Annotated in this window: 48 protein-coding genes and 1 tRNA gene; 21 read left to right on the forward strand and 28 right to left on the reverse strand. The window is 71.2% G+C overall.

Annotated features, from left to right (window positions below; all coding sequences use genetic code 11):
* From VH969_RS02580 to VH969_RS02590, 3 genes are all read left to right on the forward strand, one after another.
* Window positions 1-698 (forward strand): SIS domain-containing protein (locus VH969_RS02580; RefSeq protein WP_331969697.1); only part of this gene is annotated, 698 nt, incomplete at its 5' end.
* 32 nt (window positions 699-730) lie between these two features.
* The gene (locus VH969_RS02585) at window positions 731-1201 is read left to right on the forward strand and encodes a winged helix-turn-helix transcriptional regulator (RefSeq protein WP_331969700.1); all 471 of its coding nucleotides are present in this window, start codon (window positions 731-733) and stop codon (window positions 1199-1201) included.
* Entirely contained in the window at window positions 1198-2139 is a 942-nt protein-coding gene (locus VH969_RS02590) for an N-acetylglucosamine kinase (protein ID WP_331969703.1), read from the forward strand. Before VH969_RS02585 ends, VH969_RS02590 begins: the two co-directional genes overlap by 4 nt.
* Here VH969_RS02590 and VH969_RS02595 read toward each other — a convergent pair.
* The 6 genes from VH969_RS02595 to VH969_RS02620 all read right to left on the reverse strand — a co-directional run bounded on the left by VH969_RS02595 (window position 2136) and on the right by VH969_RS02620 (window position 7027).
* Entirely contained in the window at window positions 2136-2855 is a 720-nt protein-coding gene (locus tag VH969_RS02595) for a PP2C family protein-serine/threonine phosphatase (protein WP_331969706.1), read from the reverse strand. The genes VH969_RS02590 and VH969_RS02595 overlap by 4 nt on opposite strands.
* Window positions 2852-3481 carry a DUF3159 domain-containing protein gene (locus VH969_RS02600; RefSeq protein ID WP_331969831.1) on the reverse strand — a complete coding sequence of 210 codons (630 nt, stop codon included), beginning with the start codon at window positions 3479-3481 and terminating at the stop codon, window positions 2852-2854. The genes VH969_RS02595 and VH969_RS02600 overlap by 4 nt, the downstream gene beginning before the upstream one ends.
* Before the next feature lie 55 nt (window positions 3482-3536).
* Entirely contained in the window at window positions 3537-4310 is a 774-nt protein-coding gene (locus VH969_RS02605; RefSeq protein WP_331969709.1) for an ESX secretion-associated protein EspG, read from the reverse strand.
* Window positions 4307-5515: a WXG100 family type VII secretion target gene (locus VH969_RS02610; RefSeq protein WP_331969712.1), complete on the reverse strand. Its 1209-nt coding sequence runs from the start codon at window positions 5513-5515 to the stop codon at window positions 4307-4309. The genes VH969_RS02605 and VH969_RS02610 overlap by 4 nt, the downstream gene beginning before the upstream one ends.
* A gap of 583 nt (window positions 5516-6098) precedes the next feature.
* A complete protein-coding gene (locus VH969_RS02615) occupies window positions 6099-6599 on the reverse strand; it encodes a DUF3558 family protein (protein WP_331969715.1) in 501 nt (166 codons plus the stop codon).
* Complete coding sequence (locus tag VH969_RS02620) at window positions 6596-7027, reverse strand: hypothetical protein (protein ID WP_331969718.1); 432 nt, start codon at window positions 7025-7027, stop codon at window positions 6596-6598. The genes VH969_RS02615 and VH969_RS02620 overlap by 4 nt, the downstream gene beginning before the upstream one ends.
* Window positions 7028-7877: 850 nt before the next feature.
* Between VH969_RS02620 and VH969_RS02625 the strand changes: the two genes are divergently transcribed.
* Entirely contained in the window at window positions 7878-8675 is a 798-nt protein-coding gene (locus tag VH969_RS02625) for an SGNH/GDSL hydrolase family protein (protein ID WP_331969721.1), read from the forward strand.
* Window positions 8676-8840: 165 nt separating this feature from the next.
* Here VH969_RS02625 and VH969_RS02630 read toward each other — a convergent pair whose 3' ends face one another.
* The 6 genes from VH969_RS02630 to ectA form a co-directional block, all read right to left on the reverse strand.
* Window positions 8841-11027, reverse strand: coding sequence for an AfsR/SARP family transcriptional regulator (locus tag VH969_RS02630; RefSeq protein ID WP_331969724.1), 2187 nt, complete (start codon window positions 11025-11027; stop codon window positions 8841-8843).
* Window positions 11028-11143: 116 nt separating this feature from the next.
* The gene (locus VH969_RS02635; protein WP_331969726.1) at window positions 11144-12247 is read right to left on the reverse strand and encodes an alpha/beta hydrolase family protein; all 1104 of its coding nucleotides are present in this window, start codon (window positions 12245-12247) and stop codon (window positions 11144-11146) included.
* A gap of 655 nt (window positions 12248-12902) precedes the next feature.
* Entirely contained in the window at window positions 12903-13790 is an 888-nt protein-coding gene (thpD, locus tag VH969_RS02640; RefSeq protein WP_331969728.1) for an ectoine hydroxylase, read from the reverse strand.
* Entirely contained in the window at window positions 13787-14200 is a 414-nt protein-coding gene (locus tag VH969_RS02645; protein ID WP_331969732.1) for an ectoine synthase, read from the reverse strand. The genes thpD and VH969_RS02645 overlap by 4 nt, the downstream gene beginning before the upstream one ends.
* Window positions 14201-14216: 16 nt before the next feature.
* Window positions 14217-15467 carry a diaminobutyrate--2-oxoglutarate transaminase gene (gene ectB / locus VH969_RS02650; RefSeq protein ID WP_331969736.1) on the reverse strand — a complete coding sequence of 417 codons (1251 nt, stop codon included), beginning with the start codon at window positions 15465-15467 and terminating at the stop codon, window positions 14217-14219.
* Between the two features lie 80 nt (window positions 15468-15547).
* Window positions 15548-16105, reverse strand: coding sequence for a diaminobutyrate acetyltransferase (gene ectA / locus VH969_RS02655; protein WP_331969739.1), 558 nt, complete (start codon window positions 16103-16105; stop codon window positions 15548-15550).
* Between the two features lie 143 nt (window positions 16106-16248).
* On the opposite strand from ectA, the gene VH969_RS02660 reads away from it, so the two are divergent.
* Complete coding sequence (locus VH969_RS02660; RefSeq protein ID WP_331969742.1) at window positions 16249-16899, forward strand: response regulator; 651 nt, start codon at window positions 16249-16251, stop codon at window positions 16897-16899.
* A gap of 200 nt (window positions 16900-17099) precedes the next feature.
* On the opposite strand, the gene VH969_RS02665 is transcribed toward VH969_RS02660, so the two are convergent.
* Complete coding sequence (locus tag VH969_RS02665; protein WP_331969745.1) at window positions 17100-18827, reverse strand: sensor histidine kinase; 1728 nt, start codon at window positions 18825-18827, stop codon at window positions 17100-17102.
* A 303-nt stretch (window positions 18828-19130) separates the two neighbouring features.
* Here VH969_RS02665 and VH969_RS02670 point away from each other — a divergent pair, with 303 nt between their 5' ends.
* A complete protein-coding gene (locus VH969_RS02670) occupies window positions 19131-19517 on the forward strand; it encodes a pyridoxamine 5'-phosphate oxidase family protein (RefSeq protein ID WP_331969748.1) in 387 nt (128 codons plus the stop codon).
* A gap of 40 nt (window positions 19518-19557) precedes the next feature.
* Window positions 19558-20994 carry an alpha-amylase gene (locus tag VH969_RS02675; protein ID WP_331969751.1) on the forward strand — a complete coding sequence of 479 codons (1437 nt, stop codon included), beginning with the start codon at window positions 19558-19560 and terminating at the stop codon, window positions 20992-20994.
* Between the two features lie 416 nt (window positions 20995-21410).
* On the opposite strand, the gene VH969_RS02680 is transcribed toward VH969_RS02675, so the two are convergent.
* The gene (locus VH969_RS02680; RefSeq protein ID WP_331969754.1) at window positions 21411-22187 is read right to left on the reverse strand and encodes a 2-keto-4-pentenoate hydratase; all 777 of its coding nucleotides are present in this window, start codon (window positions 22185-22187) and stop codon (window positions 21411-21413) included.
* Window positions 22076-23044, reverse strand: a complete 969-nt coding sequence (locus VH969_RS02685) for a DMT family transporter (RefSeq protein WP_331969757.1) — start codon at window positions 23042-23044, stop codon at window positions 22076-22078. The genes VH969_RS02680 and VH969_RS02685 overlap by 112 nt, the downstream gene beginning before the upstream one ends.
* 58 nt (window positions 23045-23102) lie before the next feature.
* Here VH969_RS02685 and VH969_RS02690 point away from each other — a divergent pair, with 58 nt between their 5' ends.
* Together VH969_RS02690 and VH969_RS02695 are read left to right on the forward strand one after the other, a co-directional pair.
* Window positions 23103-23630, forward strand: coding sequence for a TetR/AcrR family transcriptional regulator (locus VH969_RS02690; protein WP_331969834.1), 528 nt, complete (start codon window positions 23103-23105; stop codon window positions 23628-23630).
* 21 nt (window positions 23631-23651) lie between these two features.
* Complete coding sequence (locus tag VH969_RS02695; protein WP_331969760.1) at window positions 23652-24632, forward strand: aldo/keto reductase; 981 nt, start codon at window positions 23652-23654, stop codon at window positions 24630-24632.
* A gap of 226 nt (window positions 24633-24858) precedes the next feature.
* Here the strand turns inward: VH969_RS02695 and VH969_RS02700 are convergent, their stop codons facing one another.
* A complete protein-coding gene (locus tag VH969_RS02700; RefSeq protein WP_331969763.1) occupies window positions 24859-25296 on the reverse strand; it encodes an RpiB/LacA/LacB family sugar-phosphate isomerase in 438 nt (145 codons plus the stop codon).
* A gap of 2 nt (window positions 25297-25298) precedes the next feature.
* On the reverse strand, window positions 25299-25784 hold the full coding sequence (locus VH969_RS02705) for a GNAT family N-acetyltransferase (protein WP_331969766.1): 486 nt from the start codon (window positions 25782-25784) through the stop codon (window positions 25299-25301).
* Window positions 25785-25893: 109 nt separating this feature from the next.
* Here VH969_RS02705 and VH969_RS02710 point away from each other — a divergent pair, with 109 nt between their 5' ends.
* Window positions 25894-26310 carry an SSI family serine proteinase inhibitor gene (locus VH969_RS02710; RefSeq protein ID WP_331969769.1) on the forward strand — a complete coding sequence of 139 codons (417 nt, stop codon included), beginning with the start codon at window positions 25894-25896 and terminating at the stop codon, window positions 26308-26310.
* Window positions 26311-26320: 10 nt separating this feature from the next.
* On the opposite strand, the gene VH969_RS02715 is transcribed toward VH969_RS02710, so the two are convergent.
* Window positions 26321-27541 (reverse strand): AMP-binding protein, encoded by a 1221-nt coding sequence (locus VH969_RS02715; RefSeq protein WP_331969772.1) that lies wholly within the window; start codon window positions 27539-27541, stop codon window positions 26321-26323.
* 76 nt (window positions 27542-27617) lie between these two features.
* Complete coding sequence (locus tag VH969_RS02720; protein ID WP_331969775.1) at window positions 27618-28109, reverse strand: metallophosphoesterase family protein; 492 nt, start codon at window positions 28107-28109, stop codon at window positions 27618-27620.
* A 40-nt stretch (window positions 28110-28149) separates the two neighbouring features.
* On the opposite strand from VH969_RS02720, the gene VH969_RS02725 reads away from it, so the two are divergent.
* Window positions 28150-28482: an ArsR/SmtB family transcription factor gene (locus tag VH969_RS02725; protein ID WP_331969778.1), complete on the forward strand. Its 333-nt coding sequence runs from the start codon at window positions 28150-28152 to the stop codon at window positions 28480-28482.
* A gap of 47 nt (window positions 28483-28529) precedes the next feature.
* Here VH969_RS02725 and VH969_RS02730 read toward each other — a convergent pair whose 3' ends face one another.
* The 5 genes from VH969_RS02730 to VH969_RS02750 all read right to left on the reverse strand — a co-directional run bounded on the left by VH969_RS02730 (window position 28530) and on the right by VH969_RS02750 (window position 36020).
* Window positions 28530-29660 (reverse strand): CU044_5270 family protein, encoded by a 1131-nt coding sequence (locus VH969_RS02730; RefSeq protein WP_331969781.1) that lies wholly within the window; start codon window positions 29658-29660, stop codon window positions 28530-28532.
* On the reverse strand, window positions 29653-30252 hold the full coding sequence (locus VH969_RS02735) for an RNA polymerase sigma factor (protein ID WP_331969784.1): 600 nt from the start codon (window positions 30250-30252) through the stop codon (window positions 29653-29655). The genes VH969_RS02730 and VH969_RS02735 overlap by 8 nt, the downstream gene beginning before the upstream one ends.
* 57 nt (window positions 30253-30309) lie before the next feature.
* Complete coding sequence (gene otsB, locus VH969_RS02740) at window positions 30310-32838, reverse strand: trehalose-phosphatase (protein ID WP_331969787.1); 2529 nt, start codon at window positions 32836-32838, stop codon at window positions 30310-30312.
* A gap of 158 nt (window positions 32839-32996) precedes the next feature.
* Window positions 32997-34463, reverse strand: coding sequence for an alpha,alpha-trehalose-phosphate synthase (UDP-forming) (locus VH969_RS02745; RefSeq protein ID WP_331969790.1), 1467 nt, complete (start codon window positions 34461-34463; stop codon window positions 32997-32999).
* Window positions 34464-34589: 126 nt separating this feature from the next.
* Complete coding sequence (locus tag VH969_RS02750) at window positions 34590-36020, reverse strand: threonine/serine exporter family protein (protein WP_414638416.1); 1431 nt, start codon at window positions 36018-36020, stop codon at window positions 34590-34592.
* Window positions 36021-36161: 141 nt separating this feature from the next.
* Between VH969_RS02750 and VH969_RS02755 the strand changes: the two genes are divergently transcribed.
* Window positions 36162-36234, forward strand: a tRNA-Thr gene (locus VH969_RS02755).
* Window positions 36235-36347: 113 nt separating this feature from the next.
* On the opposite strand, the gene VH969_RS02760 is transcribed toward VH969_RS02755, so the two are convergent.
* On the reverse strand, window positions 36348-36737 hold the full coding sequence (locus tag VH969_RS02760; protein ID WP_331969793.1) for a DUF6401 family natural product biosynthesis protein: 390 nt from the start codon (window positions 36735-36737) through the stop codon (window positions 36348-36350).
* 349 nt (window positions 36738-37086) lie between these two features.
* Between VH969_RS02760 and VH969_RS02765 the strand changes: the two genes are divergently transcribed.
* The 3 genes from VH969_RS02765 to VH969_RS02775 all read left to right on the forward strand — a co-directional run bounded on the left by VH969_RS02765 (window position 37087) and on the right by VH969_RS02775 (window position 40053).
* The gene (locus VH969_RS02765; protein ID WP_331969796.1) at window positions 37087-37455 is read left to right on the forward strand and encodes a YciI family protein; all 369 of its coding nucleotides are present in this window, start codon (window positions 37087-37089) and stop codon (window positions 37453-37455) included.
* On the forward strand, window positions 37455-38708 hold the full coding sequence (locus VH969_RS02770; RefSeq protein ID WP_331969799.1) for an RNA polymerase sigma factor: 1254 nt from the start codon (window positions 37455-37457) through the stop codon (window positions 38706-38708). Before VH969_RS02765 ends, VH969_RS02770 begins: the two co-directional genes overlap by 1 nt.
* A 79-nt stretch (window positions 38709-38787) precedes the next feature.
* Window positions 38788-40053 carry a cytochrome P450 gene (locus VH969_RS02775; RefSeq protein WP_331969802.1) on the forward strand — a complete coding sequence of 422 codons (1266 nt, stop codon included), beginning with the start codon at window positions 38788-38790 and terminating at the stop codon, window positions 40051-40053.
* A 113-nt stretch (window positions 40054-40166) separates the two neighbouring features.
* Here VH969_RS02775 and radA read toward each other — a convergent pair whose 3' ends face one another.
* Together radA and VH969_RS02785 are read right to left on the reverse strand one after the other, a co-directional pair.
* Window positions 40167-41558, reverse strand: a complete 1392-nt coding sequence (gene radA / locus VH969_RS02780) for a DNA repair protein RadA (RefSeq protein WP_331969805.1) — start codon at window positions 41556-41558, stop codon at window positions 40167-40169.
* A 52-nt stretch (window positions 41559-41610) separates the two neighbouring features.
* Entirely contained in the window at window positions 41611-42306 is a 696-nt protein-coding gene (locus tag VH969_RS02785) for a copper chaperone PCu(A)C domain-containing protein (protein ID WP_331969808.1), read from the reverse strand.
* A gap of 295 nt (window positions 42307-42601) precedes the next feature.
* Between VH969_RS02785 and VH969_RS02790 the strand changes: the two genes are divergently transcribed.
* From VH969_RS02790 to VH969_RS02815, 6 genes are read left to right on the forward strand one after another with little or no spacing between them, the layout of a single operon-like run.
* A complete protein-coding gene (locus VH969_RS02790) occupies window positions 42602-43093 on the forward strand; it encodes a CarD family transcriptional regulator (RefSeq protein ID WP_075129788.1) in 492 nt (163 codons plus the stop codon).
* Between the two features lie 21 nt (window positions 43094-43114).
* Complete coding sequence (gene ispD / locus VH969_RS02795; RefSeq protein WP_331969840.1) at window positions 43115-43795, forward strand: 2-C-methyl-D-erythritol 4-phosphate cytidylyltransferase; 681 nt, start codon at window positions 43115-43117, stop codon at window positions 43793-43795.
* Window positions 43792-44259, forward strand: coding sequence for a 2-C-methyl-D-erythritol 2,4-cyclodiphosphate synthase (gene ispF, locus VH969_RS02800; RefSeq protein ID WP_331969816.1), 468 nt, complete (start codon window positions 43792-43794; stop codon window positions 44257-44259). Before ispD ends, ispF begins: the two co-directional genes overlap by 4 nt.
* A 30-nt stretch (window positions 44260-44289) precedes the next feature.
* Window positions 44290-45678 (forward strand): cysteine--tRNA ligase, encoded by a 1389-nt coding sequence (cysS, locus tag VH969_RS02805; protein WP_331969819.1) that lies wholly within the window; start codon window positions 44290-44292, stop codon window positions 45676-45678.
* 1 nt (window position 45679) lies between these two features.
* Window positions 45680-46636 carry a 23S rRNA (guanosine(2251)-2'-O)-methyltransferase RlmB gene (rlmB, locus tag VH969_RS02810; RefSeq protein WP_331969822.1) on the forward strand — a complete coding sequence of 319 codons (957 nt, stop codon included), beginning with the start codon at window positions 45680-45682 and terminating at the stop codon, window positions 46634-46636.
* A gap of 9 nt (window positions 46637-46645) precedes the next feature.
* Window positions 46646-48079, forward strand: a complete 1434-nt coding sequence (locus VH969_RS02815) for an MBOAT family O-acyltransferase (protein WP_331969825.1) — start codon at window positions 46646-46648, stop codon at window positions 48077-48079.
* A 134-nt stretch (window positions 48080-48213) separates the two neighbouring features.
* On the opposite strand, the gene VH969_RS02820 is transcribed toward VH969_RS02815, so the two are convergent.
* Complete coding sequence (locus VH969_RS02820) at window positions 48214-48795, reverse strand: hypothetical protein (protein WP_331969828.1); 582 nt, start codon at window positions 48793-48795, stop codon at window positions 48214-48216.
* Window positions 48796-49068 lie beyond the last annotated feature (273 nt).

The raw sequence follows: 49068 nt of genomic DNA on the forward strand, positions 1-49068 counted from the left end.
CCCGCGCCCCCCTGACGGTCGCGGTGACGAACACGCCGGGCTCGCCGCTCGCGGAGACGGCCGAGCACTCGGTGTCGATCGGCGCCGGCGACGAGCTCGCGGTCGCCGCCACCAAGACCTACACCGCGACGCTGCTCACCACGTACTTGCTGGTCGACGCCGCGCGTGGCGGTTCGGGCGAGGCCGTCGCGGACATCGGCGAGCTGGCCACGCGGACGCTCGCGGAATCGGCGGACGCGGTGTCGGCGGCGTGCGACCGGTACCGGAACGTCGAGCGCGTGGTGACCACCGGCCGTGGCTACTCCTCGGCGACCGCGGCCGAGGCGGCGCTCAAGCTGGCCGAGACCAGCTACCTCGGCGCCCGCGCGTACAGCGGTGCGGACCTGCTGCACGGCCCGGTCGCGGCGATCGACTCCGGCACCGGTGTGGTCGCGGTGACCAGCAAGGGTCGGGGCGGCGAGGCCATGCGCGACGTCGTGGCCGCCGTGCGCGAGCGGGGCGCGGACGTGCTCGCGGTCGGCTCGGCGGCTGGCGACGTGGCCGCCTCCGCGCGGATCGAGGTGCTCGAGACGGCCGAGGAGGTGGCGCCGATCCTCGAGGTCCTGCCGCTGCAGCGGCTGGCGCTCGAGCTGGCGCTGGCCCGCGGCGGCGACCCCGACCAGCCGCGCGGTCTGTCCAAGGTCACCCGAACCCGGTGACCGAGCGCGTCTGGACCCCTACACTCTCCGAGGTGCGAAGGACCTCGTTCGCCCGCTGGCCGTGTTCCGTCGCAAGAACGATGGACCTGCTGGGCGACCAGTGGACGTTGCTCGTGCTCCGCGACGCCTACCAAGGGGTCCGCAGGTTCGACAAGTTCCAGGCCTCGCTGGGCATCGCCCGCAACACGCTCACCGAGCGGCTCGACCGGCTGACCGGTGCCGGCCTGCTCGCCCGCGTGCGCTACCAGGACCGGCCCGCGCGCTACGAGTATCCCCTGACCGACATGGGCCGCGACTTCTTCCCCGCGCTCGCCGCGATCATCCGGTGGGGCGACACCTGGCTCGACGACGGCGCCGGACCGCCCTCGCTGCTGCGCCACCTCGACTGCGACAACCACACCAGCGCCGACGTGCGCTGCCCGCACTGCGGCGGCGCGCTCGAGGCGGACCGGGTGACCTTCGAGCCCGGCCCCGGCCTGTCCACTGTGGAGGATCTGGCGTGAGTTGCGTTGTGGGTGTCGACGCCGGGGCCACGTCCACCCGCGCGCTCGCGCTGCGGCTGGACGGCACGGTCGTCGGGCGCGGGTCGGCCGGCGGCGGCAACCCGAACTCGCACCCACCGGAGATCGCGGGCAAGCGGGTGGCCGAGGCCGTCCGCGACGCGATCGCGGGCGGCGGCGAGGTGCTGGCCTGCGTGCTGGGTATGGCCGGCGTCAGCAAGTTCACCGACCCGGAGGTGGTCGAGACCTACGTCTCGACGCTGCGGCAGGTCGGCGTCGGCTGCGAGATCGAGATCGTGAGCGACGCCGAGGTGGCGTTCGCCTCGGGCACCGCGGAGCCGGACGGCGTGGTGCTGATCGGCGGCACCGGCTCGATCGCGGCACGCATCGTGGGCCGCCAGCTGGTCTCCTGGGTCGGCGGCCTGGGCTGGATGCTCGGCGACGAGGGCTCGGCGTACTGGATGGGCCGCGAGGCGGTGCGGGTGACCTTGCGTCGCTTGCAGACCGGCGAGGCGCCGTCGCCGCTCGGCGAGGAGGTGCTGCGGGCGTCGTTGCCCGGACGCACCGAGGCCGGACGTGCCCGCCTCGCGAACCGGCTGATCACGGCCGCGAACGCGGAGCCGCCGATCCGGCTGGCCCGCTTCGCCGAGACCGTCAGCGAGTACGCGGCGACCGACCCGGTTGCGGCCCGCATCGTCGAGGAGGCGGCGGAGCTGCTGGCCCGGCTGGCGATGGACGCCCGGACCGCCGACGAGCGCACCCCGATCGTGCTGGCCGGCAGCGTGGTCGGCCCGGCGAGCCCGGTCGGCGTGGCACTGCGCCGGGCGCTCGCCGCGTACACGCCGGTGCCCGTGGAGTTCGCCGCCGACGGCACGATCGGCGCGGCCTGGCTGGCCGCCCTCCAGGTCGATCCCGGGGCGCCCAGGCCGGGCGCGTCCTAGAACGGGATCTTGAGGACGATCGCGGTCGCGTTGTCCTGGCCGCCGGCGACGTCCGCGGCGGCGAGCATGCGCTCGACCATCGCGGTCGGGTCGATCTGCATGCGCAGGATCTCCCGGATGCGCGGGTAGGGCACCTGCTCGGCAACGCCGTCGCTGCACAGCAGGTACACGTCGGCGGGCGCGGGCACGATGCTGAGCACGTCCGGCTCGGGCCGCGCGGCGTGCCCGACGTAGCGGGTCAGGTTGTAGCGCGCGTTGCGGGCCTGCGGCGAGTCGAGCGCGTAGAGCCCGTGGGCCACGCCGAGCCAGGCCATCGTGTGGTCGACGGTCAGCAGTTCGAGCAGGTCGTCCCGGAAGCGGTAGACGCGGGAGTCGCCCATCTGCACGACCCAGAGCGCCGAGTCCTCGCCCTCGAGCAGCGCGGTCAGCGTGCAGCCGGCCAGGCCGACGTCGTGCCGGCCGAGCTCGGCGACCTGGTCCTGCGCGGCGGCGACCGCCTCGCGGAGCGTCTCCGGCCCGATCTTCCCCCGCGCGGAGCCGACCCCCTCGACGAACGTCTCCACCGTGGTCCGGCCGGCCAGCGCGCTGCCCTCGCTGTCGCCCATGCCGTCCGCGACGACGGCGAGAAGCGGGTCGAGATCGAGATGCGCGACGTCGAAGTTCGCCCGGTAACGGCGACCGATCTCGCTACCGACTGCCCCAGTTAACCCAATCACGTCCGCATCCTAGGGTGCCGGAGGCCCGGATGGTCCCGGGGAATTTCACGCCGCAGGACGAACGCGCTGGCAGCGAGCGTGAGCGCGACGAGCGGCCAACTGAGCGCGATGCGGGTGACACCGAGCGCGAGCACCCAGCCGGACCACCACAACAGCCCGAACACGAGCACTCGCAGCGTGTACTGGCCCACCCAGACCCAGCTCGCCCGGCCGTACGCGCGCAGGAGGTCGGGGTCGTGGCGCCAGCGGGTCCGCTGCCCGATCACGAAGCCGACGACCACGCCTAGCAGCGGCCAGCGGATGAGGATGCTGACCGCCCACGCGAGCGCACTGGCCACATTGGACAGCAGCTGGACGAGGAAGAAGTCCTGCGCGCGGCCGGTGTAGAGGGCGATGAGCGAGCCGGCGGCCACCGCGGCGACGCTCGCGAGGGCGGCCGTGACGCGGCCACCGCGGCGGAGCCGGACCCCGCCGGCCACCGCGCCGGCCACGACCGCGGCGAGCGCGCCCCAGCCGATCGACTGGCCGGACAGGAGCCAGCCGATCACGAACACGGCCGGCGGGATGGACGCGTCGAGCGCGCCGCGCCGCCCGCCGAGCAGCTCACGCAGCGGGACGTCGGCCATCCGGTCGGACACGATGCCCAGCCTGCCCGACGTCGTCCTTGCCCGGCCGCCGGGCTCAGCTCCCGGCGATGATCTCCGCCAGGCGGTGGGTCAGGCGCGCGTTGTCCGCGGGCCACAACGTCACCCAGTCCTCGCCGTCGCGCCCGCGGGTCATGGTCGTCGCGTAGCGGCCGTCGTCCGTGTCGAACCAGGCGATGCCGGTCAGCCGCCGCCGCTTGCCGTCCTCGTCGGCACGGACGACGCCGAGCTGGCCCGCCCGCAGCACCGGCTTCTCCATGATCGCCGCGATGGCACGCAGCCCGGTGTCCGCCGCGCCCACCGGCGCGACCTTGCGCAGCACGCCTCCCGGCTGCGCCCGGCGGTGCAGCTTCGGGTCCGCACGCAGGGCCTTCGCTGTCTGCGTGATCGAGTTCCCCGCTCCTGCCCGCGTGGCCGGCAGCAGCTCGACGAGGGCGCCGACCGCCAGCGTGTCGCGCATCCGCGTCAGCCGGACGGTGAGCTTCCCTTGCACGACAACCAGTCCGTGCCGCCCGCGCATGGCCGCGAGCGCCTTGACCGGCTGGGAGTCGGCCATGTCGAGCAAGGCGATCAGGTCGACGCCGACCGCCGGGTCGGCCAGCAGCCGCAGATCCTCGACGAGCCCGTCGTCCGGCCGCCCGTCCCGTGCGAGCCCGCGACGCGCGAGGTCGGCGTAGACGGCCGCCTTGATGCCCGCGCGGACGTCTCGCGTGTCACCGTGGTTGCGCACCTCGAGGGGGAACGGAATCCGCCCGAGCCGCAGGTCCTCCCAGAGCGTGTCGAGCGCGGCGAGCGAGAGCTCGACGGTCATTCGTCGTCCGGCCCGCCGATGACCGACGGCGCGGTGAGCACGTCGCTGTCGAAGATGCCTTCGGGGTCCGGCTCCTGGAGGAACTCGGGCCGCTGGTGCTCGGCGTCGTCCTCATCCCGCCGGCCGCCGCCCACGGGCATGCCACCCGTCGGACCGCCCCGTCCCGCACCGCGCGCCGCGGCAGCCTCAGCAGCCGTGGCTGAGCCGGGCACCGCCTTACCTGCTCCGGGGCCGGCTCCCAGCGCACCCCCGCCTCCGCGCGGCCCGGCTCCAGCGCCGACCCCACGCGAGCCGCCACCGGACCCGCCCAGTTCTCCGGATCCGCCCAGCCCGCCCCCGCCAACCGGCCCGAACCCGGGCACGAAACCAGGCCCCGGCGGCGCCGCGTGCGGCGCGACGTTCCCGCTGCCCGCCGCGACCGGCTCCCTCGGCGCGAACGACTCAGGCGTCGTGGTCCCGGGGTCCCCGCTGGAGGCTGCCGGCGACACACCGCCCGGCGCGGATCCGCCAGGCTCACTGCCCCCGGTAGGCACGTGCCCGGCACCAGGCGCCGCCCGCCGAGGGGCGCTTTCCCCACCGGGCCCGGGATCGCCGTCTTTGGGATCCCCGTCGGATCCGTCACGGGAACCGTCGCGGGAACCGTCGTCGTCCCGGTCATCGTCCCTGTGATCGGACCCGTCGAGCCGAGGCGGTGCCTGGAAGAGCGCAACCCGCCCGGCGGCGTCGTTCATGGTGTTGTCCCGCTCGGAAACGACGCGCACGGCCTCCTCGTGGGCGGCGTTGCTCTGCTCGTAGCGTTGGTAGATGAGGTCCGGCAAGGCGACGAGCGCGAGCAAGCCGTTGCCGGGCGCGTCACGAATGATGTCGCCGGGGTTGTACGAGACGGGCTCCGGCATGGCACGCCGAGCCGCGTCGGCGGCCTCACTCTGCTGCGCGATGGACTGACTGGCCGCCGAGATCTGCGCCCCAGTCCCCCCACTCCAGGCGGCGATCTGCCCGAGCCGCACCCGCATGGCGTCGGCGGCCTCCCCGGTCCACCCGGCCTCGGTCCCCATGGCCGCCCGCTTCAACGACTCAGCAGCATCGGTCATGATCGCGCCGACGCCCGTCCAATCGTCCGCGAACGACTGCGACTTGGAAGGGTCCGCGTCGTCGGTCCACTGCTTGAGCTGTGCGTGATCAATGGCCGCGTGATTCACACTCACCGGTGGAACTCGCCGACCCCCAGCCATCGAATCCACTCCGCGAATCGTTCCGTAACCAGCAGATAACGCTAAGCAGCATACCGAGGCACACCTCGGCGAAACCCGGTTCGACCGACATTCACCCGGTCGGGCTCACGACAACTTGCGATCGACCCGCTCCGCCGCGTCCGAGGCCAACTGACAGGCGGCGTCGGTGTCGGTCCCGCTGGTCGCGGTCAGCATGACGTAGGACTCCGCGGAGACGTCCAGCATCACGAGGCAGGAACCCTCGTCACCCTGAAGCGCCTGGAGCTGGTACGCGTCGAGCGTGATGCCGAGGTCCAGCGGCGTACCTTGATCAGGGAGGAGTCCGGCCCTGACTCGGGATAAAGGTCGAGCAAGACCCCGGCGCTGCTCGTTTGCAGCCTCCAGTCAGAGGCCTGCGCGCTGAACTCGATTCCTTTTGCAGGCCGAGCTCGTGCAGGTCATCTCCCGAGAGCAGCGGACTCCGCGGGTCGCGGCACGCCCGTCTCACCGGTCGTACAACCGGACACCACCAGAGCAGCCAACGCGACAGCTATACCCGCCCTCAGCCTCGTGGCAGTCACGACAACGAGGCGTCGACACGTTCGGCCACCTTGGCTGCGAGCTCGCACGCGGCTTCCGTGTCGGTCCCGCTCGTGGCAGTGAGCATCAAGTACGAGTTCTCGGAGATGTCCAGCATGATCACGCAGGCACCCTCGCCACCACCCGGCGCCTTGAGCTCGTACGCGTCGTAGTTCGTACCAAGATCCACGGGCGATCCCCGCTCCGGCACGGAGTCGATGCCCGCTTCCGGGTACAGGTCGAGCGAAACGCCGCTACTGCTCGACTCCAGGCTCCAGTCACAGGTGTCGGCGTCGAGCTCCAGGCCCTCCACCAAGCCGATCTCTTGCCGATCACCTGAGGAAAGCAGCTCGCAGGGTTTCAGATCGCCGAGCGATACCGGCTCCTGGGACGAGGCCGTGGACTCATTGTGCTCGGCAGGACTCGGCACGCCGGCCTCGCTGGTGGTGCAGCCAGCCAGCAGAGCAGCAGCCACGACGACTGTTGCGCGCAACCTCACCGACGTTCTCCGGCGTCTGTCACCCGCTGGGCATTCTCGGCGTCGGTGTGCTGGTAGGTCGCCATGGACTTGCGAACGGCCTCCTTGAGCCGCCTGAGCTCGGCGACGTACTTCGACATGATCTGCATCGCCGAGTCCGGTCCGCTCGCAGTCCACTCGTGATTGAACTGGTCGATCTGCTGTGCGTAGCCACCGCCAAGCCGCGTTCCGCTCGCCATGGTGTTGGCAAGGCGCCGCCAATAGAGCTCGACCGAGTGCTCGACTTCGGTCAGCGCGCGGATGGTCGCGTCCCCGGTGTCCGGGTCAACTCGGAGGGCGCCGCTGTTCGCGGCGGCCTCCAGATCACTCAGTGAGGAGCCGATGCCGCCCACGGTCGTCGACGCGGGGTTCTCGACGCTGGGCGGCTCTGCGTTCGGGTCGATGTACACCGTGTCCCCCTCGGTGATCGGCTGGTGACATTCTGCAGCATAGTCGGCCGCGCTATGGCAGCTTTGGCTCGATGAGCTCCGCCACCTCGCTCGCTTTGCGGCAAAGCCTTGGCCGTGTCGCCGCCACCGCTCGCTGTCGTCGAGATGTCGACGTACGACGTGTCCGTGACGACAACCAGGATCGCGCACCTGCCGTCGGCGTCGCCCTGCTCCTCTACCGGGATTGCGTGGTGAGTGCCGACCATGGTCGGGATCGGTCCGGCACCCTCTCCGGATCTGCTCCAGTCACACCCGGGCGAGTCGCCGAAGTCCGCGTCGTCACCCTCGGAGACCCCGAACCGAGCGAGATCGTCTTCGGACAGCAGGTCGCACGGCTCCATGTCTTCCAAGACGGTCCTCGACTGTGGCCTCGCGATGTCCGGACCAGCAGCTTTCGGGCTGCCGGCCTCGGTGGTCGTGCGGGACGCCACGGCAAAGGCGCTTGCGGCCAGCCAGCACACAGCTCCCCCAAGCGCGAGGTCGTGAAGGCGCGGCGAACCAAAGTTCCCTCGGTGATCGAACGGTGACAGTCCGCAGCCTACAAGTGTGCCGTCAGAGCGGATTGTGTGCGTTCGTCCCTATCGGTCCACACAGGACAGGTCACTGAGTGGTCACGAAGGTCCCAAGTGCGGCACAAAAATGGGACGCGGATCGAACCATGAAGTGCCACTGTTGAACGTTGTGTACAACGCCGCGCGGCTACGGTCCGAAAGCGGAAGTCGAGCATCGCTAACCGACGGTGGCGTAGGTCGGACGCCGCACGGCATTCTGAGGGCTTGAGGGATCGGGGACAGCGGGAGGGGAGGCGGCCGTGCCAAGGTTGTCTAGTTGGGTGGCCATCGGGGACAGCTTCACCGAGGGACTGAGCGACCTCGCGCCGGACGGGACCTACGTGGGATGGGCCGACCGGCTCGCGCAGCTCCTCGCGGACCGCGATCCCGACTTCCAGTACGCCAACCTGGCCCTCCGCGGCAAGATGCTCCGCGAGATCGTCGACGAGCAGATCCCGATCGTCGAACAGGTCAGGCCCGACCTCGTCACCATCTGCGGCGGGGGCAACGACCTCATCGTCCCCGGCAGCGACGTCGACGAGCTCGCCGACGTCTTCGAGCAAGCCGTTATCGCGTTGAGACAAACGGGATGCGAAGTGGTCGTGTTCACCGGGCCCGACCCGAGGAAGCAGCCCGTCGTGCGCCGCGTCCGCGGCAAGGTCGCCATCTACAACGGCCACCTGCGCGCGATCGCCGACCGGCACGGGGCCAAGATCGTCGACCTCTGGGCCATGCCCGTCCTCGTCGACATCCGAGCCTGGAGCGACGACCGCCTCCACTTCTCCCCCGAGGGCCACCGCCGGATCGCCTTGCGTACCGCGGAAGTCCTCGGTTTACCGGTGATCGAGGACTGGCGCGAGCCGTGGCCGCCGGTCGCACCCACGCCGTGGATCCGGTCGCGCCAGGCCGATCTCGCGTGGACCCGCGCTCACCTGTTGCCCTGGGTACGCAGGCAACTACGCGGCAAGTCCATGGGCGACGGACTGGTCCCCAAACGACCGGAGCTGCAGCCGTTGGCCGACCAGAGCACCGGAAACGGCCACGCGGCAACTGCTTAGTAAAGAAGCGATAACCGGCCGGCACGGTCCCCCTCCGCGCCGGCCGGTTCGCTGGGCAGCACACCCCCACGTTGGTAGTGCCGCCCCGGCGCTCGATTCAGGCTCCGGGACGTCGAGCACCGCGCGCAGCCTTTCACCCGGCGGCGCCACGCCGCTAAACGTTCGCTAAACGACCATGCGCACCGCTCGGCCGACCACCACCGGGCCGAGCGCCCGCGTGCCCTCGGTGAACTCGCTCGCCACCCGGGCCAGCCGGACGATCTCCTGATCCTGCCCCGTTTCCTGGCCGGACTCGACCACCGCGAGCAGGTTCGCCCACTCATGGTCGATCCAGTCGACCGCATCCGCCGGCGACGACATCCGCGCCCGCGGCGCGTCCGGGAATTCCTCAAGGGCTGACGGCTCGCCCGTGTTTCCCGCCCGCAGCTGGCGCTTCGCCAGATCCGCGCCTACCAGGTAGTAGTGCCGCAGCCGGGCCAGCGCCGCCGCCTTGTCCACTTCGGACATCTCTTGTTCGGCCCGTTCGTGGGCGTGCAGCCGGACGAGGTCATGCATCACGAAGACGTCCGGGCTCGTCTCGGTCACCACGAAAGACGCAGCCAGCGTCCGCAGCCTGCGTTTCGCCTGCTCGACGTCGATCCCGCACAGCGCCGCGACCGGGTACGGCCCGATCATCGCGCCCGGGAACAGCCCCAGCAGCCGCACGGTTTCCGCGTGCTCGGACCGCAGGCTCCGGAAGGTCACGTCGAGTGCCGCGCGCACGCTCGTGTCCGCGTCCTCGAGGTCCAGCGCGGACAGCCGGCCGCGCTCGTCGGCCAGCTCCGCGACGACGTCCGCGACCGACCACTGTGGACCACCGGCCAGCCGCGCGCCCGCGATCCGCAATGCCAGCGGCAGGTGCCCGCACAGCCGGGCGAGCCGCCGGCGAAGCTCGCGGTCCCGGCCCTGCGCCGGGGTGCCGGCCATGTGCTCGAGCAGCTGCTCCGCCGCGGACGCCGCGAGCGTGCCGAGCACCTGCATCCGCGCGCCGGTCCTTGCCACGAGCGCGTCCAGCCGCACCCGCGTCGTCACGACCGCGAGCGACGACGAACCGGCCGGCAGCAAGGGGTGGATCTGCTCGGAGTCCCGCGCGTCGTCGAGCACGACCAGCACCCGGCGGTCGGCGAGGATCGAGCGGTAGAGCGCCGCGCGGTCGTCGAGCTGTTCCGGCACGTCCTCGACGCTGACGCCGAGCGCGAGCAGGAACTGCGTGAGCACGTCGGCCGCGGCCAACGGCGCGTGCTGCGGGTCGAACCCGCGCAGGCTCGCGAACAGCTGCCCGTCCGGGAACCGGTCGGCGACGCGGTGCGCCCAGAGCACCGCGAGCGCGGTCTTGCCGACACCGGCGGGACCCGCGAGCACCGCGAGCGCCGCCTCGACGCGCGACTCGGCGCTTCCGGCGGGCAGCAGATCGGCGAGCCACGCCAGCTCGTCCTCGCGACCGGCGAACCCGGACGGCGCGCGCGGCAGCTGCGCGGGGACCAGCACGCCGATGCGCGGCGAGACCACGGGCTCCGGCGACGGTTCGAGCAGCGTCGTGTCGTCGCGCAGCACCCGCAGGTGCAGGCCGCGCAGCTGCGGGCCGGGATCCATGCCGAGCTCGTCGGCGGCGCGGTGTGCGAACCGCTGGTATGCGGCGAGCGCGGTCGCCCGGCGCCCCGAGCGGTACAGCGCGAGCACGAGCTGACCGACGAGCCGTTCACGGAACGGCTGCTCGTCGACCAGCTGCGTCAGCTCACCGATGATCTCCTGGTGCCGGCCGAGCTCCAGATCGGCGTCGAACCGCGCCTCTAGCACCGCGAGGCGCAGCTCCGTCAGCTCCGGTGCGGTCAGCCGGCCGCCGAGGTCGGCGAGCTCGGTGCCCCGCCACAGCGCCTGGGCCTGCCGCAGCAGCTCGGCTCGGCGCACCGCGGCCGTGCCCCGCGCCTCGGCCAGCAGCGAGCGCGCGACCGTGACGTCGATCAACGCCTCGTCCACTTCGATCCGGTAACCGGGCGGCGCGGTCGCGATCCGCACCTCGCCGTCGTCACCGCCCACGTCGACCGCCGCGAGCCGCTGCCGCAGCCGGGACACGTAGCCCTGCACCATCGTCCGCGCGCTCGACGGCGGTTCGTGCGACCACATCACGTCGACGATCCGGTCCAGCGGCACGACCTGGTTCGGCTCGAGCAGCAACATCGCGAGGACGCCGCGCATGCCGGGCCCGCCGATCGGCACGTTGCGGCCGTGAACGAGCACCTGAACCGGTCCGAGCAGGCAGAATCGCAGCCCGGCGGCTTCCGCGGCGGCTCGTGAGCCGTTGTCGTCGGCCACGGGTCACCACCCCCAGTGACACCCGGGCGTGCCCTCCAGCCCGGTTGTATGGGGACAAGGTACGGGCAAACCCGCCGGGAACGCGATCTCCGACGGGCGCCGGTCCGCCATATGGCCTAATGCGTTTCCTGTTGGAAAGTGATCTCCGGGTAAGCGGCGACCGGTCCGTCGAGCACCGGTCGCGGCAGGCCGCGCAGGTGCCGGTCGAGGAACGCGCGCACGTAGGTCCGGGTGAGCTGGACACCGCGTGCCGGGTCGAGCTCGAACGGCTCCTCGATGCCGGCCTGCTGGACGAGCAGGTCCAGGTCGGTGAACGAGTAGTGGTCCGCGCCGTCGACGGTCAGCCAGCGCTTCCAGCCGGCGAGGTGCGGCCAGACCTCGTCCCACGACGGGTCGAACGTGCCGCCGGTGGCGTGGTCGCCGGTGCTGCCGAGCAGGAGGAAGGGCCGGTTGCCGACGGACTCGGCCGGCAGCATGGGCCCGTCGAGGTTGACGCCGGCTCGTACGCGGTGGTCGGCGCGCATAGTGGTCGCGGCCGCGTCGCCGCCCATCGAGTGGCCGACCGCGGCGACGCGGCTGACCGGCCAGGTGCGGGTCACCTGGTCGAGCACGAACTTCAGGTCCTTGCCGCGGTTGATCGCGATGGGCGCGATGCCGATCTGGTCGGGCAGGTCGCACGCGGCGCACGGCAGCACGCCGCCGGGGAACTTCGCGGCGACGGACTCGTAGGCGTGGTCGACGGCGGCGACGAGGTAGCCGTGGGAGGCGAGGTCCTCGGCGAGCCCGGTGAGGGTGTGGCGCGGGACGGTGAAGCCGGGCGAGAGCAGGACGAGCGGGTGACGGCCCTTGAGCGGTCGGGCGTCGGTGCGCGACCAGGTGCGGGCGGCGGCGAGGCGGTTGCCGGGGAGCTGGTCGCCGAAGCCGCCGAAGTCGACGAGCGCGTTCGCCTCGTCGATGTCCATGTAGGACGCTCGGGTGCCCGTGTGCGGGACGGCTGGGTAGAACATCGTGACCATGAGCCGGCGTGGGCCCGCGTCCGGCACCCACGGGTCCGGTCTGCTGCGGTCGACGAGGGCGAGGGTGGTGCGGCCGACGGCGGCCGGCCCGGTCGGCTTCGGCAACGCAAGATCCACTGTGGATTCCGCGGGTGCCGCGCCGGCGGCCGCCAGCGGCGTGAACACGAGTGCGGCGGTCATGGCCGCGACGATGAGGCTGCGCATACGGCTTACTCTGCCGGTGGGCGGGCGGCGGGCCATCCGGATGGATCCCTGAGTGTTCCCGGATTCGTCCCTGATCGGGGTGCGGCCTCCGGCCCCGATCACCAGCCTAGGCGGCTGGTCCGACAATTTCGGTCCGGCGGCGGTTGTCCTGTGGATAACTGAGCGGCCCCCGGTTTCGAACCTACGCGCGCGCACTGACATTTCCGTCATTTCCGTGACGAGTGGCTTCGTGGCGCGAACCTGGATGGCTGGGGTCTGACAATTTCGGGCGTTGCGCGGCGAGGTTGTGGATAGCTCAACGGCCCCCGTTATCAAGCCCATGCACGAGGGTCTGACAATCCCTGCCGTCGGCGTTCGGGCACGTCAGAGCCCATCATGTTGTACGCGTGGCCGACCGTTTCCATGCCCAGACAGGTGGACGAGCAGCGCCAGTGGACGACACGTCCGGGCCACGCGGGCCCCCCGGTTTCGACGCTACCCGATGGGGCCGACAGACCCGGGCTGCGGCGAGCTTCCTGTGGACAACTCGGCCGATTGAACGGTCCATTCAATCGGTCCGGGGTGCCCCCGATTTCCATTCTATTCGGGGAGGCCGACAGAAATCAGGCGTGAACAACCGGCCGGGCGAGTGGCACCGGCCGGTTGTTCCTGATTGCTAGCGGGTCAGTGGCGTGAAGTCACGCGCCGCCACGTGAGCCGGACGAGGTGGGGTGCCCGCGTAGGGCTTCACCAGGGTGTTCTCCACGCTGTTGAACACGAGATAGATGTGCGACCGCGGGAACGGGGTGATGTTGTTGCCCGAGCCGTGCATCAGGTTCGCGTCGAACATCAGGGCCGAGCCGGCCGGGGCGGTGAACTGCTCGATGCCGTACGCGCTCGCGAGGCTCGTCAGGTGCTCCGTGCTCGGCACGCCGATCTCGTTGTCGGCCAGCGGCGTGCGGTAGTGCTCCGGCGGCGTGCCACCCGCGCACGGCACGAACATCCGGTGCGAACCCGGCATCATCATCAACCCGCCGTTGAACGGGTGGTGATCGGTCAGCGCTATCGACATGCTGACCGCCCGCGGCACCGGCATGCCGTCCTCGGCGTGCCACGTCTCGAAGTCCGAGTGCCAGTAATGCCCGCGCCCCTCGAACGCGGCGAGGTACGTCGCCCGGCTCTGGTGCACGTACACCTCCGAGCCGAGGATCTGCCGGGCGCGATCGAGGATCCGCGGGTCCCGCACCAGCTCGGCGACCAGCGGTGACAGCCGGTGCACCCCGAAAATCGTGCGGACCTCGCCGTCCTCGGTGATGACGCCGGCGGTCGACGCGTCCGTCGCGAGCCGGTCGAGCTCCTGGCAGTACGCCTGGACCTCGAGCGGGCTCAGCAGGTCGTGGTGGATCGAGTAGCCCCGATGGTCGTGTGCGGCCAGGGTGGCCGGGTCGATCGGACCCGCCGCGCCGGTCGTCCACACCGTCGGCTCGATGCGTTCGAGCAGCTCCGGGTCGCCGGACATCCTCGTGGGATACGGGTCGGCGGTCCCGGTGTCGGTGAGCGTCATGCGCTCGTCTCCTCCATCTCGGGTTCTTCGGAGATCAGCGGGTAGACGCCGTTCTCGTCATGGACCTCGCGGCCGGTCACCGGAGGGTTGAAAACGCACACGGTCCGCATGTCGGTCCGCGGCCGAAGCTGATGGTGGTCGTGCTTGTCGAGCAGGTAGAGGCTGCCCGGCTTGAGCTGGTAGGTCGTACCGGTCTCCTTGTCCAGCAGCTCACCCTCGCCCTCGACGACGAACACGGCCTCGATGTGGTTGGCGTACCAGAAGTCGTTGACCGTGCCCGCGTACAGCGTCGTCTCGTGCACGGAGAACCCGACGCCCTCCTTGGCGAGCACGAGCCGCTTGCTGCGCCAGTTGGGTGTCTTGATGTCGCGGTCGGTGTCGTCCAGCTCCTCCACGGCTCTGACGAACATGTCAGTCCCCCTCTTCCTACGAGCAGACTTCGTGCACTGCGGCGACGAGCCGGTCCAGGCCGTCGGCGAGTTCGTCGTCGGTGACGGTGAGCGGCGGCATCACCTTCGCGACCTCGCCCTCCGGACCCGACGTCTCCATCAGCAGGCCACGCTCGAACGCGGCGCGGCACACCTTCGAGGCGAGCTCCCCCGTCTCGAACCCGAGGCCACGGGCGAGGCCGCGGCCCTTCGAGAGCATCGGCGTGCCCGGCATCGACTCGACGAGGTTGTCCATCACGCGGCCGACCTGCTCCCCCTTCGCGAGCGTGCTCTTCTCGAGCTTGTCGTCGGTCCAGTACGTGCGCAGCGCCTCGGTAGACGCGACGAACGCTGGGTTGATGCCACGGAACGTGCCGTTGTGCTCGCCGGGCTCCCAGATGTCGAGGTCGGGGCGCAGCAGCGTGAGCGCGAGCGGCATGCCGTAGCCGCCGATCGACTTCGACAGGCACACGATGTCCGGGGTGATGCCGGCCGACTCGAAGCTGAAGAACGGGCCCGTGCGGCCACAGCCCATCTGCACGTCGTCGACGATCAGCAGCATGTCGTGGCGCTTGCACAGGTCGGCTAGGCCACGCAGCCACTCGTCCCGGGCGACGTTGATGCCGCCCTCGCCCTGCACGGTCTCGACGATCACCGCGGCCGGCTCGTTGAGCCCGGAGCCGCTGTCCTCGAGCAGCCGCTCGAACCACAGGAAGTCCTCGACCTTGCCGTCGAGGTAGTTGTCGTACGGCATGGGCGTGGCGTGCACGAGCGGGATGCCGGCGCCACCGCGCTTCATCGAGTTGCCGGTGACCGACAGCGCACCGAGCGTCATGCCGTGGAAGGCGTTCGTGAAGTTGATGATCGACTCGCGGCCGGTGACCTTGCGCGCGAGCTTGAGGGCCGCCTCGACCGCGTTCGCGCCGGCCGGGCCGGGGAACATGATCTTGTAGTCCAGACCGCGTGGCTTCATGACCACGTCGGTGAAAGTCTCGAGGAAGTCACGCTTCGCGACGGTCTGCATGTCGAGCGCGTGGGTGACGCCGTCGCGCTGGATGTAGTCGATCAGCGCCTGCTTGAGCACCGGGTTGTTGTGGCCGTAGTTGAGCGCGCCCGCTCCGGCGAAGAAGTCGAGGTACGGCGTGCCGTCCTCGCGGTACAGCCACGAGCCGGTGGCGCGGTCGAAGACGACCGGCCAACTTCGGCAGTAGCTGCGGACTTCGGACTCGACAGTCTCGAAAACGTTCACACTTCTCCTCAAACGCAAGGGACATGCCGAATGGATGCGCTTTCGCATCCACGGCAAACGTCCATTAATCGGAATGGGGTCTAGGCGGACATCGATCTGATGTCGGGCTCCTTGACGAACGGTCCGATGCGGAAGCGCACCTCGGACTCGTGCTCGTCCGGGAAGTCGCCGGCGTCGAAGGTGCCCGCTTGGTCCATGCCGGCCGACCAGCGCTTCGCGAGCGAGGCGAACAGCGCGTTGGACGGGGCGTTGTCAGGGGTGATCGTGGTCTCCATGTACCGCACACCCTCGTCGGCGAGGCGGCTGACCAGGGCATCCAGTAGCGCGCCGGCCGTGCCCCGGCCGCGCTGGGAACCATCCACCGCGATCTGCCACACAACGACGGTGTCGGGTGCGACAGGCCTGCGGTATCCGATCACGAAGCCGACGACCTCGTCGCCGACCCGGGCGACGAGTGATGTGTCGGCGAAATCGTGGCACCACATGAGGTACGCGTATGAGGAGTTGAGGTCGAGCTTCCCGGAATCGCGCGCGATTCGCCAGATTGCCCCTCCGTCCTCAATGGACGGCTTGTTGATCTCTCGCTCCGACGGCCCCCGTATGTCACCGTTGGCACGGTTGGCGTGCTTTCCGGACATACCAAAGGAACGTAACAGAGAATTTTCCGGCGCTCAGAACGAGCAGGTCAGCGGGGGCGGATCACCTGCGGGTTCGGAATATACCGTGTGACAACCCTCGCATATTTGTTGCGATCACAACCAGAATCGTGGTATATAGCCGGGTGGCCATTAAGATCTTCCTGGTTGACGACCACGAGATCGTCCGGCGTGGGATCGCCGATCTCTTCGAGGACCACCCGGATCTCCAGATCGTCGGCGAGGCGGCTTCGGTCGCCGAAGCCACGACCCGCATCCCCACGAGCGGCGCCGACGTGGCCGTCCTCGACGTGCGGATGCCCGACGGCAACGGTGTGGAACTGTGCCGTGACCTGCGCTCGCAGCTGCCCAAGCTGCGCTGCCTGATCCTCACCTCGTACTCCGACGACGAGGCCCTGCTCAACGCGATCATGGCCGGCGCGTCCGGCTTCGTGCTGAAGGAGGTCCTCGGCAACGACCTGATCAGCGCGATCCGCACGGTCGGCGACGGCGGCTCGCTGCTCGACGGCCGCACGACCGAGGCGCTGATGAAACGCCTGCGCCGCGGCCGCGACGGAGCGGGCCCGCTCGCGGACCTGACCGAGCAGGAGCGCGCGGTGTTCGACCTGATCGGCGAGGGCATGACGAACCGGCAGATCGCCGAGCGCCTGTTCCTCGCCGAGAAGACCGTCAAGAACTACGTCTCCCACCTGCTGGCGAAGCTGGGCATGCAGCGCCGCACGCAGGCCGCCGTCCTGGCGGCGGAGCTCAAGTCGCGCAAGCCGACGGAAGCCTGACCTGTCCACAACCGTCACACTTATCCACAGAACCCGCTGACCAGCCCTTTTCGTCGGGGGCCCCCGGTAGACTGGCATGTGAGGGCGGCCCCCGGGACAGGGTGGGGCGTTCGTTTCTTGCCTTCTGCACGCGCGTGTGCGCGCGCGGTTTCGGGCGCTCTTCAGGTTCGGCTCGACGAGTCGGGCGGTTCGGCAGACCGTCAGGTCGCGGTCAGCGGGACTCGCCAGGTCAGCCTTGTGCCGCCCTCCGGGACCGGGGCCACCACCAGCGAGCCGCCCAGCTCGGACGCGTGGCGGTCGATCTCGAGCAGGCCCCAGCCGGCCGCGCCCGGCGGGATGCCGGCGCCGTCGTTCGCCACGTCGATCACCAGGTCCGCGTCCGCCTCGACCGTGACCACGATCGAGCTCGCCCCCGAGTGCCGCACCGCGTTGCTGACCGCCTCGCGCAGCACGGCGGTCGCATGCGCCGCCAGCTCCTCGCTCACCAGGGTGTCGATCGCGCCGGAGATCCGCACCGAAGGGGACACGGGCAGGTTCGCCGACAGCTCGTCGACCGTGTCGAGCAGCTGCCGGCGCAGGCTCGACTCCATCTCGACGCCGCCGGTGTGCAGGTCGAAGATCGACGTGCGGATCTCACGCACCGTCTCGTCGAGCTGCTCCACCGCGCGCGAGACCCGCGTGCGCACCTGCGCGTCGGCGATCCGCCCGACCGTGCCCTGCAGGCTCATTCCAGTCGCGAACAGGCGCTGGATGACGTGATCGTGCAGGTCACCCGCGATCCGGTCGCGGTCGGCGAGCACGTCGAGCTGCCGCTGCGCCCGGTGCTTCTCCGCCAGCTCCATCGCGAACGCCGCCTGGTCCGCGAACGACGCCAGCAGCGGCACCTCGTTCGCGACGAACTGCGCCGCGCCCTTCTCCCGCATCACCAGCAGCACGCCGCGCACTACGTCGCCCGCCCCGAACGGCACCGCCACCGCCGGCCCGAAGTCGGCGCCCGGGGCCCAGCCGGGCGGCACCACGGCCGTCAGGTTCGCGATGATCTCCGACGTCCGGCTCCGGAACACGCCGGCCACCATCGGCTCGGCCGCGTTGATCCGCACGCCCGCGAGCTCCGGACCACGCTCGCCGGCGCCGGCCCGGGCCATCACGTGCCCGGTCGGGTCCGCCAGCAGGATCAGCGCGCAGTCCGACCTGGACAGCTCACGCGTCTTCGCCGCGATCATGTCCAGCGCGTCCTGGCTCGACGCGCCGCCGAGCAGCAGCGCGTTGACCTCGCGCGAGGCCTCGAGCCACTGCTCGCGCTGCCGGGACTCCTCGAACAGGCGCGCGTTCTCGATCGCGACGCCGGCCGCCGCGGCCAGGGTCTGCAGGGCCACCTCGTCGTCGGCGGTGAACTCGCCCGAGCCGCGCTTCTCGGTCAGGTAGAGGTTCCCGAAAATCTCGTCCCGGACACGAATGGGCGCGCCGAGGAAGCTGCGCATCGGCGGGTGGTTCGGCGGGAAGCCGACCGAGGCGGGGTGCTCGGTGAGGTCCGCGACGCGGAGGGGCTCCGGGTTCTCGATCAGTACGCCGAGCAGGCCGCGCCCCTCGGGCAGGTCGCCCATCGACGCGCGGGTCTCGTCGTCCACACCGACGTGCACGAACTCGGCGAGCCGCTCGAGCTCGTCCGCGCCCAGCACGCCGAGCGCGCCGTAACGGGCGTCGACGAGCTCCACCGCGGTTCGCACGATCCGGTTGAGCGTGCCCTCGAGCTCGAGGCCGGCGCCGACCGCGACGACCGCGTCGAGCAGGCCCTGCAGACGGTCGCGGGTGCGAACGATCTCAGCCAGCCGGTTCTGCAGGTCGCCGAGCAGGCCGTCCAGGATCAACCCGTCCGGCTGCGCACCCGCGCGCTCGCGAGCTGACGACCCAGCCTGCTGCTCCGTCATGGGCGACCCCGACTGTTCAGGGAACGGCGGCTTCAACCGCCACCAGCGGAAAGGGTAATCCTCCAGTACCCGCCCTATCGGCACATCGCCACACTGCGTTACGACAACTCCGGAGCGTCACAAATTGACCAACATACGTGGCGGTACGGTTGGCCGGCACCCGCCCGATCGCGTAACGCAAGGGCGAAGCGCCGCGACTGGCACGGTGTACCTGAGCCCTGGTGCGCTTACCGCCTCCCCGGTCCAGCTCACGTGGCACGGGGATCCGATGAGGGAGGTGACCGGTTGCACAGGGAGCCACTGATGCTGGCAGAGCTGTCGCGTCCGGAATCCCTCAAGCTGCTGGACCAGGTGCCGATCGGCCGGATCGTCTACACCGTGCGCGCGCTGCCGGCGACCGTGCCGGTGCGGCACGTGGTGGACAACGGCATGGTCGTGGTGCGCACGCATGTCGGCGCCGAGTGCGCCGGATCCGTGGTGGCGTACCAGGCGGACCACCTCGGCGACGACGGGCACGGCGGCTGGACGGTGACCGTCACGGGCGTCGCGCGGCGCGTGCTCGACCCGGAGGAGCTCGCCGCCTACGAGAAGCTGCTCGTCCCGCTCGTCGACGCCGATGGCGTGGAGACGATCCGGATCTACCCCGAGATCGTCACCGGATACCGGCTGGTGCCGACTACCGCCGTTTGACGGTTACGGCTCGCGGCCGCGGCGCGTTACGTTCCGACGCATGCGTCGTCAGGCTATGGCCGCTCTGGCCGCCGTCACCGCGGTCGTGGCCACCGTGGTCGCCACATCGTCGCCGTCCGCCGCGCCCGTGGTGCGTGCCGCGCCGGCGACCGACGTGATCGTGCACCTCTTCGAGTGGCCGTGGGAGTCGGTGGCGTCGGAGTGCCAGAACGTGCTGGGCCCCAAGGGCTTCGCCGCCGTGCAGGTGTCACCGCCGCAGGAACACGTTGTCGTGCAAGGCTTTCCGTGGTGGCAGGACTACCAGCCGGTGAGCTACCAGCTGAACTCGCGGCGCGGCGACCGGGCGGCGTTCGCGTCGATGGTGCGGACGTGCCACGCGGCCGGCGTGAAGATCTACGTCGACGCGGTGGTCAACCACATGGCGGGCGGCGCGTCGACCGGGCCGGGCAGCGGCGGGTCGACGTTCTCGCAGTACGGCTACCCTGCGGTGCCCTACGGCGACGGCGACTTCCACCACTGCGGACGCAACGGCAACGACGACATCGTGAACTGGGGCGACCGGTGGGAGGTCCAGAACTGCGAGCTCGTCGACCTGTCCGACCTGAAGACCGAGTCGCAGTACGTGCGGGAGAAGCTCGCCGGGTACCTGAACGACCTGATCTCGCTCGGCGTGGACGGCTTCCGCGTGGACGCGGCCAAGCACGTGCCGGTGGGTGACCTTTCCGCGATTTTCGGGATGCTGAACGGAAACCCGTACATCTACCAGGAGGTCATCGAGGGCGGCCCCGGCGAGATCAGCCCGACGGAGTACACCGGAACCGGTGATGTCACGGAGTTCCGTTACGGCGACACCGTGAGCGCGGCGTTCCGCAACGCCAACCTGCCGCAGGCCGCGGCGGTGGCGGACTCGATGTTGCTGGGCAGCGACGACGCGATCGCGTTCATCGACAACCACGACACGCAGCGCAACGGCAAGCCGGTGCTCACCTACAAGGACGGTTCGACGTATGCGCTCGCCGAGGCGTTCATGCTGGCGTGGCCGTACGGGCACGCGCAGGTGATGTCGAGCTTCTCGTTCGGCGGCGCGGACCAGGGGCCGCCGGCCGACGCGTCCGGCCACACGTCGCCGGTGTCCTGCGGGAACGGCTGGGAGTGCGAGCACCGCTGGCGGACGACCGCGAACATGGTCGGCTTCCGCAACGAGGCGTGGGGCACGCCGGTGACGAACTGGTGGACCAACGGCGGCGACCAGCTCGCGTTTGGCCGTGGGGACAAGGGTTTCGTGGTGTTCAACCGATCGGGTGGCGCGCTGTCGCAGACGTTCCAGACGAGCCTGCCGGCCGGCACCTACTGCGACGTGGCCGCGGGCGACCCGGGCGCGGGCTGCCCGACGGTGCAGGTGGGCACGGACGGCCGCGTCGCCGTGACCGTCAACGCGAACAGCATGCTGGCGATCCACACGGGCGCGCGGTCGTAGCTCTACGGGCGGAGACCGGCGAAGATCACGCCGAGCGTCCGGTCCCGCAGGTCCGCGCTCCAGCCGCCCTGCAGCGCGCCCTGCGCCGTCGCGGTCAGCAGCGCCATGACCTCGTCCAAGCGCGATCGACGAGGCCTAGGCCAAGCACCGAGTTGAGGGCACCGCATGGGGCTGGGTCGCCGGAGGTCCGAGCCGGCGAAGGCCGGGTCGCACGAGGGCTCGGACGCATGAGGACTGATGCGCACCCACGTGTGTGGACGCGTGCGAACGACGCGTGCGCGCGCGTGTGGAACGCAGGAACCGAAAGCCCCACCCTGTCCCGGGGGCCGCCCTCACATGCCAGTCTACCGGGGACCCCTGACAAAAGGCGTGGTCAAGCGGGTTCTGTGGACAACTCGAACCGTTGTGGACAACTCCTACGCGACCACGTGGACAGTGATCGAACCGAGACGGTCGAACTCCGCAAGATAGGTCTCGCCCGGGGACATCGGGACCGCGGCGTGCAGTGCGCCCGTCATGATCAGGTGACCCGGTTCGAGGGCGACGCCGCGCTCCCCCAGCGTGTTCGCGAGCCACGCGACCACGTTGACCGGGTCGCCGAGCGCCGCCGCGCCCGCGCCGGTGTCGACGAGCTCGCCGTCGCGGCTCATGACCATGCCGACGAGCCTGGTGTCCACTTCGGACAGCGATACCAGCCGCGAGGACCGCGCCACGGCGCCGCTCGACGCAAGGTCCGCGATCGTGTCCGCGAGGCGGATCTTCCAGTCCACGATGCGGGAGTCGACGATCTCCACGGACGCGCCGACCCCGGCCACCGCGGCGCGGGCGTCCTCGGCGGTGACGCCGGGGCCTCGCAGCCGCGAACCCATCACGAACACGATCTCCGCCTCGATCTTGGGCTGGATGAACGCGCTCGCCGAGATCTCCGCGCCGTCGGAGTACACAGTGGACTCGAAGACCGGCGCGAAGTCCGGCGAGTCCATGCCGATCATCCGCTGCATCGGCTTGGACGTCAGGCCCACCTTGTGCCCGACGATCCGGTCGCCGTCCGCGAGCAGCAGCTTCACCAGTTCCTGCTGGATCAGGTAACCCTCGTCGGCGCCGAGGCTCGGGTCGGCGTCGGTGAGCGGCTGGACGGGAACGCGGTTGCGGCGCGCCTCGTAGAGCCGCTTCGCCCTCTCCCGCGGATCCACGTGGCCTCCCGTTTCGCCGACAGCACCAGCCAGACCGAGCCCGCGCACACCACCATGCCGGCGAGGCCGGACCAACCGACCCGCTCGCCGAACATCAGCAGCGCCCACAGCATCGTCGTGGGCGGCGTCAGGTACAGCAAGGTGCTGGCCCCGGTCGCGCCGAACCTCCGCAGCGCGAGCAGGTAGCAACCGTATCCGCCGAACGTCGACAGCACGACCACCCACGCGACCGCGCACCAGAAACCCGCGGTGCCCGGCGGCGCGAGCCGGCCGGCGACCGCCGCCGGCACGACGAACGCGGCCGCCGACACCAGGCAGTGGATCGTCAGCGAGTCGAAAAGCGGCGTCGCGAGCCGCCAGCGGCGCTCCAGCAGCGTGCCGGTCGACAGGGCCAGCATGCCGCCCGCGACCAGCGCGTACCCGAGCGGCGGACCGCCCCCGGCCGCGTCGCCCGCGACTACCAGGCCGACGCCACCGACCCCGGCGCCGAGCCCGAGCCACTGCCGCACGCGAACCAGCTCCCCGAGCACCGGCCCCGACAGTGCGCCGACGACCAGCGGCTGCAGCACCGCGATCAGCGCGGCCACGCCGGCCGGCACGCCGAGGCCGACGCCGGTCACGACGCCGGCCAGGTAGAGGCTCTGGCAGAGCAGGCCGAGCACCACCTGCCGGGGCAGGTCGGCCCGCCGCCACCGCGGCCGGCGCACCACCATGATCGCGAGCAGGATCGCCACCGCGACGACGTAACGCCAGGCCAGCAGGGTGTCGGCAGGTGCCTCGGCGGTACCGAGCCGCGCGCCGACGAAGCCCGAGCTCCACATCACGACCAGGCCCGCAGCGGCCACGAGTCCTGTCATGCCAACAGGTAAACACACCGGTCGGTATACTGTCAGTGGAGGTGCGACCGTGACGACGATGACCCCGGCCGCGCAGCGGCTACTGGCGGCCGCGAGCGAGCTGTTCTACACCCGCGGCATCCACGCGGTCGGCGTCGACCTGATCGCCGAGGTCGCCGGCACCACGAAGAAGACTCTGTACGACCAGTTCGGCTCGAAGGACGCGCTCGTCGCCATGTACCTGCAGCGCCGGTTCGAGCGGTGGCGCGCGTTCGTCGAGGCGTGGCTGGCCGAGCACGGGCGAGAGCCGGTCGAGGCGCTCGGCGCGCTCGAGTCGTGGCTCGCTGACAACACGTGCGGGTGCGCGTTCGTCAACGCCCACGCGGAGATCGGCCGCGCCGACCACCCGGCGATCGCGGTCGTGCGCGCGGAGAAGCAGTGGACGCGGTCGCTGTACGAGGAGCTCGCACCCGGGCTCGGCGCGCAGCTGCACCTGATCCACGAGGGCGCGATCATCGCGCGATCGGTCGGCGGCCAGGCGGACGCGATGGACAACGCGCGGACGGCGATGCGCTCGCTGCTCGGCGATGCCATGCAACGAGCGTGATCACCCCGGTATAAACGGCACGTGGATTACGTGCGGCTTGGCAGGTCCGGGCTGAAGGTGTCGCCGGTGTGCCTCGGCACGCTGAGCTTCGGCGACCCGCAGCACCGAAAGTGGTACCTCACCGAGGAACAAGGCGAGCCGATCGTGCGGCGCGCGGTCGAGTCGGGAATCAACTTCTTCGACACGGCGGACATGTACTCGGCGGGTCTGACCGAGGAGATCACCGGCCGCCTGCTCAGCCGATTGTTCTCCAATCGCGACGATTACGTCCTCGCAACCAAGGTGTACAACCCGATGGGCCCGGGCCCGAACGATCGCGGCCTGTCGCGCAAGCACGTCATGTCGGCGATCGACGCGTCGCTGCGCCGGCTGGGCACCGACCACGTGGACCTGTACCAGATCCACCGGTGGGACGTGGACACCCCGGTCGAGGAGACGATGCAGGTGCTGGACGACGTGGTGCGGGCGGGAAAGGCGCGGTACGTCGGCGCGTCGACGATGCCGGCGTGGCGGTTCTCGAAGGCGCAGCACACGGCGCGGGCGCACGGCTGGACCCAGTTCGTGTCGATGCAGAACTACTACAACCTGCTGTACCGCGAGGAGGAGCGGGAGATGATCCCGCTGTGTCTCGACGAGGGCGTGGGCGTCGTGCCGTGGAGCCCGCTGGCGCGCGGCATGCTGGCCGGCAACCGGGAGCGGGGCGGCGTGCGGAGCACGACGCGGGCGAGCAACGACCGGTTCGCGGAGACGCTGTACTCGGAGGACGACTTCGACGTCGTGGACGCGGTGCGCGCCGTGGCGGCGGAGCGCGGGGTGCCGGCGGCGCAGGTCGCGCTGGCGTGGCTGCTGGGCAACCCGGCGGTCACGGCCCCGATCATCGGCGCGACGAAGCCGCACCACGTCGACGACGCGGTGGCGGCCACGGAGCTGAAGCTGACCGACGAGGAGCGGTCGAGGCTGGAGGCGCCCTACCGCCCGCACGAGGTCACCCCGAAGCACTGAGGTGAGGTGGCCACGGAAGCCCCTCCGAAACACGCAGCCGGACAGTCACCCCGAGCGCGATGCGATCCACAGCCCCGAACGTGGGCCTTGCCGCGCCAACCAAGCCGCTGAGCTGGGCGCTCAAGGGCATGACCGTCTGACGGCGGCCGCGGGCCCCCCGATCACCAGCCTAGAAGCTGGGGCCGGCAGAAGCGGCTCTGGGAAGCCGGGCTGTGGACAACCGGCGTCAGCGAATGTCGTCCACGTGACGGAAGTTCGCCACGTCCTCGGCCTCCGACGATGGCTCGCCCGCGAACCAGCCGTCCAGGATCTCCGTCAGCAGGGGCTGGCTGGTCAGGCGCAACGACAACGCCAGGACGTTGGCGTCGTTCCAGCGGCGGGCGCCCCGCGCGGTCTCCGCGTCCGCACACAGCGCGGCCCGCACGCCCGGCACCTTGTTCGCCGCGATGGACGCGCCGGTGCCGGTCCAGCACGCGACGATCGCCTGGTCCGCGCGGCCCTCGGCGACGTCGCGGGCCGCGCTCTCGCTCGCCCACGCCCAGTCGTCGCGTTCGTCGTCGTTCAGGGCGCCGTGCGGTAGTGGGTCGTGGCCCCGGCTGCGCAGCTCCGCCACGATCGCCTCCGCCACGCCGACCCGCTCGTCCGCAGCTACCGAAATCCTCATACCTACAGTTTCCGGTACATGATGTGCAGCCCGACGAACCCCTTCGCGGGGTGCTCGAAGCCCTCCGGCAGCGTCGCGATGATCTCGAAGCCCAGCGACTGCCACAGGGCGACCGCCCGCGTGTTCGTCTCCACCACCGCGTTGAACTGCATCGCCCGGTAGCCGTCCGCCCGCGCCAGGTCCAGCACGTACCCGCCGAGCGCGCGACCCACCCCGCGGCCACCGTGGTCCGGCGACACCATGAAGCTCGCGTTCGCGATGTGCGAACCCGGACCCATGTGGTTCCGCGCGAGCTTCGCCGTGCCGAGCACCGTGTCGCCGTCCACCGCGACGACCGTGCGGGCCGGCGGCGTGGACATCCACAGCTCGCGGGCGCGCCCCTCCGTGACATCGCGGTCCCACGTATAGGTGTCCCCGGCTCGCACGATGTCCCGCAGGAACGGCCAGATCTGCGCCCAGTCCTCGCTGGTCGCCTCGCGAATCCGCATACGGACAGCATGTCACGCTCCGCCAACCGGATTCCGGCCTCGCGACACGATCGGGCGTTACCGATCAGTCGGCCTGCCCTCACCGAGCCCTGAGGTCCACTGTGGAGGCATGAAATCCCTTCGTCTCAGCGGCCTTCTGCTGGCCGCAGCGACTCTGCTGACCACCGTGCTGGTCACTCCCGCGGACGCGACCACGCCGGGCGCCGCGACCGCGGACCGGCCCGTGTCCCGGCTGACGCTCACGGTCAAGGCACCCAACGGCACGAAGACCACCGTCCACCTCGACTGCCAGCCCGCCGGCGGCTCGCACCCCAAGCCCGAGCGCGCGTGCCTCGAGGTGAGCGACGCCCGCGGGAACCTCAACCACCTGTCCGGCTCGCCGGACATGATCGCCTGCACCATGGAGTATCGGCCGGTCGTCGCCGTCGCTCGCGGGCACTGGCACGGCAAGCGGGTGCGCTGGGAGCACCAGTACCCGAACCCGTGCACGCTGCTGTACCGGACGGGCGTGGTGTTCGACTTCTGAGAGCGGGCCACTAGGCCGCGAGGACGTCGGCGACGTGCAATCCCCCGTCATGCACGAAGCCGACGTCCCCGGTACGCAGGAAGTTGTCCGTCGACCCCCGCAGCCGCGCGCAGAACGTGCGCTCGCTGACGTCCGGCCTGCCGAGGTACCCGACCGCCACGTTCGGGCCGGACAGCCAGATCTCCCCGGCCGTCCCGTCCGGGCAGCGCGTCGCGGTCAGCGGGTCCACGATCGCGAGCTCGAGCTCGTCCGCGGGCCGGCCCCGGTCGAGCACCGGAGTGCCCTCCGCGCGCGGCTTCGCGAACCGCCCCGGCGCGATCGTGTCCGCGTCGAACGACGTGACCGCCGGGCCGCGCCGGCCCGCGACCAGCGCCGTCGCCTCGGGTAGCCAGTAGCAGGCGAAGAACGACGACCGGCGGAACCCGTTGCGGGCGAACCGGTTCGCGAAGGCATCCATTGTGGACGGAGAACCGTCCGTGAACGCGACGTCCCACGTAGCCAAGTCGACATCGTCGAGGCCGTCGGCGACCGCGGCGCGCGCGAAGTCCCGCTCCGTGCCACCACTCACCCGCGCGCGCCGGCCGGCGATCGCGCCCAGCCACGCGGCCGCGCCGGCATCGGGCGGCAACAAGGTCGAGCTGCTGCCGGCGAGGATCGGATGCAGCACGCCGGTCACCAGATCGCGATGCCCGGCGAGCCGGCTCACCACGCGCGCGTCGTGCCCGGTGCCGAACAGCCGCCCGGTCTGCCGCGCGGCGGCCACGAGGTTGCCGTGCGACACCATCACCCCGTGCCCGCCGGCGTAGTGCAGCAGCGCCAGCGTGTCGGAGTCGATGTCGGGCCGGCGCCAGTCGGCCGGCGGCGCGCTCAGAGACGTGACGGACAGCGTGGCCAGGCCGGGCAGTGACGTGTCCGGCGGCACGATCGCGGCCGCCGGGTCGGCGTCGGCGAGCACCGCCGGCAGGTCGCGCTCGGGCCGGGGCACGGCCACCACGCCCGCGTACCAGCAGCCCAGCAGCGCCGCCACGTACTCGAGGTCGCGTGGCAGCAGGACGAGGACGCGCTGCCCGGTGAGGCCGTGCGCGACGAGCGACGCGCCGATCGAGCGCGCCCGGGCGTCCAGCTCGGGGTAGCCGAGTGACGCGACGACGGAACCGTCGACGTACTCGACGGCGGGGCCGGCCACGTGCGCGGCGCGCTCCCCGAGCACGTCGACGAACGTCGGTGCCATGTCCTTACCTCCTGGTCGGGTCAAGAACCGCTCGACCATGACATCGCGCGTGCCTCGAACCCGCCTCGAGAGCCGCTCAGGACACCTCGACGAGCCGTGTGGACCGCAACTCACCGGCGGCGATGTCGAGCACGCCGACCGTGCCGTGCGGCTGGCGGCGGCGGTCGGTGGGCGAGCCGGGGTTGAAGATCCGCAGGCCGTCGCCGGTCTCGTCGAGCGGGATGTGCGAGTGGCCGAAGACGACGAGGTCCGCGTCCGGGAAGCGGCGGCGCATCCGCGCGATGCGGCCGACCTTGTTGCCGCTGTCGTGGATCATGCCGACGCGCAGGCCGTCGAGGTCGAGCTCGAGCGTCTCGGGTGCGCCCCACGCCACCACGTCCGGCCCGTCGTTGTTGCCGGCCACCACGTGTACCGGCGCGAACCCGGCCAGCTCGTCCAGCACGGACGGCACGCACACGTCCCCGGCGTGCAGGATCGCGTCGGCGCCGCGCAGCTGCTCGGCCACGCGCGGCGGGCAGGACTTCCACCGGCGCGGCGCGTGCGTATCGGCCAGCACGACGACTCGCACAGGCCCTCCTTATATAAGACGCCACTGTTATTCTGGGCAGGTGCACGCCTTCGACGTCCTCGGCGACCCCGTTCGCCGCCGCATCCTCGAGCTGCTCGCGGACGGCGAGCGGGCGGCGGGCGAGGTCTCCGCGGTCGTGCAGGAGGAGTTCGGCATCACCCAGCCCGCGGTCTCCCAGCACCTGAAGGTACTCCGCGAGAACGGGTTCGCGCGGGTCCGCGCCCAGGGCACGCGACGGCTCTACGCGGTGGAGCCGGAGCCGCTGCGCGAGGCCGACCAGTGGTTCGCCGAGCACTTCCGCCGCTTCTGGACGCCGCACCTGGACGCCCTGGCCACCGAGATCGCGCGCGGCAAGCGGCAGCGCCGAACGTGAGTCCGGGCCCCGCACGGTGTGTGCGAGGGCCCGGATCCGAGACCGGCTCAGCGCGCCGGCCGCACGCCCATGCCGTCCACCACGGCGGTGTCGAGCGCGGTGTACTCGAGTACCGATCCCGGCTTCAACCCGTGGTCGGCGACGGTGACGACCGAGCGCTTGCCGATGAACCGGCCGGACGCGGGGTCGATGATCACGTCGAGCCGCTCCCGCTGGTCGGTGACGCCGAACGCCGTGCCCTTGCGGCCGTCGAGGTTGGCGAACTTCTCGGTGACCCGCACCGTGGGCAGCTTGGCCAGTACCCGGTACATCGCGGCCCGCAGATCGGCGGGCACCAGCCCGCTGCCGAGGAAGTCGGCGGCGATCTGCAGCGCGCGCATGTCGGGCGTCGACTTCCTGCTGTCCGCGGTCACCGCCCGCAGGGCGGCGTACAGCTTGTCGGGGTCACGTGGCAGGGACGCCATGAACTCCTCGTTCGGCGAGCTCCAGCTGCCCCGCGTCGTGCACGGCGTTCGCCCCTCCTCCTTGGCGAACCAGTCGCCGCACGGCGCACGCCAGACGCCTTCGGGCCAGCCGCCCTCGACCTCGATTCCATGGGCGCGGGCCTGCGCTTCGGTGCCCACCAACCACTTGCGCTTGCCGGTGACGTCCCGGCGCCACATCCACTGCTGCTTCTCCTGCGCCGGCACCCAGGTCTCCAGCAGGTTCTCCGCCACCCAGGTGTAGCCGGGCGGCTCGTCGACGAAGGACGCCCACCAGGCGTGCAGCGCGATGTAGCGGAACTGACCGGGTGCGAGCGGCTCGTCCGCCGCGTGGATACGGTCCGCCGCGGCGTTGAGCTGCACCGAGGCGGCGGCGTCGGCGATTTCCGGCTGGTCACCACCATGGCCGGCGGACCCGTGCTCGGCCGGCCGGCCATCGGGCCGCGCCACCAGCACGCCGGTCACGAGCGCGGCCACCGCCGCGACCGCCGCGGCCACCTGTGCCCACCGGGGCCAGTGCCGGCGTGCGGGCGGGGCGGCGGCCGGCGTGCGCGGCTGTGCACCGGCGGCGGCGAGCAGACCCGTCCGGGTGCGGGCGAGTTCGCGGGCATCTGCGTCCACATCGGAACGAAGGCTGGCAAGGGCCGCGTCCAGGTGCTGGTCCGACCACATCTCGTGCACGTTCTCCTCAGGCATCGTCGGCCTCCTCTCGATCGTCCGTGTGGCGCGGAGCGTTGGCGCGCAACCACTTCCGTACCCGGTGCAGTCGCGATCGGACGGTGCCGGCCGGGATGCCGAGCGCGTCGGCGACCTCGGCTGTGTCCAGGCCGGCCCACGAGACGAGCAGCAGCACGTCTCTGTCCCCTTCGGACAGCTCGGCTAGCGCGCCGGCGAGCCGGGCCGCGAGCACCGCCGCGTCCACCCGCTCGGCGACGAGGTTGTCGTGGTTCGCGGCGTGCGGTGTGTGCCCGGAGCGGGCCGTCGCGCGTAGCGCGCGGACCTCGTCGCGGGCGTGGCGGCGCAGCAGGTTGGTGGCGATCCCGTAGAGCCAGGAGCGCACCACGCCGCGCCGCGGGTCGTAGGTGTGGCGGTGGTCGAGGGCGACCAGGAAGGTCTCGCTGACGAGGTCGTGCGCGGCGTCCGGGCCCACCCGCCGGGCCAGGTAGTGGTGCAGGGGGCGGGCGTAGGCGTCGAACAGCCGGCCGAACTCGACCGCGGGTTCCGGCCCACCCAGGTAGGGCCGGTCCCGGTCGACCGGTACGTCGTTGTCCGGTTGTCGTTGGGTCATCGTCCTCACATCAGGTATTGCCCGATGCGGCCGGACGCGTTCACACGGTGCGCGGGCTCACGCGGAGAGCAGCTGCGCGCAGCGGATCAGGCCCAGGTGAGAGTAGGCCTGCGGGTGGTTGCCCAGCGAGCGCTCGGCCACCGGGTCGTACTCCTCGGGGAGGAGGCCCGTGGGCCCGGCCGCGTCGACGATCTGGGCGAACAGATCCTCCGCCTCCGTGCGGCGGCCGGTCAGCAGGTACGCCTCGATCATCCACGCCGCGCACAGGTGGAAGCCGCCCTCGTTGCCGGGCAGGCCGTCGTCGCGGTGGTAGCGGTAGACCGTGGAGCCGCTGCGCAGCTCGGCCTCCGTCGCGGTGACCGTCGCGTGGAAGCGCTCGTCCGACGGGTCGAGCAGCCCGACCATGCCGATCAGCAACGTCGCGGCGTCCAGGTCCGTGCCGTCGTAGGCCGTGGTGAACGACTGGACCTCCTCGTTCCAGCCCTTGGTCAGCACGTCCTTCGCGATCGTGTCGCGCAGGCCGGGCCAGAACGGCTCCACCGCGCGCCCGTACGCCTCCGCGAGCTTGACCGCCCGGTCGATCGTCAGCCAGCACATGACCTTCGAGTACACGTGGTGGCGCGGCCGGTGCCGTTCCTCCCAGATGCCGTGGTCGGGCTCGTGCCAGCGCCGCGCCACCGCCTCGGCCATCGCGCAGACCATGCGCCAGTCGTCGTCGGTGAGCTTGCCGCGTGCCTCCGACAGCGCCGCGACGAGGTCCACGACCGGGCCGAACACGTCCAGCTGCACCTGCTGGTTCGCGAGGTTGCCGACGCGCACCGGACGCGAGCCGGCGTACCCGGGCAGCGTGTCGATCACGGCCTCGGCGGGCAGCGTCGTGCCGGCGATCGTGTACAGCGGGTGCAGCAGCTCCGGGCCGGGCAGCGTGGCGAGCACGCCGTGCAGCCAGCGCAGGAAGCCCTCCGCCTCGCCGGTCGAGCCGACCGACACCAGCGCCCGCGCCGTCATCGCGCCGTCGCGCAGCCAGCAGTAGCGGTAGTCCCAGTTGCGGATGCCGCCGAGCTCCTCGGGCAACGACGTGGTCGCCGCGGCCATGATCGCGCCGGTCTCCTCGTGGCACAGGCCGCGCAGCGTCAGCGCGGACCGGGCCACCAGGTCCTTCTCCACGGCGGGCAGCGAGAGCCCGTCCAGCCAGTCCGTCCAGTACGCCGCCGAGCGCGCGGCCCGCTCCCGCTCGGGCAGCCGATGCGGGTCGAGGTCGTTCGTCCCGCACCGCAGCTCCAGCACCACCGGCGAGCCGGGCGCCGGCGTGATCACCGCGCGAGCCGTGTCGTGCATGCCGTCCGACGAGATCTCCCACGCGACGCCGGGGGCCCGCAGCGCGACCGGGTCCGAGGTGCCGAGCACCCGCAGGCCGTCGTCGGACGGGATCAGCCGCACCTGCACCTGCGCGAACTCCGGCCGTGGCGCGAACTCGACGACCGCGGCGGCGGTGCCGGAGATGACCCGGACGAGGTCGGTGCGGTGGCCGTAGGAGTAGTGGTCGAGGTAGTCCGTGACGAGCAGGCCCGACCAGCGGGTCTCGACGGTCATCGTGCCCGGCAGGTAGCGCTGGCCCAGCGGCAGGCCGCCGCGCTCCGGTGTGATCGAGAAGTGCCCGGCGGCCGAGCCGCCGAGCAGGTCGGCGAACACCGCGGCGGAGTCCGGCTCGGGGTGGCACAGCCACGTCAGCCGCGCGTCCGGGGTGAGCAACGCGATCGACCGCTCGCTCGCGAGCATCGTCAACCGCTCGATCGGCGGCGCCTGCTCGCCGTAGAGCCAGTTGCGGCGCTCCTCCAGCAGGAACGCGAGCACCATGCCGACCTCGTTCGGGTCGGCGATGTGGTAGTGCGCGAGCGTCTCCCCCTGGCCGACCTTGACGCCGAGGTCCGGGCCGGACAGCCGGGCGAACGCCTTCTCGTCGGTCACGTCGTCGCCCACGAACACCGCGGCCGTGGCGCCGACCTGGTGGCGCAGCACGTCCAGCGCGCGGCCCTTGTCGGTCTGCACGACCGCGAGCTCGATGACCTCCTTGCCCTCGGTCACCTGCACGCCGTCCCACGTGCACGGGCCGGACCGCACCGCCGCCTGGACGCGCTCGGCCACCTCCGGCTCGGCGCGGCGGGTGTGCACCGCGATGCTCGCGGGCTTGACCTCCAGGTACACGCCGGTCTCGGTGCCGGTCAGCTGCTCCAGCTCCGCCTCGAGCCGGCGATGCAGGTTGCGTGCGGAGTCGTCGAGCGCGTGCACGAAGCCGATGTCGAACTCCGATCCGTGGCTGCCGACGAGGTGCACCTCGGAGGGCAGCCGGGAGAGCGTGGCCAGGTCGCGCAGGGCCCGCCCGGAGATGACCGCGGTCGTCGTCTCGTGCAGGTCGGCGAGCGAGCGCAGCGCGCCGACCGACTCGTTCATCGGCCGTGCCTGCTCGGGGTTCTCCACGATCGGCGCGAGCGTTCCGTCGTAGTCGCAGGCGACCAGCAGGCGGGGCGTGCGGGCGATCTGGACGAGGGCTCGCCGCAGCTCCGCGGGAAGGGCCTCAGCGGTCATGGCGTGGACCTCGTGCTCGAGCGCAGGGTTCAACGGTCACGGACGTTCGACTCTCTTGCGAATGGGGTGTGTGCACTCGCTCTGCACTCAGGCTGGCACACGGCGGCAGAGCCGAACTGTATCGCCCGTCAACCGCCCGCGGGCGCGACCCGGCAAGATCAGGTCAGCGCCTCCTGCATGGCCGGCTGCAGGGCGTCGAGGAACGAGCGCGCCCAGCGGTCGACGTCGTGGGTGAGGACCTGGCGGCGCAGCGCACGCATCCGCCTGCGGCCCTCCGCGGGGTCGACGGTGAGCGCCGCGTGCATGGCGTTCTTGACCCCGTCGAGGTCGTGTGGGTTGACCAGGAACGCACTGGTCAGCTCGGCCGCGGCGCCGGCGAACTCGCTCAGCACGAGCGCACCGCCGAGGTCGTGGCGGCAGGCGACGTACTCCTTGCAGACGAGGTTCATGCCGTCGCGGACCGGAGTGACGAGCATGACGTCGGCCGCGGAGAAGAAGGCGGCGAGCTCCTTGCGGTCGATCGACTGGTGCAGGTAGTGCACGACGGGTCGGCCGACGCGGGCGAACTCGCCGTTGATGCGGCTGACCACCTGCTCGATCTCGCCGCGCATGCGCTGGTAGTGCTCGACCCGCTCCCGGCTCGGGGTGGCGAGCTGGATCATCACGACCTCGCCCGGGTCGACCCGGCCCTCGGCGAGCAGCTCCTGCAGCGCGTAGAGGCGCAGGTCGATGCCCTTGGTGTAGTCGAGCCGGTCGACGCCGAGAATGATCTTCTTCGGGTTGCCGAGGTCGGCCCGGATCTGCTTGGCGCGCTGGATGCACTCGCGGCTGCGGGCCATCGCGTCGAGGCTGCTCGCGTCGATCGAGATCGGGAACGCGCCGACCCGCACCGAGCGGTCGCCGACCTGGACGATGCCGGGCCGGGTGCGCACGCCGACCGCGCCGCGGCTGGGCTCGAGGCCGATCAGGCGGCGCGCGAGCCACAGGTAGTTCTGGGCGCCGCCGGGACGGTGGAAGCCGACGAGGTCCGCGCCGAGCAGCCCGCGGATGATCTCGGCGCGCCACGGGAGCTGCATGAACAGCTCGGTCGGCGGGAACGGGATGTGCAGGAAGAAGCCGATGCGCAGGTCGGGCCGCTGCTCGCGGAGCATGGCCGGGACGAGCTGCAGCTGGTAGTCCTGCACCCACACGATCGCGCCGTCGGCGGCGATCTGGGCACACGCGTCCGCGAATCTTCGGTTGACCTTGACGTAGCTGTCCCACCAGCCGCGGTCGAACACCGGGGTCTCGACGACGTCGTGGTAGAGCGGCCAGAGCGTGGCGTTGGAGAAGCCCTCGTAGTAGTCGCGCACCTCGTCGGAGGTCAGCGTGACCGGGTGCAGCCAGATGCCGTCGTCGGAGAACTCGTCGACCTCGACGCCGGGGATTCCCGGCCAGCCGACCCACGCGCCGCTGTGCGAACGCAGGAACGGCGCCAGCGCGCTGACCAGCCCGCCGGGGCTGTGCTTCCACCGCTCCGTGCCGTCCGGCATGCGTTCCAGGTCCACCGGCAGCCGGTTGGCGACGACGATGAAGTCGGCGCCACCGCCTTCCGGCAGTTCGGTCGTGTGTCCGCTCTCACTCACGCCGCGCATGCCTCCTCAAGCCTCTCGGACCTCGACATTAGTCAAGTCGTGACCGGTGTGGGTGACGAGAAGTCCGGTGTCACAACGGAAGAAGCGTCACAGTGCGTGCCCGTGCGGATGCACGCGTCACTCGAGACGGCGTCGCGTCGGGCGCAGGGGGCCGGCCATCCGGGGTCCGGCGAAGCGGCGTTCGAGACGGCCGAGCCCGACACGGGCGGGCTGGGCGAGGTACTCGCCGAGGACCACGCCCGCGGCGAGCGCGAGCGCCGAGGACACGGCGAGCATGAGCGTCGGGAGCCCGGCGATCGAGCGCTCCACGGCGAGCTCGTACAGCGCGCGGTAGGTGGCGAGACCGGGCAGCAGCGGCACCATCCCGGAGACGGCGACGACCAGCGGCGGGATCTTCAGCCGGCGGGAGATCAGGCCGCCGGAGAAGCCGATGACGGTGGCCGCGACCGCCGACGACGCGATCGGGCCGATCCCGCCCAGCAGCAGCGCGCTGTACCCGCCGGCGCCCGTCGCCCCGGCCACCGCGGCGACCAGCATCGCCCGCGGGGTGGCGTAGCTGGCCAGGGCGAAGCAGCCGGCCGCGGCGCCACCGGCCACGGTCTGCAGCGGCAGCCGCAGCGCGGAGAACGTGAGCTGGTCGGCGAGGCCCTGTGGCGGCAGGCCGAAGCGGACGGCGACGTTCAGCGCGAGCACGACGCCCGCGATCAGCCCCGCCGTCATGAGCGACACCTCGATCGTGCGGCCCGCGGCGGTGACGTTGTAGCCGGTGATCGCGTCCTGCACGGTCGAGACCACGGACAGGCCGGACAGCAGCACGGTGATCGCGGCGGCCACGACCAGCGTCGGCTTCTGCGCGCCCAGCATGCCGCTCGCGACCAGGCCGAGCGCGGCGCCGGTGGCGAGCGCGCCGCCGACGAGCTGCTGGAAGAAGAACGGGAGCGCGCGCCTGTTCAGCAGCCTGCCGATCCGGTCGACGATCGCGGTGATGAGTCCCGCGGACACGGCGACGGCGGCGTCCCCGCCGATCAGCAGGCAGATCGCGGCGGCCATCCCGGCGTAGGCGAGCGTGGCGAGCCAGCGCGGGTACGGGTGTGGCGCGGTGGTGATCTTGCTCAGCTCGATGTGCGCCTCGCGGACCGAGATCCGGCCGCGGGTGATCCGGGCGACGAGCCGCTCGACGAGCGCGAGCCGCGTGTAGTCGAGGCTGCGCGAGCGGACCACCCGCAGCGAGGTCACGGGCGGCCGGTCGACGCCGCGATGGCAGGTGACGGTGATCGAGGTGAAGATCACGTCGACCTCGCAGTGCGGCAGCCCGTAGGAGTTGGCCACCGCGATGATCGTGGCGGTCGCGTCGGAGGCACCGGCGCCGACCGACATCTGCACCTCGCCGATGCGGACCGCGAGATCGAGTACGAAGTGGACGGTCGACTCGTCCGGCAGGGCCGGCCCCTGCACGGCATGCGGACCGATCGAGTCGATCCTTCTGTCCCGGACGAACCGGGGTGGGTTGTGTGCTCGCGCGGACCGGGTCCGCTGCGCGAACCACACGGTGCGTCACCTCCATGTCGTGCGCCTGCTCGCGAAGGTATCCCAGGGCTCATCGGCGCGCCGCCGGACGGTGTTAGGAACGGCGCGCCGTGTCCTCGCCCACGTGACCTACGATGAGCACCGGCCACCCCGCGTGGTCAAGCCGCTGTAGCTCAATCGGTAGAGCACTCGCCTTGTAAGCGAACGGTTGCGGGTTCAAGTCCTGTCAGCGGCTCCGTCGTGGTGGAGGTCACGCCTTCAGGTGATCTCCCCGCCCGTGACAATCTCCTTCACCGGCCCGGGTACGCGCAGCGCAAGGCGCGTCCAGGCCCCGGGCGCGCCGGTCCGTCAGGCCAGGGAGGGCAGGCCCTCGGTCGAGCCGAGCCGGTGACCGGGGCGCAGGTTCCGCGCGAGCTCGCAGACGGCGACCAGCCGCATGCTGGCCCAGTCGGCGCTCAACCACCCGAACAGGTCGTCCGGGGCGTGCAACGGCAGGCCGATCTCGCGCATGTGGTCCAGCACGCCCTGGGCGTAGCCGGCGAGCAGCACCGTGCCGGCGACCGCGGCGCCGGACTCGACGCCGGTGGCCAGGACGTCGCGCACGGCGGCGGCATGCTGGTCGACCATCGCGCCCAGCCCCGGGATCGCGGCGGCGGCCACGAGGCCCGCCGTGCCGATCTGCTCGTGCACGCGATCCAGCACGCGGCGAGCCGACCGCTCGAGACGCCGTACCCCCACCTCATCACCCTTTCGTGGAGACAACCTGCCGTGTGTAACACGGCGTGCGGGCCGCGTCCGAGCAGGAGTGAGCCGCACCACACCGATCGGCGACCGGACCACCAGCGTTGGTCGAGCGGAGGTGCGAACATCCCCGCCATGGCGGAGACCGGCGAGCTCGCGAACCTGCGGGCACAGCGCAAGCGTCCGCCGCGTTCGCCTGGGAAAACCTCGTCCCGCTGCGCGAGCGGGAGACGGCGTCGGTGTGGCGGAGCAAGAACTTCAGAGGATGATGTCGATAGCCGGGCGGCGGGTCCGACTTCCTCCCGACGCGGGCCCCGCTGGGGGCCGGACGACGAAGGAGACAGCGATGAAGTTCCTGCTGATCATGCAGGTCAACCCGGCCGTTCTCGAAGCGCTCACCGAGGCGGAGCGCGACTCGATCATGGCGGGCCACGAGGACTTCATGAAGGCCATCCGGGACTCCGGCGAGTTCATCGCCACCCAGGCGCTCGCCGACCCTGCCAACTCGGTCACCGTGCGCGGCACCGGCGCGGTGCCAGCGGTGACCGACGGCCCGTTCCTCGAGGCCAAGGAGTTCATGGGCGGCTACTACATGGTCGACGTCGACTCCAAGGAGCGCGCGGTCGAGCTCGCCCAGCAGATCCCGGACGCGAAGTTCAGCGGCCTGGCGATCGAGGTCCGGCCGATCATGTTCGAAGCCGGGTTCGACATGTGATGTCCGAGCCCCGGACGGTCGAGGACCTGCTGCGCACGCTCGCGCCGCGGGTCCTCGGCGTCCTCGTCCGGCGGCACGGCCAGTTCGACGCGTGCGAGGACGCGGTGCAGGAGGCGCTGCTCGCCGCGGCCGTGCAGTGGCCGGCCGAGGGCGTGCCGGACGAGCCGGCGGGCTGGCTCGTCACGGTCGCCGGGCGGCGGCTCACCGACCAGTGGCGCAGCGAGTCGGCACGGCGTCGGCGCGAGACGGCGGTCGCGATGAGCCGGCCCTACCACGAGCTGATCACCCCGGCGCCGGCCGAGGAGCTGGAGCGGCACGGCGACGACACGCTCACGCTGCTGTTCCTGTGCTGCCACCCGGCGCTGTCCGCGCCGTCGCAGATCGCACTGACGCTGCGCGCGGTCGGCGGCCTGACCACCGAGCAGATCGCCCGCGCGTTCCTCGTGCCCGAAACGACGATGGCGCAGCGGATCAGCCGGGCGAAGCAGAAGATCAAGGAGGCCGGCGCCACCTTCTCCATGCCGGCCGGGCCGGAGCGCGCCGGCCGGATCGCCGTGGTGCTGCAGGTGCTGTACCTGATCTTCAACGAGGGTTACACCGCGACGTCCGGCCCGGACCTGCAGAACGTCGAGCTGACCGCCGAGGCGATCCGGCTGACCCGCGAGGTGCGCCGGCTGCTGGCCGAGGACGATACGGCGGCGGGCGAGACGGCCGGGTTGCTCGCGCTGATGTTGCTCACCGACTCCCGGCGCGCCACCCGGAGCACGCCCGACGGTGGGCTGGTGCCACTCGCCGAGCAGGACCGCAGCCGGTGGGACGCGGACCTGATCCGTGAGGGCACCGAGCTGATCGAGCACACGCTGGCCACGGCGGTGCCGGGCCCGTACCAGATCCAGGCGGCCATCGCGGCCGTGCACGCCGAGGCGGGGAGCACGAAGGAGACGGACTGGGACCAGGTCCTCGTGCTGTACGAGCTCCTCGACCGGATGTCACCGAACCCGATGGTGACCCTGAACCGCGCGATCGCCTCCGCGCAGGTCTACGGCCCGAAGGCCGGCCTAGACCTGCTCGACTCGCTCGCCGCCGACAAGCGCGTGGCGCGCCACCACCGGCTCGACGCGGTCCGCGCACACCTGCTCGAGCTGGCCGGCGACCTCGACGCGGCACGCGAGGCGTACGTCCGGGCCGCCCGGCGGACGGTCAGCCTGCCCGAGCAGCGGTACCTGGAGGCGAAGGCGGCCGCACTGCGTTAGGCGCCTGTTCGCCCCGTTCGCCGACCCCGTCTCCGGCGGACGGATACTCTCGCGGCGTACGGAGTAAGGGGGATGGGTCATGAGGCTGAAAGAGCGGATAGTCGGCCTGGTGACGCGCTGGTATCTGGCGCGTGCGCAGCGCAAGGGCTTCGACTTGTCGAAAATGGCGCTGCTACCGGATGCGGCCCTGATGCCGCTCAAGCGCGACGGCCTCGACCCGGTCCCCGACCTGGCCGAAGTCCGTAGCGCGGCACCGGTCAGCAAGATCAACATACCATTCGGCGTCAACGTGTGGCTGGTGACCGGCTACGAGGAGGCGAAGACCGTCCTCGGCAACGCGAAGGGTTACTCCAACGACTTCGCGAACCTGGTCGGCACGCACGGCGCGTCGGAGAGCCACAGTCCCGGCGGCCTCGGCTTCGCGGACCCGCCGGAGCACACGAGGCTGCGCAAGCTGCTGACGCCGGAGTTCACGATGCGCCGCCTGGCGCGCCTGACCCCGGGCATCAAGGCGATCATCGAGCAGCGCCTGGACGCGATGGCCGCCGTCGACGGTCCGGTGGACCTGGTCGAGGAGTTCGCGCTGCCGATCCCGTCGCTGGTGATCTGCGAGCTGCTCGGAGTGCCGTACGAGGATCGCGGCGACTTCCAGCGCCTGTCGATGGCGAGGTTCGATCTCTTCGGTGGCGCGACCGCGTCCCTGGGCGCGATCTCCGAGTCGCTGCAGTACTTGAAGGGCATCGTCGAGAAGCAACGCAAGGATCCCGGCGACGGCCTCCTGGGCATGCTCATCAAGGAACACGGCGACGACATCGACGATCTCGAGCTGGCCGGCCTGGCCGACGGTGTCCTGACGGGCGGCTTCGAAACGACGGCCAGCATGCTCGCGCTGGGCGCGCTGGTTCTGTTACAGGACCGGGACTCGTTCAAACTCATCCACGACGACGATGCCGCGGTGCACAACTTCGTCGAGGAGCTGCTGCGGTACCTGACCGTGGTGCAGGTCGCGTTCCCGAGGTTCGCCCGCGAGGACATGACGGTGGGCGGCGTGGAGATCACCAAGGGCGACGTGGTCGTGGTCTCCCTGTCCGGCGCCGACCGCGACCCGGTCCTGGGCCCAGACCTGGAGCGAGTCGACCCCACCCGCGAGCCGACTTCCCACCTGGCCTTCGGCTACGGCGTCCACCGCTGCATCGGTGCGGAGCTGGCAAGGATGGAGCTGCGGGCCGCGTACCCGGCTCTGGTCCGCCGCTTCCCGAACCTGCGCCTGGCCGACGAGGACCTCAACTTCCGCAAGGTCTCAATCGTCTACGGAGTAGAACGCCTCCCGGTGCTCGTGGATTAGAAGCACAACAGAAAGGTGAGACGAGCCGCCAAGAGTGGCCCTCCACCACGAAACCGAAACCACAACGAAAGCCAGGCGGGGCCACACCGCACCCCCGGGCCGCGGCGGACGAGTCACTCACTCACGGCGGCGTTGGCATACAAGGCCTGTAAAGCCGCCCCGAGGTTCGCGGTCACGACCGCGGAGATCCCCTCCGGAATCACCCCGGAATCGGGCGGCACCAAGGCCTTCGTGAACCCCAACCGGGCCGCCTCGGCCAACCGGGCCTTGACCCCGGCGACCCGCCGAACCTCTCCCGCGAGCCCGACCTCCCCCAACACCACGAGATCGGGCGGCAGCGGGATGTCCCGAGCCGCCGAGGCGACCGCCAACACCAGCGCGAGGTCCGCGGCGGGCTCGTGGATCCGCATGCCACCCACGGTCGCCGTGAACACGTCCTGCTCCGCGAGCCGGATGCCGCCCCGCCGCTCCAGCACGGCCAACGCCATCGCCACCCGGGCCGAGTCGAGCCCGCTCACCGCACGCCGCGGCGTGCCCAGCGACGACTTCGACACCAGCGCCTGCACCTCGCCCAGCAGCGGCCGCTTCCCTTCCACCGCAACGGTGACCGCCGTACCGGCAACACCCGTCTCGCGCCGGTTCAGGAACAAACCGGACGGGTCCGGCACGCCGAGGATGCCGTCGTCGACGAGCTCGAAGCAGCCGACCTCGTCGGCCGGGCCGAAGCGGTTCTTCACCCCGCGCACCAGCCGCAGCGTCGAGTGCCGGTCACCCTCGAAGTGCAGCACCACGTCGACCAGGTGCTCGAGCACCCGCGGGCCGGCGATCGCGCCGTCCTTCGTGACGTGCCCCACGAGCACCACCGGCAGGCCGCGCTCCTTCGCGAGCGCCACCAGCGCGGCCGTGACCGCCCGGACCTGCGTGACGCCGCCCGGCGTGCCGTCGACCTCCGCCGACCCGAGCGTCTGCACCGAGTCGACGACCAGTAAACCCGGCTTCACCGTGTCCACGTGTCCGATCACGGCCGAGATGTCGCTCTCCGCGGCGAGGAACATCGACCCGTGCACGTTGCCCGTCCGCTCGGCCCGCAACCGCACCTGGCCGGCCGACTCCTCGCCGGTGACGTACAAGGACGGCCCCGCGGCACCGTCCCGCGCCGCCCACCGGAACGCCACCTCGAGCAGCAGCGTGGACTTGCCCACCCCGGGCTCGCCCGCGAGCAGCACGACGGCGCCGGGCACCAGGCCGCCGCCAAGCACCCGGTCGAGCTCCGGCACACCCGTGCGCCGCGCCCGCGCCGCCTCGACGTCGACCTCCGCGATCGGGCGCGCGGGAGCGGACGGCGCGCCGGCGACGATCTTGGCTAACGCCGCGCGCGGGACGCCGATCTCCTCGAGCGTGCCCCAGGCCTGGCATTCCTGACACCGGCCGTACCACTTGGCGGACTCGTGCCCGCACTCGGCACAGCGGTACCCCGGCCCCTTCGATCGCGTGTTCTTCGCCACGGGACCAACCTACGGGCGCCCACCGACAAAACGCGGGCGCCGCACCACGGGGCTACTCCTCGCCGCCGCCGGAGTCCTGCCGCGCGTGCTCCGGCGTGTCGATCGGCACGTTCACCGTGACCTGGCCGGCCTTCTCGAACACGAAGGTCACCGGAATGTTCTTGCCCATCGCCAGGTCCGCGGTGAGGCCACGGAGCACGATGCTGATCGCCCCGACGGCGTCCGGCGCGGTCGCGCTGGCGGTCGGCTTCGGCGACGTCTCGGACGTGGGAGACGGCGACGGAGATGGGGACGGCGACGGAGATGGGGACGGCGACGGGGATGGGGACGGGGAAGGCGACGGGGACTCGGTCGGCTCGGCCGGGGTCGTCTCGGAGGACTCCGCCGGCACGACGACCTGGAGCGCCGAGCGGGCGGGCACCGTGGCCTCGCCGACGATGTCGACGTTCGCGGCCGCCGGGCTGCTCACCGACGTCAGCTTGTCGTCCGAGCCGCCGTTGTTGACGATCCCGAGCACCAGCGGCGCGTCATCGCCCGCGTCGTAGCTGCCCGACTCGGGGTAGGCGATCACCACGTCGCGCAGGGCGACCTCGCCGACGTTCGCCATGCTCCCGTTGACGGCCGGCTCCATCTGGTCCGTCTGGGTGACCTGGCCGGAGCTGCACGCGGTCACACCGAGAGCGATGAGGCCGACAGCAACCGCCGGCAGGATCGTGCGCAGCGGTCCGGTCGATCGACGGCTCACCATTGCGGTCCTTCCTCGGGCAGGCCAACTCACGCCGAAGAGTACTGGGGCGGACCGGCGCCTTCTTCGAGTGGTCTGCCTGACGGCGCAACCGACTTCTCGGCCTGGCGTCCACAATGGAGGAGCGATGCCCTCGATCGAATTCCTCTTCGGACCTGACCAGCACGACCCCGCGCGGTTTGTCAAGCCCCGACCGACCGGTCACGTGGCCACTGACCTGCGATTACGGATCGTGGGGCCGTTACACGCCCACCTCCGCACGTGTTAAGATGGGAACAGCGAAAGGGGCAGAGGACACATGGTTTTCAAGGTCGGAGAGACCGTCGTCTACCCGCACCACGGTGCCGCACTCATCGAAGCAATCGAGACCCGCGTGATCAAGGGCGAGGAGAAGAAGTACCTCGTCCTGAAGGTCGCGCAGGGTGACCTCACCGTACGAGTCCCCGCAGACAACGCCGAGATCGTCGGTGTCCGGGACGTCGTCGGCCAGGAGGGTCTCAACCGGGTCTTCGATGTTCTGCGTGCTCCTCACACCGAGGAGCCGACCAACTGGTCCCGGCGGTACAAGGCCAACCTCGAGAAGCTCGCCTCCGGCGATGTGAACAAGGTTGCGGAAGTGGTGCGCGATCTCTGGCGGCGCGAGAAGGATCGCGGATTGTCCGCCGGCGAGAAGCGCATGCTCGCGAAGGCTAGGCAGATCCTCGTCAGCGAGTTGGCGCTGGCAGAGGGCACGGACGAGGGCAAGGCCGAGGTCATCCTCGACGAGGTCCTCGCCACGGCGTCGGTCTAGCCGACACTGAGCGACAACCGAATCCAAGCGGCTGCCGTCGCTCTCGTCCCGGCCGCGGGACGAGGCGAACGTCTCGGCAGTCGCGGCCCCAAGGCACTCGTGCCGGTGCATGGGGTTCCACTCGTCGTACACGCCGTACGCGGCCTGCTCAACGCGGGCTGCGTGCGGCGCGTCGTCGTTGCCGCCCCATTGTCCCATGTGGACACCATGGCCTCGGTGCTGGCCGGGGCGGGGGCGGCCGCTCTAGTCGTGCCCGGTGGCGCCGACCGTACCGAGTCGGTACGGCTCGCACTCGCAGCGGCGCTCGGCGAGTCGCCGGACATCTCGATCGTGCTCGTCCACGACGCGGCACGGGCGTTCACTCCCCCGGAGCTGATAAGCGCCGTGACCGACGCCGTGGCCGCCGGCGCACCCGCCGTGGTGCCGGTGCTGCCCGTTGCAGACACGGTGAAGCGCGTGGACGAGAAAGAGATCGTCACCGAGACCGTCGATCGGGCGGACCTGCGGGCGGTGCAGACCCCGCAGGGCTTCGCGCTCGACGTGCTGCGCCGCGCGTACGCGGCGGCGGACAGCCACACCGACGACGCCGGGCTCGTCGAACGCATCGGCGTACCCGTGTCGACCGTGCCCGGGCACCCGGCGGCGATGAAGATCACCACGCCGTTCGACCTCGCCGTGGCGGAGGCGGTGTTCGCCCGGTGAGAGTCGGCATCGGCACCGACGTGCACCCGCGCGAGGCCGGCCGCGAGTGCTGGATCGCCGGGCTGCGCTGGGATGGCGTCGACGGCTGCGCCGGGCACTCCGACGGCGACGTGGCCGCGCACGCGTTGTGCGACGCGCTGCTGTCCGCGGCCGGGCTGGGCGATCTCGGCGCGGTGTTCGGCACCGGCGACCCGCGCTGGTCGGGCGCGCACGGCAGCGAGCTGCTCGCCGAGGTCCGTGCCCGGTTCGAGGCGGCCGGCTACCGGCTCGGCAACGCCGCCGTCCAGGTGATCGGCAACGCGCCCAAGATCAGCAAGCGACGCGCGGAGGCGGAGCGGGTTCTCTCCGAGGCGGCCGGCGGTCCGGTCGCCGTGTCCGGCACGACGACCGACGGGCTCGGCCTGACCGGCCGCGGCGAGGGCGTCGCGGCGGTCGCGACCGCGTGCCTGATCCCCCGCGACTAGTCTTTCCCCACCCGAACCAGGAGAGAAACCGTGAGTCTGCACCTGTTCGACACCGCGAGCCGGAGCGTGCGGGAGTTCCATCCCGTGCGGAACGGGACGGCGTCGATCTACGTGTGTGGGCCCACGCCACAAGGCCCACCGCACATCGGCCACGTCCGCGGTGCGCTGAACTACGACGTGCTGCGCCGCTGGCTCACGCATCAGGGCCTCGCCGTCACGCTCGTGCGCAACGTCACCGACATCGACGACAAGATCCTGGCCAAGGCCGGGCAGCACGACACGCCGTGGTGGGCGTGGTCGGCGCGCTTCGAGCGCGAGTTCGACGACGCGTACACGACGCTCGGCATGCTGCCCGCGTCGATCGCGCCGCGCGCCACCGGTCACGTCACGCAGATGATCGACCTGATGCGGACGCTCATCGATCGCGGGCACGCGTACGCCGCGGCCGGTGACGTCTACTTCGACGTGCGGTCGTACCCGGAGTACGGCGCGCTGTCCGGGCAGCGGCTCGACGAGGTCCAGCAGGGCGAGTCGGCCGCCGAGGGCAAGCGCGACCCGCGGGACTTCACGCTGTGGAAGGGCGCGCGCCCGGGCGAGCCGGCGTGGCCGACGCCGTGGGGCCCGGGCCGGCCGGGCTGGCACCTGGAGTGCTCGGCGATGGCGCTGACGTACCTGGGTAGCGAGTTCGACGTCCACGGCGGCGGGCTCGACCTGGTGTTCCCGCACCACGAGAACGAGCTCGCCCAGTCCCGCGCGGCCGGGCACGGGTTCACCCGGTTCTGGATGCACAACGGCATCGTCGGCATGGCCGGCGAGAAGATGTCGAAGTCGCTCGGCAACGTCGTGTCGATCCCCGAGATGGTGCGCAAGGTGCGGCCGCAGGAGCTGAGGTACTACCTGGTGGCGCCGCACTACCGATCGGAGATCCAGTACTCGCCCGACGCGCTCGCCGAGTCGGTGCGCGCGTACCAGCGGATCGAGTCGTTCGTGCAGCGGGTCGCGGGCCGGACCGGATCGGTCGAGCCGGGCGAGGTCGGGCCGGAGTTCACCGCCGCGCTCGACGACGACCTCGGCACGCCGGCGGCGCTCGCGACCGTGCACACGACCGTGCGGGCGGGCTTCACCGCGCTGGACTCCGGCGACGAGGCGGCCGCCCGGTCGGCGGCGTCGGCCGTGCGCGCGCAGATGAGCGTGCTGGGGCTGGACCCGGTCACGTGGTCCGGCTCGTCGTCCACAGTGGACAATTCGATGTCGGCCGCGCTCGACGTGCTGGTGGGCGAGCTGCTCGAGCAGCGCCAGCAGGCACGCGCGACACGCGACTTCGCCGCCGCGGACACCATCCGGGATCGCTTGCTGGCGGCGGGGATCACCGTCGAGGACACGCCCGACGGACCACAGTGGACATTTAAGGACAGCTGACGTGGCGGGGAACTCGAAGCGCCGGGGCGCGATCCGCAAGACCGGCACGAAGAAGGGCGCGGTCGTCGGGTCCGGCGGCCAGCGCCGCAAGGGCCTGGAAGGCAAGGGGCCGACCCCGAAGGCGTCGAAGCGGCCGGGCCACCCCGCGCAGCGCCGGGCGAACGCGCAGACGAAGGCCGCGCAGCGCCGGTCGAAGGACAAGCCGGCGGCCGAGCTGGTGGCCGGCCGCAACCCGGTCGTGGAGTGCCTGCGCGCGGACGTGCCGGCGACGGCGCTCTACGTGCAGCTCGGCGTCGACGCGGACGAGCGCGTCACCGAAGCGGTGCGGCTCGCGGCGGACCGCGGGATCTCCGTGCTCGAGGTGTCGAAGCCGGAGCTGGACCGGCTGACCGGCGGTGCGCTGCACCAGGGCCTGTCGCTGCAGATGCCGCCGTTCGAGTACGCGCACCCGGACGAGCTCGTCGAGGTGGCCGCCGAGTCGGACGAGCCCCCGCTGATCGTGGCGCTGGACGGGGTGACCGACCCGCGGAACCTGGGCGCGGTGATCCGCTCGGCGGCGGCGTTCGGCGCGAACGGCGTGCTGCTGCCGGCACGGCGGAGCGCCGGCGTGACCGCGGTGGCGTGGCGGACCTCGGCCGGCACGGCGGCGAAGCTGCCGGTGGCGGTGGCGACGAACCTCACGCGGACGCTGCGGTCGTACGCGGAGGCCGGGATGATGATCGTCGGCCTGGACGCGGACGGCACGATCACCGTGGACGAGCTGAAGCTGGCGACGTCTCCGCTGGTCGTGGTGGTCGGCTCGGAGGGGCGGGGGCTGTCCCGGCTCGTGCGCGAGGCGTGCGACGAGACGGTGTCGATCCCGATGGCGGCCGGGGTCGAGTCGCTGAACGCGTCGGTGGCCGCCGGCGTCGTACTGGCGGAGGTCGCGAGGCGGCGCCGGACCGCCGGCCGCACGTAGGCGCGGCCGATGTCGTTCGCCAGCCCGCTGTTCCTGTGGATCTTCACGCCCATCGTGCTGGGGCTGGTCCTGTTGTGCCCGCGGAGCTGGCGCAACGGCATCATCGCGCTCACGAGCCTGGTCTTCTACACGGTCGGCGCCGGCCCGACCGTGCTGCTGCTGCTCGTCGCGATGCTCGTGAACTTCCTCGCGGGACAGTTCCTGGAGCCGGACGAGTGGGCCCTCGCGCGGCGGCGCAAGCGCGGCATCCTGATCGGCGTCATCTGCTTCGACGTGGCGGCGCTCGTCGTCTGGAAGTACGCGGGGTTCCTGACCGAGCAGCTGGACGGCTTCGCCCGGCTCTTCGGCGGCGATTTCCCGGTGGTGCACCTGCTGCTTCCGATCGGCATCTCCTTCTACACGTTCCACAACATCTCCTACGTCGTGGACGTCTATCGAGGTGAGCGCCCGGCGCTTCGCCAGCCGGTGGCGTACGCGACGTACATCTCGATGTTCCCGCAGCTGATCGCCGGCCCGATCGTGCGGTACCGGGAGATCGCGGACCAGCTGCCACAGGAGCGGACGCACCGCCTGGACGACATCGCGGCGGGCTTCCCGCGGTTCGCGCTCGGGCTGTGCAAGAAGGTCATCATCGCGGACTCGCTCAGCCCGCTGGTCGACGCGTGCTTCGCGACCCCGAACGACGAGATGACGTTCACGATGGCGTGGCTGGGCGCGCTGACGTACACACTGCAGCTGTACTTCGACTTCTCGGGCTACTCGGACATGGCGATCGGCCTGGGCCGCATGCTGGGCTTCCGGCTGCCGGAGAACTTCGCCCGCCCGTACTCGTCGGTGACGATCACGGAGTTCTGGCGGCGCTGGCACATGTCGCTGTCGCGCTGGTTCCGCGACTACGTGTACATCCCACTGGGCGGCAACCGCCACGGCACGGCCAGGACGTATCGGAACCTGTGGATCGTCTTCGCCCTGACGGGCTTCTGGCACGGCGCGGACTGGACTTTCCTGGTGTGGGGCCTGTATCACGGGGCCCTGCTGATCATCGAGCGCGGCTTCGCCATCGAGGGCCGGCCGTCGTCCCCCGTCGGCGCCGTCGCTCGCCGGATCCTGACGTTCGTGCTGGTGGTGTTCGGCTGGGTCTTCTTCCGCTCGTCGGACATGGCCCAGGCCCTGACGATGATCGGCCACATGCTGCTGCCCTCGTTCGACGGCCTGACGGACGTGGTCGCGGAGGCGTTCACGAACCAACGGCTGGCAATCCTGCTGTGCGCCTTCGCGGTCGTCTTCCTCCCGGCCCATCCGGTCACGGGCCCCTTGCTGGAGTCGTCCCGCTCCCGAACGGCGGCGGTCCTCCGTGTAGGCGTGATGACGGTGGGCCTGTTCTACGCGGCGGTGCTCACCGCGGCCGGCACATTCAGCCCGTTCCTGTACTACCAGTTCTGATTGCCGGGCTGTCTCGTCCGCGGAGCCGCGACCCGATCATGCCGCTGACCTGCGTGAACACTGCTCGACGTTCTCGTCGACTCTCGCCGCTCCCCAACCTCTGACGGCCTGGAGACGGCCTGATCTTGGTCCGGCTAGGCCATGAATCCGGCGAGCGACAGGAGCACGGTGCCAGCGCCGACGAGTCCCAGGCCGAACAGCTGCAAACGGATGGAGCCCAGGACCATGAACTTGGCTTTGGCGTCGATCTCGGCCGCCATCTGAGCCGCGTTCGAAGACGTCTTGTCGATCTCCTCGCGCAACGCCATTACCTCGCGAGCCTGGTGGCTCCTGTCGTCAGCGGCCTCACGCTCAATGTTCTCGACCCGCCGGATCAGTAGCTCGACCTTGCGGTCCAGGTCGGCATCCGAGGGAATCGCAGGACCGGTGACCGTCATGCGTCCGGAGGCTGACGCCGCAGCAGCCACGGCCGCGCCCACTCCCACAACAACGCCCGGTGACCTGCCGAAGATCCGACGAACGCGGAACCGGGCGCGGGCCAGCCAAGAAGCGATCCGCGGATACAGCGGACCGTCACCATGCTCCTGCCAGGTGCCCTGGTAAGCGACGACGGCACAGGCAATGCCGACCAGAGACAAGACCGTCCCTGCCGCCGTGAGCAACGTCTGAACCATGCTCGCTACGTCGCCACACAGGCCATCGACGTTCCGCTCCACACTCCTCCGGCTCCCTCGTACAGGCCGTCACGTAGCCCTGGGTCGCCGGTGTCAAGGATGGCGAAGCCATCGCGCAGCGACGCGTACGCGTCCTTGATGCCGGTGATCCAGGGTTAGACGATCGCGGCCGAGGGAGCTGCCCACCTGGTTGAGGGAGCTGCCCACCTGGTTGAGGTCATCCGTGCCGCCGGTGGCGGCGCTCCCGCCGCGGGCCGTGAGCTGCGCCGCGCAGGCCGGGCGGCGTGAGCGGAGCGGAAGCCCCGCCCGTGCCGC

This window comes from Actinophytocola sp. (genome assembly GCF_036555685.1).
Classification (GTDB): domain Bacteria; phylum Actinomycetota; class Actinomycetes; order Mycobacteriales; family Pseudonocardiaceae; genus Actinophytocola.

Bases quoted from the DNA above. Each gene is read 5' to 3' on its own strand.
- VH969_RS02600 (WP_331969831.1), bottom strand. From the start codon at position 3,481: ATGGCCGACGTCCCGCTGCGTGAGCTGCTCGGCGGGCGGCGCGGCGCG.
- VH969_RS02605 (WP_331969709.1), bottom strand. From the start codon at position 4,310: ATGACCGTCGAGCTCTCGCTCGCCGCGCTCGACACGCTCTGGGAGGAC.
- VH969_RS02635 (WP_331969726.1), bottom strand. From the start codon at position 12,247: ATGCGCAGCCTCATCGTCGCGGCCATGACCGCCGCACTCGTGTTCACG.
- thpD (WP_331969728.1), bottom strand. From the start codon at position 13,790: ATGACGCTCACCGACACCGGGACCGCCGACCCGTATCCCACGAGGATG.
- VH969_RS02645 (WP_331969732.1), bottom strand. From the start codon at position 14,200: ATGTTCGTCAGAGCCGTGGAGGAGCTGGACGACACCGACCGCGACATC.
- ectA (WP_331969739.1), bottom strand. From the start codon at position 16,105: ATGTCCGGAAAGCACGCCAACCGTGCCAACGGTGACATACGGGGGCCG.
- VH969_RS02665 (WP_331969745.1), bottom strand. From the start codon at position 18,827: ATGACGGAGCAGCAGGCTGGGTCGTCAGCTCGCGAGCGCGCGGGTGCG.
- VH969_RS02670 (WP_331969748.1), top strand. From the start codon at position 19,131: ATGCTGGCAGAGCTGTCGCGTCCGGAATCCCTCAAGCTGCTGGACCAG.
- VH969_RS02675 (WP_331969751.1), top strand. From the start codon at position 19,558: ATGCGTCGTCAGGCTATGGCCGCTCTGGCCGCCGTCACCGCGGTCGTG.
- VH969_RS02685 (WP_331969757.1), bottom strand. From the start codon at position 23,044: ATGACAGGACTCGTGGCCGCTGCGGGCCTGGTCGTGATGTGGAGCTCG.
- VH969_RS02690 (WP_331969834.1), top strand. From the start codon at position 23,103: ATGACCCCGGCCGCGCAGCGGCTACTGGCGGCCGCGAGCGAGCTGTTC.
- VH969_RS02700 (WP_331969763.1), bottom strand. From the start codon at position 25,296: ATGAGGATTTCGGTAGCTGCGGACGAGCGGGTCGGCGTGGCGGAGGCG.
- VH969_RS02705 (WP_331969766.1), bottom strand. From the start codon at position 25,784: ATGCGGATTCGCGAGGCGACCAGCGAGGACTGGGCGCAGATCTGGCCG.
- VH969_RS02710 (WP_331969769.1), top strand. From the start codon at position 25,894: ATGAAATCCCTTCGTCTCAGCGGCCTTCTGCTGGCCGCAGCGACTCTG.
- VH969_RS02715 (WP_331969772.1), bottom strand. From the start codon at position 27,541: ATGGCACCGACGTTCGTCGACGTGCTCGGGGAGCGCGCCGCGCACGTG.
- VH969_RS02730 (WP_331969781.1), bottom strand. From the start codon at position 29,660: ATGCCTGAGGAGAACGTGCACGAGATGTGGTCGGACCAGCACCTGGAC.
- VH969_RS02735 (WP_331969784.1), bottom strand. From the start codon at position 30,252: ATGACCCAACGACAACCGGACAACGACGTACCGGTCGACCGGGACCGG.
- otsB (WP_331969787.1), bottom strand. From the start codon at position 32,838: ATGACCGCTGAGGCCCTTCCCGCGGAGCTGCGGCGAGCCCTCGTCCAG.
- VH969_RS02765 (WP_331969796.1), top strand. From the start codon at position 37,087: ATGAAGTTCCTGCTGATCATGCAGGTCAACCCGGCCGTTCTCGAAGCG.
- VH969_RS02770 (WP_331969799.1), top strand. From the start codon at position 37,455: ATGTCCGAGCCCCGGACGGTCGAGGACCTGCTGCGCACGCTCGCGCCG.
- VH969_RS02775 (WP_331969802.1), top strand. From the start codon at position 38,788: ATGAGGCTGAAAGAGCGGATAGTCGGCCTGGTGACGCGCTGGTATCTG.
- VH969_RS02785 (WP_331969808.1), bottom strand. From the start codon at position 42,306: ATGGTGAGCCGTCGATCGACCGGACCGCTGCGCACGATCCTGCCGGCG.
- VH969_RS02790 (WP_075129788.1), top strand. From the start codon at position 42,602: ATGGTTTTCAAGGTCGGAGAGACCGTCGTCTACCCGCACCACGGTGCC.
- VH969_RS02815 (WP_331969825.1), top strand. From the start codon at position 46,646: ATGTCGTTCGCCAGCCCGCTGTTCCTGTGGATCTTCACGCCCATCGTG.